This window comes from Gemmatimonas sp. (assembly GCF_044376735.1).
In the GTDB taxonomy this organism is placed as follows: Bacteria; Gemmatimonadota; Gemmatimonadetes; order Gemmatimonadales; family Gemmatimonadaceae; genus Gemmatimonas.
In genome coordinates, this window is sequence record NZ_JBILKJ010000012.1 from 1 (window position 1) to 57,671 (window position 57,671).

Here is a 57,671-nt window from a genome sequence, read left to right on the forward strand (position 1 = left end):
CTTGGCCGGTCCCGACGCCGGCTTCGAGATCGCCCGCGCCGATCTGCAGTTGCGCGGGATGGGAGACCTGTTCGGCGCCAAGCAACACGGACTGCCGGCGTTCCGGATCGCCGACCCGCTGCGTGACGAGGCGCTGAACGAAACGGCGCGCGTAGTGGCCGAGCGCGTGCTCCGCGAGGACCCGGAGCTCGTGACCCCGCCGTATCTGGGCCTTCGGCGACTGCTCACCGTGGGCTACTCCCGCGCGCTTGAGCTCTTTCGCGTGGGATGAGCGCGCGCCACGTCGTCCCGTGACTCTTGGAGCGTGAGTGCCTTTTGGTGTAGCTTGACCGCTCTCCTTCAACTCGCCGTCCGATGAACCAATCCAGCACCCGCATCGCCGACCTCAAGCACCACGCCGGCGCCGTCGTCACCGTTCGCGCGTGGGTCACCCACCTGCGCTCCAAGGGCAAGGTGGCCTTTGTCGTGGCCCGCGATGGCACGGGGATCCTGCAAGCGGTGCTGGTAAAGTCCGAGGTGCCCGAAGCCTCGTGGAATGCGTTCGCCGAACTGACCCAGGAAGCGTCGGTGGCGCTCACCGGGGAAGTCCGTGCCGACGCGCGCGCGCCGGGTGGCTTCGAGATGGGAGTGCAGACGCTCGAGGTGATCGGCACCAGTCCCAACGACTATCCGATCCAGCCCAAGGAGCACGGCATCGATTTTCTGCTCGACCACCGCGCCTTCTGGCTGCGTAGTCAGCGGCAGGTCGCCATCATGCGCGTGCGGCACGAGCTCGAACAGGCGGTGCACGACTTCTTCTACGCGCGTGATTTCATCCGCTGCGACACGCCCATTCTCACCGCCGCCATCGGCGAGCGGGCCGGCTTGTTCAGCACCGATTACTTCGACGAAGGCACAGCCTATCTCGCGCAGACGGGACAGCTGTACGGCGAAGCCCTCGCCGCCGCGATGGGGCGTATCTACACCTTCGGCCCTACTTTCCGCGCCGAAAAGTCGAAGACGCGTCGTCACCTCACCGAGTTCTGGATGATCGAACCGGAAATGGCGTGGTACGATCAGGACGACAACATGGATCTGCAGGAAGCGTTCGTGCGCTACCTGGTGGAGCGCGTGTTGGAACGTCGTCAGGAGGAGCTCAAGGTGCTCGAGCGCGACACGAGCAAACTCGATTGCGTGTCGCAGCCGTTCGTGCGTCTCGATTACGGCGACGCCGTGAAGCTGGCGCAGGGCAAGGGGAGCGACATCGTGTGGGGCGATGACCTGGGCGCCCCCGACGAAGCGCTCATCGTCGACGAGTATCAGCGCCCGGTGTTCGTGGTGAACTATCCGAAGGAAGCGAAGGCGTTCTACATGAAGGAGAACCCCCTCGATCCGCGCACCGTGCGCTGCGCCGACCTGCTCGCGCCCGAAGGGCGCGGTGAAATCATTGGCGGCTCACAGCGCGAAGACGACTACGACAAGATCCTTGCGCGGCTCACGCACGAAGGGCTCCCGGTTGAGGCGTACGGATGGTATCTCGACCTCCGCAAGTACGGCACGTTCACCCACTCGGGCTTCGGACTCGGCCTCGAGCGCACGATCGCCTGGATCTGCGGCATCGAGCACATTCGCGAAGTGATCCCGTTCCCGCGCATGATGGGAAGGCTCTCACCCTGAGCGCTCCGATCGCTTGACCGCGTCCCAGTACCGGTCCTGGTCTTCCAGCGAGAGCGCCGTCAGCTCCACGCCGTCCGCCGTCGCCAGCGCCTCCATGGCGGCGTAGCGCCGCACGAACTTCGCGTTGGTCCGGTCCAGTGCCAGCGCGCCGTGCACGCCGGTCTTGCGCGCCAGATTGACCACCGCAAACAACAGGTCGCCCAGCTCGGCCTCGAACTGGTCCTGATCGGCCACCGTGCCGTCGGGACTCACGTGGGCCGCCAGCTCCTCGATCTCCTCACGCACTTTCTCCAGCGGGCCGAGGGCGTTGGGCCAATCGAAGCCCACCCCGGCGGCGCGGTCCTGCAGCCGGTGGGCCCGGTGCAGGGAGGGCAGCCCCGCCGGGAGCCCCTCCTCCAACGTTGACCGCTTGGCCTTGGCCGCCTTCATCGACTCCCAGCTGCGCTTGATCCCGTCGCCGTACAGGTGCGGATGCCGCGCCTGCATCTTCGCCACCAGCGCGCCGGCGATGTCCTGCATCGTGAACGCGCCGCGCTCCTCGGCCACCACCGAGTGGAACAGGACCTGAAGGAACAGATCGCCCAGCTCGTCGCGCAGCGTCGCGTCGTTACCTTGGCCGATCGCCTCGTCGACCTCGTGCGCCTCCTCGATCAGATACGGGCGGAGCGAGCGGTGCGTCTGCACCCGGTCCCATTCGCAGCGTGCCCGCAGATCCCGCATCAGGGCCAGCGCGTCGTCCATCGTCCGTTGCATCGCTTCTCCGTACGTCGTTGGCTGCTTAGGATGTGCGAGTGACCGCGTCAATATATCCCGCCACCGATCGCGCCTGGCTCGACGTTGATCTCGAGGCGGTGCGCCATAACGTGCGCCAGCTGCGCACGCGTGCCGGCGTCCCGCTGATCGTCATGGTGAAGGCGAACGCCTACGGCGTTGGCGCAGTCCTGGTGAGCCGGGCGCTGGGCGTGCCCTTCGATCGCACGCCGGCGACCCCTGAGGCCCCGTGGGGGCTTGGCATCGCCTCCCTCGACGAGGCGGCCGAACTGCGCGAGGCTGGCTGTCGTGGGCGGATCGTCTGCCTCACGCCGCTGCTGGCGTCGGAACTGCCGCGGGCGCACACGCTCGGGGTGCGCCCGGCTCTGCATCGCGCGTCCGATATCCGCGCCTGGGCCAGCGCTGGGCCGGGGGGCGAGCTGCGCCCGTACCATCTGTCGATCGATACCGGCATGGCGCGCGCCGGGGTGCGCTGGGATCAGGTCGAGTCCCTGCGGGACGTCCTCCGCGCGCATCCGCCGGAGGGCGTGTTTACGCACTTCCACTCGGCCGACGAGGACATCGACTCCCGCGATGAGCAGGATGCGCGGTTCGTGGACGCCATGCTGGCCCTCGGCGACGCCCTCCCGGCGGCGGTGCTCCGGCACAGCGACAACAGCGCCGGCATCGCCAGTCGCGCGCGACTCTCCCCCGGTTCGCTGGCCCGTCCCGGCATCGCCGTGTATGGCGGCATGTTCAGTGCGCTGCTCGGGCTGCGACAGGTCGTGCACCTGCGGGCACGGGTGGTCGATATCCGCGACGTCACGCCCGGCGAGACGGTGAGCTACGGCGCCACCTGGACGGCGGCGCGGCCGTCCCGCATCGCCACGATTTCGGCGGGGTACGCCGATGGATACCGACGCCACCTGACCAATCGCGGCGAGGTCCTCCTCGGTGGAGTGCGGTGTCCCGTCGCAGGTCGGGTTACCATGGACATGATCATGGTCGACGTCACCGACGTTCCGTGCGCCGTCGGCGATGTGGCCACACTCATCGGCACCGATGGTGCGGCCACGGTGAGCACCGAGCAGGTGGCCGAGATGGCCGACCTGTCGCCGTACGAACTCCTGGTCGGACTCGCCCTGCGCGTGCCGGCCCGGCCCCTCTCATCGAGCCCCTGATGTCGGAAACCACGAGTCGCCGCGCGGTGCTGCTGGTGCTCGACGGCGTGGGATGCGGCGAGGCCCCCGACACGGCGGCCTACGGCGACACCGGGAGCAATACGATCGGCAATGTGGCGCGGGCGGTGGGCGGTCTCGATCTGCCGAACCTCGCCCGCCTCGGCCTCGGTCACGTGGCCCCGATCCAGGGCGTCGAGCCGGTAGCCCATCCCATCGGGGCGTGGGGAACGCTCATCCCTCGGTCGTCGGGCAAGGACTCCACCACGGGACACTGGGAGCTTGCCGGACTCCATCTGGCGCAGCCGTTCCCTACATATCCGCAGGGGTTCCCGCCGAGCGTCATCGCCGCGTTCGAGCGGGCGACTGGTCGCCCCGTGGTGGCAAACTGTGTCGCGAGCGGGACGGCGGTGATCGCCGATTTTGCCGAACAGGCCCGCGACGCCGGCGCGTGGATCGTGTATACATCGGCCGACTCCGTCTTCCAGATTGCGGCCCACGAGGCGTGGATCCCGCTTGAGGAGCTGTACCGCGCCTGCGAAATTGCCCGCGAGCAGCTCGTGGCGCCGCACGACGTGTCGCGGGTCATTGCCCGTCCGTTCGTGGGAACTCCAGGCGCGTGGCAGCGTACAGCCAATCGGCGCGACTACTCCCTCCAACCGCCCGGGGTCACGCTGCTCGACGCGCTCGGCGAGGCGGGAATTCCGCGGAGCGGGGTCGGGAAGGTGGACGATCTGTTTGCCGGTCGCGGCATCACGTCGCGGCACACCGTCGACAACGCCGAGGGGGTGTCCGCGATCCTCGACTGGCTGAATTCGGCGCCGCGTGGGTTCTGCTTCGCCAATCTGGTAGATTTCGACCAGTTGTTCGGACATCGAAACGATGTCCGCGGCTTTCAGGGGGCGCTCGAAGCGTTCGACCGCGCCCTGCCAAGCCTGTTGGCTGCACTTCGGGAGGACGACCTGCTCTTCATCACCGCCGACCACGGCAACGATCCCACCACGCCATCAACCGACCACGCGCGCGAGCGCGTGCCGCTGCTGGTGGTCGGCGCGCGCGTGCGCGGGGGGAATCTGGGTGAGCGGGAGACGTTCGCTGATCTTGGCGCGACGGTGGCCGACTGGTTCGGTCTGTCGTGGCGCGGCCGCGGTACATCATTTCTGCCCGGCCTGTTGCACGCATGAGTATCGCCCATCTGCGCTCCGCGGCCGACGCGGCGCGCGCCAATGCGTGGTGCCCGTATTCGCACTATCCCGTCGGCGCCGCGCTGGAAACGGACGACGGGCAGGTGTACGCGGGTTGCAACGTGGAGAACGCGTCGTATCCGGCCGGGACCTGTGCGGAGCGCGTTGCGCTCGGCGCGGCGATTGCCGCGGGGGCGCGTCGGTTTGTGCGCATCGTGATCACGTCGGCGGCGGCGGCACCGACGCCACCGTGCGGGATCTGTCGACAGGCGCTGGTGGAGTTCGCCCCAGCGCTTGAAATCTTCGCCGTGACGCCCGATGGGCTCACGGCGCGCTGGTCGCTGGCGGAACTGTTGCCTGCGCCATTCACGCCTGCTTCGCTCGAGAATGCCTGAGCGCGTCCGATTTACCTTCTGGCCGCGTCGTCGCGGCCCCCTTCTGCTCTGCGGACTCGTGCTCGCGGCCGTTTCGGCCGCCGCCTGCACCGAGTCGCTCGATGGGGGCGCTGCCTGCCCGTCGTTGTGTCCGGCGAAGGCGGAGTCCTTCCGCGACACCATTGTCGATGCGGTCGTCCTCGACAGCTCGCTCAGCGGCTTTCCCACGCTCGGGCTTGCGCCGTACATCCTGATCGCCAATCGCCCGGACACGGTCGTCACCAGCGCCGTTCTGCGGTTCGATGCGTTGCCGACGGTGTTCAGTCCGAACAAGGGGGCCACGGTCGATTCCATTACGGCCGTCGACTCGGTGTACCTGCGCTTCCCGCTCGACAGCACGGGACGCCGCGGCACCACCCCGGTCACGCTCGAAGTGTACGACGTCGATACCACGGCGTCCGATTCGGTCGCGTCGGTGGTGCGGTCGCTGTTCCGGCCGGATCGACGAATCGGTTCGTTGGTGGTGACGCCGTCCGCGCTCGGCGACTCGCTCCGGATTCCGTTCTCGCGAACGGTGATGGCCGCCAAGATTGCCGCGAAGGGGCGGCTGCGACTCGGGGTGCGCATGCGCGGCGGGTCCGGACAGCTGCGTGCGGTCGCCTTCGTGGCCGGCGCTGGCGCGCCCACGGTCGTGTTCGATCCAAGCACCGACACCACCTACGCCCCGCAGCAGATTTCGCCCAGCACGATCGTGCCTAACTCCACCGCCGACGTCGAACTGGCGTACGCGGTGTACATGCTCAGCGATCTCGCGTCACCGCCGCCCGGCGCCAATACGCTCCTCGTGGGCGGGTTCCCGGCGTATCGGTCGTATCTGCGCTTCAACGTGCCATCGCGCATTACGGATTCCAGCACCATCGTGCGCGCCGAGGTGTTGCTCACCCAGCAGGCGTCGAGTTTCGGAAATGCCGCGGATCCCGTCGGCCTCTTCGCCCTCGTTCCCACGACCACAAGTGTCGTGACGGACCTGCGTCGCATTCTCGATCTGGCGGCGGCCGGTTCGTTTGCCGGCGTCGACTCCACGCTGCTGGTGCCGTCGTCGGCCGGCGTGCGGGCGGTAAATGTGCTCGCCCTCGCCCGGACGTGGCGCACGTTGCCCACGAATGTCCCGCGGGCCATCGCCTTCAAGATCGGCCTCGAAGGCGCGCAACCGGCGGAACTGCGCTTTTTCTCCAGCGAAGCGCCGGTCACTCTGCGCCCACGCCTGCGAATCACTTATCTCCCGCGTTCGGAGTTCGTCCTCCCGTGATCCGCACTCGACTCCGACCTATCGTACCCCGCGCCGCACTCGCGCTGCTCGCCGCGGTGCTGGTGGCGCCGACGGCCGGCGCCCAGGCTTCTATCGGCATGCAGGGCTTCGGGTACCCCGTGGGCGGCGGCAGCGTGCGCACCAACGGCACCGGCGGCGCCTTCGCGGAATTCGACGCCCTCACGCCCACCAACCCGGCGGCGATCGGTGGCGTCAGCCGCACCGTCATCACGGCACAGACCGAGCCGGAACTCCGCACGCTCACCGTGAACGGCGTGAGCGAGAAGAGCACCTTGCAGCGTATTCCGCTCATCATGCTCATCTTGCCGGCGCGCCGCGGCGTGGCCATCAGCCTCAGTGCGACCAGTTTCCTCGATCGCACCTTCGCGACGACCACGATCGGGAGTGCGCGGATCGACGGGAGGAGCGTGCCCACCAACGATCAGACCCAGGTGCGGGGGGCCATCAATGATCTCCGCGCCGGTGCCGGCTGGCAGCTGTCGTCGCGCTTCCGCGTGGGCGTCGCGGGCCATCTGTATACAGGCGAGCACCGCGCTACCCGCGAGCGCACGTTCGCCGATACGCTCGCCTTCGGCAGTGTGCTCGACTCCTCCCGCGTCACCTACTTCGGCACCGCGCTGTCAGTCGGTGGCGAAGCAACGCTGGGCAAGGGGTTCACGGCCCTCGCTTCCTATCGTCGGGGGAACGAACTCAACGCGCGCATTCGCGACACGATCGTCTCGAAAGCCAGCGTGCCCACCCGCACCGGCATCGCGTTGCGCTACGACGGAATCGTCGGCTCGGTGTTCGCCGTCGGCATGGAGCAGATCGCCTGGTCCGCCATGACCTCGCTCGGATCGGCGACCACCATCGCCTCGGACGCCACGAACTGGCACGCCGGTGCGGAAGTCGCCGGTCCGAAGTTTCGCGGTTTGCCGCTGCTTGTTCGCGCCGGGTACGCCCGCAACGCACTGCCTTTTGGCATCGTGGGGCAGACCGCGCGGGAAAACCGTTTCTCGGCCGGACTCGGCGTACCGGTTGCCGGCGAAGATGCAACGCTCGACCTGTCGGTGCAGCGTGCCAGCCGCACGATGTCCGGCAGCGCGTTCAAGGAATCGGCGTGGCTCCTTGGCATCGGTATTCAGATCCGTCCGCGGAACTGACCCATGCGTGAGACGCCCGCGAGCCCGACGCCGGTGAAGGGGAACCCCATCAGCGCCCCGCGCCCCACCGTCTACATCGAGACCTACGGCTGCCAGATGAACGTGGCGGATTCAGAGCTCATGTACGGCAAGCTCGTGGCCAGCGGCTACGACGCGGTGGACGTGCCAGACGGTGCCGACGTGATTCTCGTGAACACCTGTGCGATTCGCGAGAACGCCGAGACGCGGGTGATCGGCCGGCTCGGCGAACTCAAGAAGTTTATGCGCGCCGGGAGTGTCATGGGCGTCACCGGCTGCATGGCGCAGCGACTTGGGCCCCGTGTGCTCGAGCAGGCGAAGCACGTCTCGATCGTCGTCGGCCCCGACGGCTATCGCGCGCTCCCCGAACTCCTCGACGGGGCGCGCCGCGGCGAGAAGTTCACCGCCACCGACTTCGATCTCGAAGAACACTACGAAGACGTCGTCGCCCGTCGCTTCGAAGGGGTGAAGGCGTGGATCCCGGTGCAGCGCGGTTGCGACTATCGCTGCACCTACTGCATTGTGCCGACCACGCGCGGTCCCGAACGGAGCCGCAAGCTCCACGAGGTCGTGCGCGAAGTGCATGAGGTGGTGAGTCAGGGGCTCACCGAAGTGGTGCTGCTGGGCCAGACGGTCAACTCGTACAACGACGGCACGCACGACTTCGCCGACTTGCTGCGCGCGGTCGGCGCGGTGGACGGCATCCGCCGCGTGCGCTACACGAGTCCGCACCCCAATGACTTCTCCGATCGCGTGATCGCGGCCATGGCGGAGGTGCCCACCGTGTGTGAGCACATCCATTTGCCGATGCAGAGTGGGTCCACGTCGATGCTCAAGAAAATGCTGCGGCGCTACTCGCGTGAGGACTATCTCGCCTGCGTAGAACGGATGCGCGCGGCGATTCCCGGGCTGGCGCTCACCACCGATATCATCGTCGGCTTTCCTAGTGAGACCGACGACGAGTTCGCTGACACGCTGTCGCTGTGTCAGGAAGTGCGCTTCGACGACGCGTTCATGTTCAAGTTCTCGCCGCGCGAAGGCACCCCGGCCACGCGCATGCCCGCCGAGTGGACGATCCCCGACGAGCTGGTGGCCACCCGGTTTGAGTTGCTGCTGAAAACGGTGCGCGGTATTTCGCGCGAGAACAACATGCGCCGCCTCGGCGACACGGTCGAAGTGCTCATCGAGAAAGTCGCTCGCGACGGCGAACTGCTGCAGGCGCGCTCGCGCGACTTCAAAACCATCATGGTACCCGCCGATGCCGGCTCGATCGGTGAGTACCTCACCGTCAAGCTCAGTGGTACCACCGGCGCCACGTTCATGGGTACGCCCATAGGCGGGCAGGCGGAGCGCCAGCCGCTGCCGATGATGGCCGGCTAGGCCCTCGCGGTTTCGTTGGGCGCGCGTTCCGGTGAACGCGCGCGCCGCATTCCGATGCGGCATACCCCACGGGTGAGCGACATCGTGTGTGATGCCGCTTCTCATTCATGCCGCCGGATGGTGGCTGACGGGCCTGTTCGTGGGGGCCCTGGTCGGCGATTCCGGCGCGCAGCCGCCGTGGATGGGGCCGGTGCTTGCGGCCCCACCCGGGGTGCTCGTACTCGCCGCGGGCAGTGTCCCGCTCGTGGTCATGTGGTCGCCTCGTCTGAGGTCGACCACGTGGCTGGCATTCAGTGCGATCGGGCTCGCCGGGGTGCTGGCGAGTGCGTCCGCGGCCGACCGGGCTCGGCTCTGCCGAACGGTCGCCGTCGCACGGTTGGCTCGAGATGAGCCCCTGTCGCTCGTGTTCGACGGGGCGATCACCGGGCGCGGCGCGGTCGAACAGCGTGCGCGCCGTCGCCGCAGCGGTACCACGGTGCCGACGCCGACCCCGCGCGGACGCGGACTCGTGCGCTTCTCACTGGGCACCGGTCGCTGCGCGGTCGCGGCATCGGTTCGGCTGCCTGCCGGGATGCCGCGCCCGCTTCGGGCGGGGGACATCGCGGCCGTGCAGGGCCGTGCGATGGTGACCGATCGCGGGATACGGCTCCTGGTTGATTCCGCGCAGGCACCGGTCGGCCGCGACTGGCTGCGCGCCGCCCGCGGCCGGGCGGGCGACACGATCGATCGGCTGTTCGGCGAGCGGGCACCGCTGGTACGCGCTCTGGTGATCGCCGATCAGGACGGGATCCTCCCATCGGTGCGCGACCGGTTCGCCGACGCGGGACTGGTCCACATGCTATCGGTGTCGGGGATGCATGTGGCGATCATCGCGTCGGCCCTACTCACGATCACGGCCGCCCTGCGACTCTCCGCGACCGTCGGGGCCAGTGCCTCGCTGACGCTCATTCTTGTCTACGTCGCCATGCTGGGAGCGCCGGCGCCCGCCGTGCGTAGCGCCGTCATGCTGCTCACGGTGATGCTCTCCACGGTCTGGCAGCGTCCGTTGCATGAATGGACGGCCCTCGCTCTGGGGGCCGTGATCCCCACGGTGCAGCCGTTGGTCGTACTCGATCTGGGCTGGCAGTTGAGCGTCAGCGGCATGGCCGCCTTGGTGGCCGCGCGAGCGATCCTGCGGCGCTGGCAGCCCTACGCCCTCTCGCTGCCGGTGTCGTCGCGCGACGGCCGCTCCGGGAGCTGGCGCGGGGCGCTGTACCGCACGCTGGTCCGTACGCAGCGCTGGCTCGTCACGCGAAGGGGCGTCGCGCGGTGGCTCGTGCGCGAAACCATCACGGGCGTGGTCGCCACCGTCGTCACCGCACCGCTCATCGCGTGGACCTTCGGCCGCGTGAGCCTGTTGGCGCCGGTCACGAACATCTTGGCGGGGCCCATCGTGGCGTTTCTGCAACCGGCGCTGTTTCTCGCGCTCCTGACCAGTCCGCTCGACGTCGTGGCGAACACGATTGCGGACGCCAGCGGTCCCCCCATGGCGCTGCTCGACTGGATTGCCGGCATCGCCGCGGCGATCCCGCTCGCCGTGGTGCACGTCGCGCCGACGTTGGCCACCGCAGTCGCCGCCGGACTCGCCTCACTGGCAATCGTTCGGGCCACGGCGGCGCGCCGCACCGGCCCATGGCTGCTGATCGCGGGGATGGCGTTGACGGCGGCGGTCTGGCTTCCGACGCTGCATGCGGGGCCGGGGGTGCTCGAACTCCACATGATCGACGTGGGACAGGGCGACGCCTTTGCGCTCAGAACGCCGCGTGGTCGGTGGGTACTCATCGACGCGGGGCCGTCGTGGGATGGCGGTGATGCCGGCCGCCGCGCCGTCGTGCCCTACGTGCAGCGCCGTGGGGGCGCCGTCGCGCTCATGGTCCTGTCGCACGCGCACGAGGATCATGTCGGCGGGGCGGCCAGCGTGATCGCCGCGCTCACGCCACGGCAATGGTGGGAGCCGGCATTCGTCACGTCGAGTACCGGCTACCGCCGCGCGCTGGTGGCGCTCCGCGAGAGCGGAAAACCGTGGCGCCGGGTGCACCCTGGTCAACGCTGGCAGCTCGACGGTGTCACCATCGACGTGCTCGCCCCCGACTCGAGCTGGACGGCGGCACAGCACGATGCGAACGAAACGTCCGTGGTGCTCCGCGTCTCGTACGGCCGCCGACGCTTCCTGTTCATGGGCGACGCCGAAGGGCAGGAAGAATCCTGGCTGTTGGAGCGGCTTCCGCCGGACGCGCTGCAGGCCGACGTGCTGAAGCTTGGTCATCACGGTAGCCGGACCAGCTCGTCGGCGGACTTCGTGCGCGCCGTCGACCCGCTCGTGGGGTTGGTGTCGGTTGGTGCCGGCAACCGCTATCGGCACCCGTCTCCGGAGGTACTCGCGCGTTTCGCGGGGTGGAACGTGCCGTTGCTCCGTTCCGACCTCGAAGGGTCGGTCGTCATCACCACGAACGGCCTCTGGCTCGACGCGGTGGCGCACGGCGACCGCTGGCGAATCGCCGAACGATCCGCCGCACGACGCTGATCGACCGTGCCGGCGCGCGTGTGGCTCTTGCCCGACGATCCCCACGTACGCCAGTTTGCACGATGGACGACGTGCGCTCCGCGTTCGCCGCCAGGGTACCAACCGTCCTTCCATGCGTCTCTCGCCGATCCGCCGGGTCGGGGTCAAACGCTGCTGCGCTCCTGCGCGCCCGTCTCCCCCCAGGAGTAGAACCGTGGTCAGGCATACTGCGACCTCCGTCGTCACGATCGAACGTTTCATCATCGAGCAGGAACGCATGTTCCCCGAGGCCACCGGCGAATTGTCCGGCATCCTCTACGACATGGCGCTCGCCGGCAAGATGATCGCGAACAAAGTGCGAAGTGCCGGACTCGCGGACATTCTCGGCGCGACCAGCGACGTGAACGTCCAGGGGGAGGTGCAGCAGAAGCTCGACGTGATTTCCAACGAAATCATCGTCAAGGCATTCGATCATGGTGGCCGGTTGTGTGCCATGGCGTCCGAAGAGGAGCCGGACATCATCCACATTCCCGAAGGCTTCCGCGCCGGCAAGTATGTGCTGCTGTTCGATCCCCTCGATGGATCGTCCAACATCGACGTCAACGTGCCCGTTGGCACCATCTTCTCGGTGTACCAGAAGATCACCCGCGGCGCACGCGGCGAGATGGAGGACATGCTCCAGCCGGGGCGCCGTCAGGTGGCCGCCGGCTACGTGATCTACGGCTCGAGCACGATGCTGGTGTACACCACGGGGCAGGGTGCCCACGGCTTTACGCTCGACCCGTCCATCGGCGAGTTCCTGCTGTCGCATCCCAACATTCAGATCCCGGCGCGGGCGCGGTATCTCTCCGTGAACGATGCCTACGAGCAGGATTGGCCGGAGCCCACGCGCGCGCTCATGCGTCGCTATCGCGGGTTGGACGGTCAGCGGGCGCCGTTGAACGTGCGCTACGTGGGATCGCTCGTGGCCGACTTCCATCGCAACCTCCTCGGCGGCGGCGTGTTCTGCTATCCCGCCAACGAGAAGTCGCCCAAGGGCAAGTTGCGGCTGCTGTACGAGGCGAATCCGTTGGCCTTTATCGCCGAGCAGGCGGGCGGCTTGGCCACGAACGGGTACGGCCGCATCCTCGATGTGCAGCCCACCGAGCTGCACGAGCGCACGCCGCTCTACCTTGGCAGCAAGGCGGAAGTGGAAACCGTGTCCGAGTTCCCGCTCCCGCAGTACGTCGCGCCCGGCATTCCTGAGCGGCGTGGCAGCCGACCCGCGACGCCGGCTCCGACGCCAGCGTCCTGATCGCTAGATTGGAGGGATGAGCGAGCGAATCTCCCCCTCCGGCATTCCGATTCCCGGCGTCGTCCGTCCGGACGACGCCCGTGTTGACTACGCGCGTGATCTGGCCGATCCCGGTCAGTTTCCCTTCACGCGCGGTGTGCAGCCCACGATGTACCGCGGTCGTCTCTGGACGATGCGCCAGTACGCGGGCTTCGGCACGGCGCGTGCCACCAACGAGCGCTTTCGCCTGCTGCTGGAGGCGGGGCAGACCGGGCTCTCGGTCGCCTTCGACCTGCCCACGCAGATGGGCATCGACTCCGACTCGCCGCGGGCGAGTGGTGAAGTGGGGCGCGTCGGCGTGGCTATCGATACGGTCGACGACATGCACGTGCTGCTCGACGGCATTCCGCTCGACAAAGTCTCGTCGTCGATGACCATCAACTCGACGGCGTCCACGTTGCTGGCGATGTACATCGTGGTGGCGGAAGAACGCGGCATTGCACGCGCAGCGCTCTCGGGTACGGTGCAGAACGACATTCTCAAGGAATACATCGCGCGCGGCACGTATATCTATCCGCCCGATCCCTCGCTCGCGCTCACGGCCGAGATGTTCCGCTTCTGTGCGGCCGAAGTGCCGCAGTGGAATCCGATTTCCATCTCGGGCTACCACATCCGCGAAGCGGGCGCCACCGCCGTGCAGGAAGTGGCGTTCACCTTCGCCGATGCCATCGCCTACGTGCAACAGGCCGTCGACACCGGACTCGCCGTCGATGCCTTTGCGCCGCGCCTGTCGTTCTTCTTCGCGGCGCACAGCGACCTCTTCGAGGAGGTCGCCAAGTTCCGCGCCGCGCGTCGGTTGTGGGCCCGCCTCATGCGTGAGCGCTTCGGTGCCAACGACGCCAGCTGCAAGCTACGCTTTCACACGCAGACCGGCGGCGTTACGCTCACCGCGCAGCAGCCCCTCAACAACGTGGTGCGCGTGACCGTGCAGGCGTTGGCCGCCACACTCGGGGGCACGCAGTCGCTGCACACCAACGGCTACGACGAAGCGCTCGCGCTGCCCACCGCCGAAGCGGCCACGCTCGCGCTACGCACGCAGCAGATCGTCGGGTACGAGTCGGGCGTCGCGCAAACCGCCGATCCGCTCGCCGGCAGCTGGTATGTGGAACAGCTGACCGATGCCGTGGAAGCGCGGGCGCTCGCACTGCTCGAGAAGGTCGACGCGCTCGGTGGCGCCGCGGCCGCGATTCGCGCCGGTTTCTTTCAGGAGGAAATCGGCCGCAGCGCCTACGAATATCAGTTGCGTGTAGAGGCCGGTGAGACCGTCGTTGTCGGCGTCAACAAGTTCGGCGACGGACAGGATCCGCCGATCATTCCGGCGCCCGACTTCAGCGCACTCGAAGTCGGTCAAGTCGCCGCACTGACGCGGGTGAAGGCGACGCGCGATAACGCGGCGGTACAGGTAGCACTGCAGGCCATCGCCGACATCGCCCCCGAATACCTGCCCGCCCATGTCGGGGCCCGCGCCCCGCTCATGCCGCGCATCATCGATGCCGTGCGCGTGCGCGCATCGGTCGGCGAGATTGCGGATACCTTGGAGAAGGTGTGGGGGCGGTACCAGCCAAGCCTGTGAGCGCCAACGGCACAAGCCAGAACACGGATGTCACAGATTACACAGATTACACAGATTACACAGAACCAACACGGATAAGCGAAAGAATCGCCGTTTGCTTATCCGTGTTGTTGTCCGCGTAATCAGTGCAATCCGTGTTCAGGCCGTTGCTCTTCTCTGTTGCTGTTCGCTGTTGCTGTTCGCCGTTGCTGCTCGCCGTTGCCGGTGCCGGTGCTGTATTCGTGACGACGTACTCACCGTCGGCACCGGCTCGAGCTTGATCGTGACGAACCACCGGGAGCACGCTACGTTCATACGGATGACTTCAATGAGACGGATCCTGTTGAGTCCCGCGATCATGACGCTCGTTTCGAGCTTCCGCGGGATACGGAGTGCCGGCGTGACGCGTTGCTGTCGGCGTGCGCATGGCTGACACCCCGCGGCCGCTCCCCGTCGTGCGCGCCATGATCGACGCGCTCGATCGTGACCTGTTGCAGATCATGGCCAAGCGCATGGCGCTGGTGGCGGAAGTCGCCGCCTACAAGCGTCAGTACGGCCTCAAGATTCGCGACGCGAGCCGCGAGCGTGAACTGCTGCGAGATCGCCATGAGCATGCGCGCGAACTGGGTCTCCCCAGTGATGAGACCGAGTCGATCTTCCGGTTGCTGATGCGCTCGAGTCGTGATCATCAGGCCGCGCTGCGGGCCGAAGTCCCCATGGATGCCGCCTCGTACACCATCGCGATCATCGGCGGACACGGACGCATCGGTCGCGTCCTGTCGCGCCTCTTCGGCGACCTCGGCCACCGCCTGCTCCTCGTCGACACGGACACCGACCTACGCGCCGAGGAGGCAGCGGCGGTGGCCGACGTCGTCGTGGTGAGTGTGCCGATCGACGTCACCGAGGCGGTCATTCGCGCCGTCGGCCCTCACGTGCGTGACGACGCGCTGCTGATGGATGTGACCAGCGTGAAGGAGGCGCCCATGCAAGCCATGCTCGCGGTGACGGGTGCCAGCGTGGTCGGCACCCATCCCATGTTCGGACCCAGCGTGCACACGCTGCAGGGGCAGCGCGTGGTCGTCTGTCGCGCTCGCGGCGATACCTGGGCGGATTGGGTCGCGCAGTCGTTCGCCGCCCGAGGTCTTGTCGTCACCGAAGCGACGGCGGCGCAGCACGATCGGGCGATGTCGGTCGTGCAGGTGCTCACGCACTTTCAGACGCAGGTGCAGGGGCTCACGCTCAGTCGCCTCGGGGTGCCGCTGGCGGAGACGTTGCCCTTTACCTCTCCGGCCTACCTGTTGGAGTTGTACGTCGCGGCACGGCATTTCGCGCAGGATCCCGCCCTCTACGGCTCCATCGAGATGCGGAATCCGGGCACTGCCGAGATCACCGCGGCCTTCGGTCAGTCGGTGCAGGATGTCGCCGACATCCTCGCCCGCGGTGACCAAGCGGCATTCTCGCGCCTCTTCGATGACGTGCGTACGTTCTTCGGCGACTTCACTGCCGAAGCGCTTGAGCAGTCCAGCTTTCTCATCGATCGCATCGTGGAGCGCACCTGATGTCCACTCCGCTCCTGCCGTCTGGCATCATCGAACAGATCTGGCTCAAGCGCGCCAAGCGAGGCCCCATGGATCCCGTGGCATCGGCGAGCCTGCGTACGCAGCGTGGACTCGTGGGCAACGCGAATCAGCGCGGCCGGCGGCAGATCACCTTCCTCGAGGCCGAGCGTTGGGCCGAACATCTGGCGGCCCTCGGGCGCGACGACGATCCGGCCCTGGGCCCCATACGTCGACGCGCCAACGTACTGGTGCGCGGGATCCCGCTCGTGAATTCGCGCGGGCGCGTGCTCCGCCTTGGTGGGGTGCGCGTGCAGATCGCCGGCGAGACGAAGCCATGTCACCAAATGGATGAGGTGTATCCGGGGCTGCAGGCCGTCATGCGGCCCGCATGGGGCGGCGGGGCGTTCGCGGTGATCCTCGACGACGGCGACATTGCCGTGGGGGACCCGATTGGCTGGGATGACACGTCGGATCCGCCATCGCTCTTCGATCGCGTACCGGCATGAAGGCGACGCTTCGGGCACGGATCACCCGCGTAGCGCCCGTGCGCTGGTTCCTGGCGATCGAGGACGGCGTGTTCCGCCTCGCCGGCGAAGCCGAGTATCGACTCGGGATCACGCCGCGCACCACCAAGATCGTACCGGGTCCGTTTGATCGCCTCGTGATGCGCGTGGTGCTGCTCTTCGTGCCGGTGCTGGTCGGGACCTTCGTCATCACCACTGGCGCCACTCGAACACGCGCGCTCTTGGCCATCATCGGCGTCGCGGTGCTGCTCTTCACCGCGATGTTCGTCATCGAGGGTGTGCGAGCGGACCGCGGTACCACTCGGCGACCGCCAAGGCCACGTCCAAGCGCTCGGCCTCCCGCTCGCCGTCCGTAGTTTGTCTCTCGTCCTCACACCGGAGTGTCTGATGCCCCGCCGTACGACTTCTCGCTGGATGGCGCTCAGCGCCGCCCTCGTCGGCCAGAGCGCCGTCCTCTTTGCCATCGCCAGACCCCTCACCGATTACGCCGCGACGCTGGTCGGCAAGGATGGGCGCAAGGCACATGGCACGGCAACCGTGACGCCAACCAAGGACGGCACTGGGACCGAGATCGCCGTCACGCTGACCGACGACACCCCTGGGGCCACGCGGCCGTGGCACATCCATACCGGGACCTGTGAGAAGAGCGGTGGGGTAGTGGGCGGTGGGCGCGCGTATGTGCCCATCGCCATCAACGACAAGGGGCAGGGCACGGGCAAGGCTACTTTGGCCGTCGCCTTGGCCGACACGACGACGTACTACGTCAACATCCACGACGCGTCCGCCGCCATGGGCATCATCGTGGCGTGCGGTGACCTCAAGAAGAAGTAGGCGCCTCAACCCGGCGCCGCCTGTCCAGTACACTAAGCGGAGAGCGTGTCTCGCTATGATTCAGCCATGAGCAAAACGTCCGTATCCTCGTCGCGTGTCCGACACTACCTCGCCGTGGCCACGCTCTGTGGCGTACCGTTCCTCGCAACGGAGTTGCGCGCCCAGCAGCGAACGACCGTGCTCGATCGCGCGGCACAGGAACGCGATCGCGCCGACGCCGCCGCCCGTCGGCTGGCCGGTGCGCAATCCGTGATTGATGGCGTCGTCACCGACACGCTGCTCCGTCCCCTCGTGAGCGCCGATATCTCCGTGGTGGGTACGGCGGCGCGCGTGGTGACCGGCGAGAATGGCCGCTTCCGGATGCTGCAGGTGCCGCCTGGCCAGTACTTGATTGTGGTACGGCGCATTGGTTTCGCACCAACCTCGGGTATCATCGACGTCCCGGACAAAGACACGTTGCGCCTCTCCTACACGCTTCTGCGCTCCAACAACCTGCTCGATACCGTGCGGGTGCGCGGCAGCCGCGTCACCATGCGCATGCTCGACTTCGAGAAGCGCCGACAGCAGGGGCAGGGGCAGTTCATCACACAGGAGGAGATCGAGCGGCGCGGGTCGATCCAGAGCTCCGACTTCCTGCGCTACATGCGCGGGGTGGAGGTGTCGCAGGTGACGACCCAGGCGTTCGCCGGCACCCAGGTCTACTCGCGACGTGAGGCCGGTGGCTTCACCGACTCCCAGCAGCAGCAAGCCTGCGCCATGCAGGTCATCCTCGACGGCATCATTTTACCGCGCAACTTCAACCTGGACCTGCTGCCACCACCCAAGCAAATCGCGGGCATCGAGGTGTATTCGGGCGCGGCCACGGTACCACCGCAGTTTGGCGGAGTCGACCGGCGGTGTGGGGTGGTGGCGTTCTGGACGCGCGACGGATACTGATCGATAGCCTGCGCCGTAGCAAAACGCCCCCGTGAGAAAATTCTCACGGGGGCGTTTCGTCGTACTCCCTACTCCCTACTCAACTAGCAGCCCGGTCCGGCCAGCGCACCGGTCTTACCCGCACGCACCAGGCACTCACCCTGCGGCAACGGTTGCACCCGCGCTACAAAGTGCGCGTTCACCCCCGAGGTGAGGTCCAGCGGCAGCTGGTTGAGTCGGCCATAGCGGCGCATGTCAACCCACCGGTGTCCTTCGAGCAGCAGCGAGTAGCGCTTCTGCACGAGGATCTCGGTCACGATATCCGCGTCCGGCGATGACGCGGTGAGCGTGCTGGGCGCAAGGCCACCCGAGTTCACGCGGATGTTGTTGATCATCGCGAGGGCCCCGGCCTTATCACCGGTCGCCAACAGGATCTCAGCGCGGAGGAGCATGAGCTCTTCGTTGCGGATGATCGGGATGGACGTGGTGATGGCCGGATAGATCTGGAAGCCCAGCGACGACGGGGCACCCAGCCCCTGCGGCGCATTCCGCACTGGCCGCGTTCCGATCTTGGCCAGGAAGCGGTTGTCCTTGGTGCCGTCGGCCTTGAGGGGCGCGTCGGCGTCGATGGACATGTGAGCGTACAGGTCCGTGTTGGTGGCCGTCGCCAAGGGGTTGGTGACGTCGGGAGCCGCCGCGTACGGGTGGTACACGCCCACATTGTAGGCCGTCGCCGAGGTCGCGTTCACGTTAATGAACGAGGCATCGAGCGCCGTACGGGCCCGCGTCCACGCCGCGGCGCCGCCGCCAGCCGTGGCATGATACGCCGCTGCCCGTGCCGCCATCGCGCGATTGAACTGGCGGAATGTGGCCGGCGTGTTAAAGCCGGTGAATCCCGAGTTCAGGCTGAACGGGAACGCCGCTCCACCCGCCGCCAGATCGGCCGCCGCTTCATCCAGCACGTTCTGGAGGAACCGGTAGACGGAGTCACGCGACACAAACGGCGCGAGGTCCGTTGCGTCCTTGTTGATCTGCACCACCGCACCGATGGTGTCGCGGGTGGCGATCACCGTGAGCAGCTCGATGCCTTCAATGGTTTTGGCGAAACCCAGAGCGGCGCGCTTCTGCTCCGCCGTGAGCGTCGACGTCGCCACCGTGTTCTTGAAGTTGAACGCGTCGCGCAGGTTGCCGTACGGGCCGCCCCAGCTGCCCACGGCAAAGCCGGCCGGATCGAGCCGGTTCTGTCCGGAAATCCCGATGAGGTACGCCGACGTGTTGCGCCCTTCCGACGGCGTATACACGTAGGCTTCACGCCCGAACCGGCCAGTCTCGGTGATGAAGCCGCCGCGGCTGTTCCGGTTCTGCCGGAGCAGGCCGGTAGCCAGCAGCTGCAGCGCCTGCGGGTCGGCGCTGGCAGCGGCAACCGTGGGCGTGTTGGGGTTGGTGATGTTGAGCGTGTCCTTGCTGCACGCAGCAAGCGACAGCGACGCGAGGGACAGCGCACCCAGGGTGCGCGTGGTCTGCTTGGTCATCCGCGAAGCGCCGGAATTATGAGTGGTCGTCATGGATCAGAACCCCACGTCGACGCTGAAGAAGAACTGACGGCTCGGCGGGAACGGCGCGAGGTCGATGAACCGGTTGAAGTTCGTGTTGCCGAAGTTGTTGAACTCCGGATCGAAGCCCCAGTAATCGGAGAAGAGTGCGAGGTTACGGCCGCTGAGGTTGAAGCGCAGCGACTTGCCACCAGGGATCTTCTGGGCCCACGAATCCGGCGCCTGATAGTTGATCGTGATTTCACGCAGCTTCACGTACGACGCGTTCTGCATGTAGACGCGCGTGTCACCGGCGTTGAAGGTGTTGAAGCGGCACAATCCCAACGTCTCCGTGGCGCCGCACGGGCGAGAGCCCGGGAGCATGGAGGTCGGCGCCGCTTCATCGTAGTCGCGCGACTGCTTGCCTTCGTCCCACAGGTTGTTCGTCATGTTCGACACGAAACCGCCCGCCCGCCAGTCCAGCAACGCCGAGAACGTGAAGCGCTTCCACGTGAAGTCGTTGTTGAAGGTGGTGGTGTGAATAGGGTTCGCGTCCCCCGTGATCGTGTCACGCACCGCGCCATTCGCACCCAGCGGCGCATTCGACCAGATGTACGTGGAGCGGAGGTTTGGCGTGATGCGATTCCGGCCATACGCCGCACCGAACGAGCCGGGCACCGGGAAGGCCGGAACCGGGATGTCGTTGGTGTACTGGACGTTGGCGTTGTAGATGATGCGGCTGGTCCACTCGAAGTTGCCACGGCGGATCGGCACCAGCGAGAGCACGCCTTCAGTACCCAGCACCGACAGCTGACCACCATTAATGATCTGGTTACCCAACCCCGACGACGGCGGCAGCGGGAAGGTGAGCAGCAGGTCGGTGATCTTCCGCTGGTAGCGCGTGACTTCAACACCAACGCGCGAACCGAAGAGCTGGGCGTCCATACCGAACTCCAACTCGTTCATGACTTCCGGCTTGATGCCCGTGTTGCCGAGCAACCCGTTGGAGACGAGCGAATTCTGGCCACCGATCAGACCACCGTCGGCGTACAGGATGTCGCGATCACCGTAGCGCGGGCGATTGCCCGACTGTCCCCATGCGCCGCGGAACTTGACTTCGTCGATCTTGTCCGTGAGCGGCTTCACGAAGCGGTACGAGCCGGAGTACTTCGGAAACAGGTAGAACATTCCCCGGTCGCCATTGGCGCTCGAGCGGTCGGCACGGAAGCCCACGTTGAGGGCCAGCTTCTCGTCCAACAACAGCACCTGCTCGTTCACGTAGTACGACTGGTCGCGGAACTCGGTGCGCGTGTCTTCCGTTGCGATGTCCTGCGCGTTGGCGGCAATCCGGCGCGTGGGGAGCAGACCACGGCCACGGATGCGGTAGATCTCCTGCTTCTGCCGCTCATAGGTACCACCCACCGAGGTGGTGAACGACGTCACCAGCTTGTTGGCGGGGGTCCAGGTCCACACCGCATTCAAGCCGGCGTTGGTCTGGAGGCTTGAGACGTTGTTCTGGCCGGCCGTGCCCAGGAAGCCGTCGGCCGGTTCAAACTGCAGATAGTTGGGCGAGTACTGCACGCCTTCCTGCTGGAAGCGGTCCACGCCGGTGAGACTCGAGATCTGGACGCTGTGACGGGCCGTGCTCAGCGCCGTGTAGTTGAGGCGGATGTTACCGGCCTGACGGAACACCGATTCATCGCTCTGAATGTCACGGATCACTTCAAACGGATTCGCGATCCCCACGCCGCCGCCGTAGAAGGGCATGTTGGGGTAGCGGCCGTTCGCAAGCTTGGTGTTCAGGTCGATGATCGCCGGCGTGTAGCCGAACACGTACGTGGGGCTGACACCGGCGTTGTTGTTGTTGCCGATACCGCGCTGCAGGAAGTTGCGCGTAACGTCGAGGCCCATGCTGGCGGTGAGCTTGCTGCCGAGCGTCTGGTCGAGGTTGATACGGCCACCGGTGCGCCGGGCGCCGGTGTTGATCATGATGCCCGACTCCTGCCGGTCATTGAGCGAGGCGAAGTAACGGGTGTTCCCCGAACCGCCCGACGACGAAATGAGCGTCTCGTACGACGGATCGGTGCGGCCGTACAGCTGTCCCTGCCAGTCGTAGTTGGTGCAGTTGGGCGTGCACGCTGCACGCGCCGCTGCCTCGCCCACCGGGCCACCGACAAACGGCAGCACGTCGGTGAGCGTGGCGTACTGGCGATGGCCCAGCGAGCGCATGAGCTGCTGAGTGCCAACGCGCTGCGTCACGTTCCACTTGGGCTGACCGGCGGAGCCCTTCTTCGTGGTGATCACCACCACGCCGTTGGTGGCGCGCGACCCGTAAATGGCCGTCGCCGCGGCCGACTTCAGCACTTCAACGCTCTCAATGTCGTTCGGATTGAGATCGGCCAAGCGGTTTACCACCTGGTCTTGGTTCGAACCCACCGTACCACCGGCGCGCGTGATCGCCGAGGCACCCGACGAGACACCCGCGTTGGAGACGATCACACCGTCCACCACGTACAGCGGGTCACCCTGACCCAGCACGGAGGTGGCGCCGCGGATCTGCACCTGAGCACCACCGCCCGGCGCACCGCTGTTTTCGAAAATGCGCGCGCCCGCCACCTTACCGGCCAGGTTGCTCTCGATGGAGCGGGCCGGGACGCGATTGAGTTCCAGCGAGCTCACGGAGGCCACGGCCGTGGCCGCCACGCGGCGATCCACCGTGGTGGCAGCACCGGTCACCGTCACGCCTTCCAGCTGCAGCACGTCCTTTTCCAGGACGAAGTTGGCCGTGTTTTCGGTCGGACCAAGCCGGATCGTCTGGCGCTTGAAGCCCAGCTGGCGCGCGAGCAAGACCACCTCGCCCGAGGGTACGCGCATGCGGAATTCGCCGCGTTCGTTGGTGCGGACACCAACCTGCTGTCCGACGATGCTGACGGTGACGTCGGCGATGGGGGTGCCGACGACAGCCTGCGTCACCTTACCCGAGACATCTCGGGTTTGTGCATCCGCGTGAAGCGGCAGCACGGCAACCGCAAACGCAGCGGCGGCGAGTGAGAAAAACCTACCCATAGAGGGTCTCCGATGGAGGGAAAGGCGGAGCGGGAGGGGGCGCCGGCCGCACGACGAACCTGTCTCGTCATGCGGTCGGCTCTTTTGGTGCCAGATCGGGACACAACAGTCACGCAATCCAGACACCGCAACTGGACCCAAAGCTATCAACAGCGCCACCCCCCCAGCTAGGTCACACCTTCAAATCGTGTGGTCTCCGTCGGCTGGAGCCCGATACGATCAGCCCCTCGTCGCAGCGGCGCTCAGCTCGCGATCAGGGACGAGCCGCGCCCGCTGCGAACACCTGCCGGATCCGCACCGTACGCTCGAGCTCGTCACGGCTTTGCCGGATCTTCTGCTGGAGGTCGGGCGGCAGCGCTCCATGCGCGGCCAGCCAGCGGTCAATCCGCAGCAGCGCCTCGGCGTCGCCTTGCCCCCCGATCGTGGCCCCCAGCCAGCTCCCCAAGAAAAAGATGCGGCGATTCTGCTGAATCCACGGCAGGGTATCGAGCGCGGGCACCAGATACGCCGACGTCAGTGCCGACTGATCCAGATCGTGGAAGCTGCGCAGGCTCGACGTCACCCACTCCTCATTCAATGACGCGTCCGCGAACCAGCGCGTGAACAGCGCCCGCTTATGCGCCGAATCCGGGCGCGCGGCGTCCGCCACAAACGCCTGACGTTGCCCCTCGCTCGTGGAATCGCGGCGCGCTTCGGCCGCGAGACGCGCCGCCGCCGTGGGAGCGGTGCGCGCCACCAGGCGTGTCACGATCGACCACCGCGTGGGCGGTCGGAGCGCCAGACCGGCGGCCGTATCGCCATCGAGCCAGCGATCCAGCCGCTGCAGCGAGGCCGACGACCGCGCGAGTCCGATCACCGCATCCAACTGCGTCTTGCGCTGGCCATAACTCCGCGCGCTGTCGGCGGCGCCCGCCAGCAGCAGCGGCTCGGCGCGCGCCAGCAGCGCTTCACGTGTCGCGTCATCGCTGTAGCGCCCGATGACGGTCACCAAGCGCCCCACCAGTGTGCCGGAGATCTGCTCGTCCCGTTCGGTGGGCAACGCGCGCAGCACCATCTCCGCATAGCGCGTCGGCGACAGCCGCGCCTCACGCACCAGGTCCCACAGCGCGCCCCACACCATCGCGCGCAGGAAATCATCGTCCACGTCGGTGATGTGCTGCTCGAGCCACTGCACGCTCATCGAATCGGGGAGCACGATCGCGTAGCCATAGTCACCGTCGTTCGCGAACACGAAGTCGGGCGCTGGTCGCCCGGCCGCTGCCGCCACAATAGTGGTATCGCCGCGCAGCTCCACCGGCAGCCGCACCGGCTGCTGGTTGGCGTAATACAGCAAGACCTGCACCTTGAGCGGCCACGCACCGCGTCCCGACAGCGCCGGCTGCGCTGCGCGTTGCACCAGCGCCAAGCGCTGTACGACGCCGTTGCGTACGGTGAGGCGCTGCTCCACCAGCGGCATGCCGGGGCGCAGCATCCACGCCTGTCCCCACGCCGTCAGGTCGCGATGCGCCGCCTGGCCCACGCTGGCCAGCAATTCGCGCCACGTGCCGTTGCCATAGGCGTGGCCGCGCAGGAAGTCCTGCACACCGCGCTGAAACGCCGCTGCCCCCACGAGATACTCGAGCTGCTTCAGCACGCCCGGCGCCTTGTTGTACACGATCGGTCCGTAGTTGCTCTTCGCCTGATCGAGGTTACCCAGCTGCTGCCAGATCGGCGTCGTTCCCGCCGTCGCGTCGGTCGCGTACGCCACCGGCTTGTTGCGCAGGTAGAACGTCTTCCACGCATTCGACGCGGGCTCGAGATCGGCTTGCATGCGGGCCGCCATGTAGGTGGCGAAGCCCTCCTTCAGCCACAGGTCGTCGAACCAGCGCATCGTGAGGTAGTCGCCGAACCACTGGTGCGCGACTTCATGAAACGTCGTCGCCTGTCGGCCAAGCAACTGCGACACGGTGGCGCGCTCGCGGTAGATGAAACTCTCTTCATTGTAGAACACGGCGCCGGGATGCTCCATGCCGCCGAACGGAAACGCCGGGGCGAGCAATGCATCGAACTTGTGGAAGGCGTAGGGAATGCCGAACCAATCGCCCAGCCACCGCAACGCCCGCGCGTTCATCTCGATCAACGTGTCGCTCTCCGCTTCGGCGCGGCGCGACTGTCGCATCCAGAGCGACACGGGCACCGGCGCCGCCGACGTGCTCGTGGCCACGGTGCGCGTCACGCTGGCCCACGGACCGGCCGCGAAGGCAATCAGATACGTGCTGAGTCGCTCCGTCTCGCGGAAGCGATGCCTGACCGATGGTCCCACGGTGTCGGTGCCGATCTCGGCGCCGTTCGCCAGCGCTCGCCACGTCGATGGCGTCGTCAGCGTCAGGCTGACCTTGGCCTTGAGATCGGGCTGGTCGAAGCAGGGGAAGAGCAGGTTGGCATCGGACGGCACGAGCAGCGTGTACAAATACACGTTGCCGTCGGTGACATCACGGTTGCGGATGATACTGGCGCCGGCCTGTGCGACCGGCGTCTCGAACGCCACCTCGACCGCGTTGCGGCCGCGGCGCAGACGCGCCGCCGGAATGACGAGGTGGTGCCGATTCCACGCCGTCACGATCTCCGGCCAGGCGGTGCCGTTGATCCGGCCGTCGCTCACCGACAGCCCGCGGAAGTCGAGCACGACATCCCCCGGCGAGCGCTGGGTGAACGACACCGTCACCCGTCCGGTCGCGGTATCCCCCGCGCTCACCGCGAGCGCGAGATCGTAGGCCACGTCGGTCAACTGTGCCGCACGGAGGCGCGCCAGCGCGGCCGACACGCCGGGACCGGTCATGGCTCCCGTCAGTGGAGCAGTCCCAGCCGCCTTCGTGGAACCTGGCGTGGGACGGGAGGACGGCGACGGCTGCGCGGCGCCTTCCATGCTCGACGCAACGAAACAGCCAACGGCGGCGAGGAGGTGGGTAAGCGGGCGGCTCAAGGAGCCTCGGAGAGCTGAAAAACGCATCCGGTCAACCTGCCGGTTGTGGCGCGGACTGTCTAGCCGCCCCCGTGCGCCCCCGTAGGAATGCCTCCGCGCCGCCCCCGCGATGCGCAAACTCGACATTGCGCGGTCCCGCGTTAAAATCTATGTATGCGCTCCGATCCGACCTCCCCGCCGTCGCCCGTCCCATCCTCCGAGCCGTCGCCGTGTGGTGGATGTCATCGCCTCGACCGGCGTCAGTTTCTGGCCTCCGCCTCCGTGCTGTCGCTCGGTGCCCTCGTGTCGGGGTGTGGAGACGGCATCATTGGCGCGCCGGAGCAGGTCCTCGATGCCGTCCCGGCGCCCTTCCGCTTGGATCCCGCCGCCATCCCGGAGTTAGCGCAGATCGGTGGCCGCACCGTGGTGGCGTCCGGCACCTCGGCACCGGTGCTGGTGGAACGCGTCGGCAGCGCGCAGTTCCGTGCGCTGTCGCTCGTGTGTCCGCACCGCGGCACCATCGTGGAGGTCGCGTCGGACCGCCTGCGATGCCCCAACCACGAAGCCGTGTTCGCAACTGACGGGACGTGGCTCAGCGGACAGCCCACGGCGGGGCTCACGGCGCTCGACGTGCGACGCAACAGCGACGGATCGCTCCAGATTGGCGGGGCGATCACGCCGCCCGTCCTCGCGCTCGATCGCAACACCGTGGTGTTCGTCACCTCGCTCACCGGCGCGGCGCCGGCCGCGCAGACAGTCGCGATTGCGAACGACGGCGGCGGTATTCTCAGTGGACTGGCCGTCACGCTCACGTATGGGTCGGGGCAGCGAACCGGTTGGCTCTCGCTCTCGCTCAGCCAGGCCTCGGCGCCGTCGGTGCTCACGCTCTCCGCGCAGCGCGGCACGCTGCCGGTCGGCACCTACACGGCAACCGTATCCGTCACGGGCGCCGGCATCAGCAACGGCGCACAGACCCTCACCGTGTCGTTGTTGGTCCAGGATCTGTCCACCCCCGCCTCCTTGCAGCTCTCCACCGCGGCGTTGTCGTTCAGCGGCCCCCTCGGCAGCGCGCCGGCGCCTCAGGTGGTGCAGTGCATCAACAGCGGCGGCGGCACGCTCATTGGGCTGGCGACCACGGTGGCGTACGGCACCGGTGGGACCGGATGGCTTTCCGCGACGCTCAGCCAAACCACCGCCCCCGCCGCGCTCACTGTGCGGGCCACCGCCGGAGCGCTGGCCATCGGCAGCTACACGGCCACCCTCACCGTCAGCGCCACTGGCGTCGCGTCGCGCTCGATCACGGTCACGCTCACGGTCACCACGACGGGCCTCCAAGTCACCATTTCGGCGTGGCCTGCGCTGGCCAATGTCGGCGGTGTCGCCGGCAGCGTGGGGAACGTCAATGGTGGCCCGGTTGCCGTGGTGCGCGTTAGTGCCACCAGCTTCGCCGCGTTTTCCATGCGGTGCCCGCATGCCGGCACCACCATCAACGTGGTGAACGGCGCCAGCTTCCGGTGCCCGAATCATGGGGCGCTGTTCAACGGCGCTGGCGTCTGGCAATCGTCGCCGCAACGGGCCGAGAACCTCACCCCGCTCACAGTGATCTACACGCCGGGTGCGGCAACGCTGACGGTGACCTGAGCCGCACCGGTTGAACCTTGGGGCCAACCGGGCTACGTTTCATGGCTGTCTGACCCTAGCCAAGTAACGTAGCCATGCCGACTTACGAGTTCCGCTGCCCCGACGGGTCCATCATCGAGGCGCGGTTCAAGATCTCTGAGGTCCCGGAAAGCATTCCCACGCCCGATGGCACGGGCGTGGCCACCCGTATCATCTCGGGTGGCGCCAGTCTCCTGTTCAAGGGATCCGGGTTCTACATCACCGACTACGGCAAAGACGGCAAGAAAGACCAACGCGCCGGTGGCGCATCGTCGTCCACCGAGAGTGCCCCCAAAAGCGACGGCAAGAGCGACACCAAGAGCGAGTCGAAGCCGTCGACCAGCACGCCGTCGTCGTCGTCCGCCGACTGATGCGACTCCGCGTCGCGTTTTCCTTCCTGACATCCCGGATTCTGTGACTCACGCCGACGCCCTGCGCGCCGAGCTCTCGCGCGCAGCGCGCACCCTCGGTGCGCCCGACGACGTTTCGCCCATCCTCGAACGCCCGCGTGATCCGTCGTTCGGCGACTGGGCCACCAATCTCGCCATGACGCTCGCAAAGCCGCTCGGCAAGAAGCCGCGCGACATCGCCGAAGCGCTCATCGCCGCGATGGACAAGGCCAGCGTCGGTGTGACCGCCGCCGAAATCGCCGGCCCGGGCTTTCTCAACTTTCGGCTCGATCCCGGGTTTCAGGCGCGGGGGTTGCTCACCATTCTCGAGTCGCCCGACACCTTCGGACGCCTCGACATCGGGCACGGTGCGCGCGTGGTGGTGGAGTTCGTCTCGGCCAATCCCACCGGCCCGCTGCACGTCGGTCACGGCCGCCAGGCCGCCCTCGGCGATGCCATCAGTACGCTGCTCGAGTACACCGGCTGGAACGTCGATCGCGAGTTCTATTACAACGACGCCGGTGCGCAGATCGCCAATCTCGCCAAGAGCACACAGGCACAGGTGCGCGCCATCGGTGGTGCGCCACTTGAGATTCCCGAAGGTGGCTACCACGGCGACTACATCCGCGAGATCGCGGAACGGTATGTGGTCGAGCATCCGGACGATGCGGCCGGCAACGACCTCGACGCGATGCAGGCGTTTGCGGTCGCCGCGCTCCGTCATGAGCAGGATCTCGATATGCAGGCGTTCGGCGTCAAGTTCGATACGTACTACCTCGAGAGCTCGCTCTACACCGACGGCTCGGTCAACAAAACGGTCGAGGGGCTGAAGCAGTCGGGGCACACCTACGAGGAAGAGGGTGCGTTGTTCCTCCGCACCACCGATTTCGGAGACGACAAGGACCGCGTGATGAAGAAGAGCGCGGCGAAGGGCGGCGACTACACGTACTTCGTGCCCGACGTCGCGTATCACGTCACCAAGTGGGAGCGCGGCTATCGTCGCGCGATCAATGTGCAGGGCGCGGACCACCACAGCACCATTACGCGCGTGCGTGCCGGCCTGCAGGCGCTCAATATCGGGATCCCCAAGGGGTACCCCGATTACGTGTTGCACCAGATGGTGACGGTCATGAAGGGCGGCGAGGAGGTGAAGATCTCCAAGCGTGCCGGATCGTACGTCACGGTGCGCGATCTCATCGACGAAGTCGGTCGGGACGCCGTGCGCTATTTCTACCTCATGCGCAAAGGCGACTCCCAGCTCGTCTTCGATGTCGACCTCGCGCGCAGCCAGTCGGAAGAGAACCCCGTGTACTACGTGCAGATGGCGCATGCGCGCATGTGCGGCATCTTCCGCGTCGGCGAGATCGATGCGACCACGGTCACCGGCGACGGTGTCGATCTCGGCGTACTGTCCGAGCCGGCCGAGCAGGAGCTGGTCAAGCAGTTGCTCGATTTTCCGGCCACGGTGAAGGGAGCCGCGGACAATCTCGAGCCGCATCGGATCGCGGCCTGGTTGCTCGAAACGGCCCGCGCCGGCCATACGTGGTACCACAAGCATCACGTCCTCGGCGAGCCCGAGGCGATCACGCGCGCGCGCCTCGTGCTTGCGCGTGCGACGCAGCTCGGCATCGCCGCCGGCCTGCGCATTCTCGGACTGTCCGCGCCGGAGCGCATGTGAGTCGTTTCCCCAGTACCGCCAGCCCGGTGCTCGTCGTCGGGTCCGTCGCGCTCGACTCCGTCGAGACACCGTTCGGCAAGGCCGAGGACGTGCTCGGCGGATCGGGCACCTACTTCTCCTCGTCGGCGTCGCACTTTGCGCCCGTACAGCTCGTCGGTGTGGTCGGCGACGACTACCCCGTTGACCTGCTGAAGCCGCTGGCCGATCGCGGAGTGGATCTGGCCGGCCTCGAACAGGTGAGCGGCTCCAGCTTCCGCTGGCGTGGGCGCTACCGCCACGATCTCAACTCCGCCGAAACACTCGAGACGCATCTCGGCGTGTTCTCGAATTTCCGCCCGATCATTCCCGAGCAGTTCCGCAAGGCGCCCTTCGTGTTCCTCGCGAACATCGACCCGCGCTTGCAGCTCCAAGTGCTCGAGCAGGTGGAGACGCCGCGCCTCGTCGCGTGCGACACGATGAACTTCTGGATCGAGTCGCGTCGCCCGGAGCTCATCGAATTGCTCGGCCACGTGGATCTCATCACGCTGAACGACGGGGAAGCACGCCAGCTCACTGAGCACACCAATCTCGTGCAGGCCGCGCGCTGGATTCTCGACAAGGGGCCCAAGCACGTCCTCATCAAGAAGGGTGAGCACGGCGCGTTCATGTTTACGCGCGAGAGCGTGTTCTTCGCGCCGGCGTATCCGCTCGAGTCGGTATTCGATCCCACCGGGGCCGGCGATTCCTTCGCCGGTGGCTTTATCGGGTCGCTCGCCGCCAGCGGAGACTTGAGCGACGCGTCCATGCGTCGCGCCGTCGTGGTCGGATCGGCGATGGGGTCGTTCGCCGTCGAGAAGTTCTCGAACGGCCGTCTGCTCGAGATCACGCGCGCCGATATCGACGCGCGCGTGCAGGAGTTCCGCCAGCTCGTGGCCTTCGACGAGGACCTTGGCGCGTGAGCACGTCCGGCGACACCCCGCTTACCTACCGGTCTGCCGGCGTCGATATCGACGCCGCCGAAGACTCGAAGCATCGTCTCGCCAAGCTCGTGCAGTCCACCATGACGGCGGGCGCGCGCGGCGCGTTCGGTGGCTTCGGTGGCATGTTCCGCGTTCCCGAGGGCTATCGCGCGCCGTTGCTCGTGTCGAGCGCCGACGGCGTGGGGACGAAGATCAAGATCGCCATCGAAGCCGATCGCCACGACACGATCGGACACTGCCTCGTCAATCACTGTACGAACGACATCCTGGTGCAGGGCGCCGTTCCGATGTTCTTCCTCGACTACGTCGCGTTCGGGAAGCTGTTGCCGCACGTCGTCGAAGGCGTCGTCGCCGGCGTAGCGGCGGGATGTCGCGAGAATCACTGCGCGCTCATTGGCGGCGAAACGGCGGAAATGCCGGGCGTCTACACGCCCCCCGATTACGATCTCGCCGGCTTCATCGTCGGCATCGTCGAAGAGTCGCAGGTCATCACCAGCGCGAAGGTGCGCCAAGGCGATGCGCTGGTCGCGCTCGCCAGCGATGGGCTGCACACCAACGGGTATTCGCTGGCGCGTCGCATCATCAGCGATCGGCTCCAGCTCGGCGTGCATGACGCGTTCCCCGATGCCGATGGGGCCACGGTCGCCGACGTCATGCTCAAGGTGCACCGCTCCTACCTGCAGTGCCTCACGCCGGTGCTCGGCCAGGTACACGCGATGGCGCACATCACCGGCGGCGGCCTGCCGGGCAACTTGAATCGTGCGCTCCCCGACACACTGGATGCCGACGTCGATACGGGCACGTGGACCATCCCGTCGACCTTCCGGGTATTGGCCGAGGCCGGGGCGGTTGCGCCGCTCGAGATGTTCCGGGCGTTCAACATGGGAGTGGGCATGGTCGTCATCACGGCGCAGGACAACGTGCGCGACATCACGTCGCGCGCCGCCGCATGCGGCATCGACGCGTGGCAATGCGGGACGGTCGTCCCGGGCACCGGTCGTGTTCGCCTCGATGGGGTCGCCACGTGAATGCACGCCGGCAGCGCACGGTCGGTTTCGCCGCCGCTGCTCTCGCGGCCGTGACCACGCTGCACGCCTCGCGCCTAAACGCGCAGACCACCTCGGGGCCGTGCTCGGTCGTGCCGGGCGCGCTCTCCGGAGCGGACGTCTGCCAGAAGGCGCGTGACCTGTTCGGCTTCATCGTCCCACAGGTGGGCGTTGCGGTGTCCTCCGGTAATCCCCTGCTCGGAGAAGGGGGCACGCTCGGCGGCTGGCCCAAGCGCGCCTTCTCATTGCGCGTCAGTGCCGTCGATGGGCAACTGCCCCGAAACGCCGTCCCGCTCAGCGTCATCGGTGCTGCCGTCGGCTCCGATTTCGGGGCCGCCCGCACGCCCATTCCGTTGCCGTCGGCCGACGCGGCCATCGGACTTTTGCCGGGCATTCCGCTGGGACTCACCAATACGCTCGGGGTGGATGTCCTTCTCGGCGCCTCGTACCTCCCCACGGTAACGCAGTCGAGCTTCGACGTGGCACCGAAGGACGGAGGGGTAGCTTTCCAGTATGGCGTACGCGTCGGTGCACTGCAGGAATCGTCGTTCATTCCCGGGCTCAGCGTCAGCTACATGCGGCGCAAAATGCCGACGGTCGATTTCGGCTACTCCTCCCAAAACGACACGCTCACCGTCTCCGGCACCTCGGTCACGTCGAACGCGATCCGCATCGTGGCCAGTAAGCGCTTCCTCCTCTTCGGTGTCGCCGCCGGCGTCGGCCGTGATGCCATCGAAGGGTCCGCGTCCATGCGCGCCTCGGTCAACGAGACCGTAGTCGGTACCAGCCAACGCTTTCTCGTGCAGTTGCCCGATCTCCGGTACAAGACCACACGCAACACCGCGTTCGTGAACGCCTCGCTTGGCCTCGGCATCGCCCGATTGGTCGGCGAGTATGGCTGGTCCAGCGCTGGCACTGTCGTGCAAACCGTCAATCAGTTCGGCGGCCGCAAGGCCGATGAAGGGTATCGCTACGGATCGCTCGGGATCGCCTTCCGCCTGTAGCGGGTCGCCCGCCTCGCCTGAAGCGCACGTTGTGGCTCCTGCAGCCGACGACGTGCGCTTCATGCGTCGCGCCCTCGAACTCGCCGAGCGCGGAGCCGGGCGTGTTTCGCCCAACCCTATGGTCGGTGCCGTGCTCGTGCGTGATGGCGTGGTGGTCGGGGAAGGGTGGCACGCTGAGTACGGACACGCCCACGCGGAAGTCAGCGCGCTCCGCGACGCGGGTGAGCTGGCGCGCGGGGCCACGGCCTACGTCTCCCTCGAGCCGTGCGACCACACGGGGAAAACCGGTCCATGCTCCGAGGCGTTGGTCGCCGCTGGGGTGGCCCGGGTGGTCTTTGCGGCGCACGACCCCAACCCGACGGCGGCCGGTGGGGCGGCACGCGTGGCCGCGGCGGGGATCGAGGTGGTCGGTGGCGTGCTCGAACGGGAGGCTCAGGATCAGAACGCGCCGTTCTTCTTCGCCGTGCGCGGCGCTGATCGTCCGTTCGTGACCCTGAAGCTGGCGGTCTCGATCGATGGCGCGATCGCTGATGCTTCGCGGCAGCCGGGTTGGCTCACCGGCGAGGAGGCCCGCGCGGCTGTGCACCGCCTCCGCGCGGACAGCGACGCGATTGCCGTTGGGATTGGCACCGCCATCGCCGACGACCCCGCGCTGACGGTCCGTCAAGCGCCCATGCCGCGCCGCCCACCCCTGCGCGTCGTGTTCGACCGGACGGCTCGACTCCCGCTGCACGGTCAACTGGCCCGGACGGCGCCTGCACTTCCGGTCCTCGATTTCACCGACGGCTCCTCCCCAAGCGCTGAGGCCACGCTGCGCGCTGCCGGCGTCGAGGTGTACGCCGCCGGATCGCTCGCCGAGGCGCTGCGCCTCTTGGGCACCCGCGGTGTCCGCCATCTGTTGGTGGAGGGGGGCGCGACCCTCGCGTCTTCGCTCTTGGCCGCCGGACTCGTCGACCGACTGGTTACCTTTCAGGCTCCGGTCATCCTCGGCGCGGGCGCGCTCTCGGCCTTTGCGGCGTTTCCGTCGCAGCGGGCCGAGCAAGCGCCGCGGTTTCGCGTCGTGGAGCGGAAGGCACTGGGTGCCGACCTGATGACCGTCTACGCTGTTTCTGGAGACTGACGAGAGGATGTTCACGGGGCTCGTGGACGACGTGGGACGTATCACCCACGTCGCCGACACGCCGGCCGGACGCGAACTGCGCATCCGATGCCGATATACCGACCTGGTCGACGGCGAAAGCATCGCCGTCAACGGCGCGTGCTTGACCGTGCGCGAGCACGGCGTGGACGACGACGGGGCCGGGTGGTTCACGGTGGCCGCCGTGATCACCACGCTGGGGCGTACCACCATCGACGCGTGGCGCGCTGGCTTCCACGTCAACCTCGAACGCGCCATGCGCCTCGGTGATCGACTGGGCGGCCATATGGTGCTCGGACACGTCGACGCCCTCGGCGTCGTCGCCCGCACCGAGCAGGTAGGTGACGCCTGGCTCGTCGACGTCGCGCTCCCGGCCACCCTGTGGCCACTCATGGTCGCCCACGGCTCGATCACGGTGAACGGGGTGAGCCTCACCGTGAACGCGTTGCACGACGACGGCGTCCAGTTGTCCATTATCGAATACACGAAACGGCATACCACGCTCGGCGAACTCGTCGCCGGCGACCGGGTGCATGTCGAAGCCGATGTGCTCGCGAAGCATGTCGAACGGTTGCTGACGCCTTGGCGCAGCGCAGGGGTTGAAGTCGCATGACGGCAGCGGACGCGGCAGCGGGCGAAGAGGCGCAGGACATGACCTTCGGCACGGTCGAGCAGGCCTTGATCGACATCGCCGGAGGAAAGTTCGTCGTCGTCGCCGATGACGAAGATCGCGAGAACGAAGGAGACCTCGTCTGCGGCGCCGAAATGGTGACGCCCGAGATGGTCAACTTCATGCTCGATGCCAAGGGGATGATCTGCCTCGCCATGGAGAATGCGATGGCCGACCATCTCGGACTCGAGATGCAGGTCGACGTCAACACTGAGGCGATGCACACCGCCTTCACCGTGAGCATCGATGCGGCGGCGAAGTACGGCGTGAGCACCGGGATCAGCGCCAGCGATCGCGCGACCACGATTCGTGTGGCCGTCGATCCCAACAGCACGCGGGCCGACCTTCGCGTCCCGGGGCATATCCACCCGTTACGGGCGCGCGATGGTGGCGTGCTCCAGCGCGTGGGACACACCGAAGCGGCCGTCGATCTCGCTCGGCTCGCCGGGCTGCGTTCCGCGGGCGTGATTTGTGAAATCCTGAACAAGGACGGCACCACCGCGCGTCGTCCGCAGCTCGAAGTCTTCGCCAAGGAACACGGCCTCACGTTCATCACGATCGCGCAACTCGTGGCGTATCGCCTGAAGCACGAGCGTCTCGTGCATCGCGTGGCCGAGGCGCGGCTCCCCACCGAGTACGGCGAGTGGCGCATCGTCGGCTACAAGAACGATGTCGATACGCGTGAGCATATCGCGATCGCGTTCGGCGACGTCGAGCAGGGCGAGGGCGTGCTGGTGCGTATGCACTCCAAGTGCCTCACCGGCGACGTGTTTCACTCCCGTCGCTGCGACTGCGGCTGGCAGCTCGATACCGCCATGCAGATGATTCAGGTCGAGGGGAAGGGAGTGATCGTGTACCTCGATCAGGAAGGCCGTGGCATCGGCTTGCTCAACAAGCTCAAGGCGTACGAACTGCAAGACAAAGGCGCCGATACCGTCGAGGCCAATGAGCAGCTCGGCTTCAAGGACGATCTGCGCAACTACGGCATCGGTGCGCAGATTCTCCTCGACATGGGCGTGAAGTCCATTCGGGTGCTCACCAACAATCCCCGCAAGCTCGTGGGCCTCGACGGCTACGGTCTGATCCTCAAGGATCGGGTCCGCATCGAGGCCCCTTCCACCGACGAAAACGCTTCGTATCTCGAAACGAAGCGCACGAAGCTCGGTCACCTGTTCGCAATCTGAGACGTATCCGAGATGGCCGAGTTCAACGGTAGTCCGCGCGGTGAAGGTCGCCGCCTTGTCGTCGTCGTGAGTCGCTTCAATGAGGGGGTCACGATGCCCCTCGCCGAGGGGGCGGTGGGGGCGTTGGTAGGGCAGGGCGTCAGGTTCGAGGATATCGACGTGCTCTGGGTTCCGGGCGCGTGGGAGATCCCGGTCGCGGTGCGCCGTGCCCTCGCCACCGAGCGCTACGACGCGGCGGTGGCCGTTGGTGCCGTCGTGCGCGGCGATACGCCGCACTTCGACATCGTCGCCGGAGAAACCTCGCGCGGGCTGATGGACGCCATGCGTGACTTCGACGTGCCGGTGACGATGGGCGTGCTCACCACCGACACCATGGAGCAGGCCGAAGCACGCGCCGGTGGCGTGCATGGCAACAAGGGGGCGGACGCCGCCATGGCGGCGCTCGAAATGCTCGACCTCTTCGATCAGGTCACCCCGCCTGAAGAGTTCGAAGGGGACGCGTAGTGACCAACATGCGAGATGACACGTTCTGGGACACGCCGGTGCAGGAGCCGCTGGTCCCCCGCGCCGGACGCCGAACGCGTGGCACGCGTGCCGCGACGAAGGTGGAGCGACTCGAAACCCGCGGGCGCGCCCGGGCGCTGCAGGCGCTGTACGCCGCCGATCTCCGCGACCTCACGCAGCTGCGGAAGATCGCCACGCAAGTGTTCGACGATCTCGCGGTGGATGCAGAGGAGCGGCTGTTCGCCTCGCGATTGGTCGCGACCGTGGCCGACAAGTACGCCATCCTCGATACCGATCTCGCGCGGGTCACCAACAATTGGCGGCTCGAGCGCCTCGGCGCCATCGAACGCAGCGTGCTTCGACTCGCGGCTGCCGAGCTCGATCGCAACGAGACACCGGTCAAGGTGGTGCTGCAGGAAGCGGTGCACTTGGCAGAACGCTACGGCACGACGCGGAGCGCGCGCTTTGTGAACGGCGTCCTCGATGCGTACGCCCGTCTGCTCGGGCGCTTGTGACCGTAACCGCCGCACGCCCGGGCGACCGGCTGCGGATCGCCGTCGTCAATTGGCAATGCCGGGAGAATCCACTCGCCGGCGGAGCCGAGATTCACCTGCACGAAATCTTCGGCCGACTCGCGGCCCGCGGCCATCACGTCATGTTGCTGTGTGGCGGCTGGCCCGGCTGCCCGCCGCGCGCCACGCTCGACGGGATCGAGGTCCATCGCGTCGGAACTCGCGCCACGTTCCCGATGCTCGTGCGCGCGCACTGGCAGGCACACTTCGTCGACCAGCACTTCGATGTCCTGGTCGAGGACATCAACAAGGTGCCGGTGTTTACGCCGTGGTGGCAGGCGCCGCCGATCGTGGCGTTGGTTCCGCACCTGTTCGGCGGAACCGCGTTTCAGGAGCTCGCCGCGCCGCTGGCCACCGCCGTCTGGTTGGCCGAGCGACCGCTGCCGATCGTGTATCGCCACTGTGCCTTCGAGGCGATCAGCGAGAGCACCCGGGACGATCTGGTCTCCCGCGGGGTGCAACGCGACCGGATTCGCGTCATCTTCCCAGGAATCGACACCAACGCGTATACGCCTGACCCCTCCCAGCGTGCGGATCGGCCCGTGTTTGCCTACCTTGGTCGACTCAAGAAGTACAAAGGGGTCGATCTGGTGCTACGGTCGTTCGCGCAATGCGGCGCTCCCGAGGCTACACTGGAGATCGCAGGGGCTGGCGAATTCCGCGCCGAACTGGAGACGTTGGCGGGAACCCTTGGAGTGGCCTCGCGGGTACGGTTTCTAGGACGTGTTGACGAAACTCAAAAGTGCGCCCTGCTGCGACGGGCCTGGGCGTTTGTGTTTGCATCACCTAAGGAGGGATGGGGGATCACGAATCTGGAGGCGGCGGCAAGCGGGACTCCGGTGATTGCGTCGAATTCTCCGGGAATCCGCGAGTCCGTGCGGCATGGCGAGACTGGGTTTCTCGTTCCGCACGGCGACGTCGCTGCCATGGCTGAGTCGATGCGGTACCTCAGCGGCGAGCGAGCGCTCGTCGAACGCCTGGGGATCGCTGCGCGGCGTTTCGCCGAGGGGTTCACCTGGGACAACGCCGCCACAGAGACTGAAGCTCACCTCCGCGAGGTGGTGGGAAAGGAGGTAGGTCGCTAATGGAGATCATCCTGCACGCGCACCATGCCGAAGTGTCGGAATCGCTCCGCGCACAGGCCGAAGCCGCGATCACGCGCATTGCTCGGCGCGTCAACCACGTCGCGAACGCCATCGTTCGCTTTGTGGGGGACGGCGAGACGCGCCGCGTTGAGATCGTGCTGCATCGCGCCCGAAAGCGAGAGCTCTTCGTCCATGCCGATGCGCGTGCGTTCGCGCCGGCGCTCAGTGCCGCGGTGCACCGCCTGGAAAGTCAGGTGGCGCGCACGCGCCGCTCGCGCCGAGTGCCGATCGACGGAGATCGCGCTTGGTGAGTCGACGCCTGACCGTGGGTACGCTGTTCGAGCGGATGCGGGATCCGCTCGAACTCGAGCTCCTTGGTTCGGCATCCGGTCTCGATCGTGAGATCACGAGCCCCGAGGCGTCCAGCCCGGGGCTCGTCCTTGCCGGCTATCTCAACCGCTTTCCGTATCAGCGCATTCAGGTGCTCGGCGAAACCGAGATCACCTACCTCCAATCGCTTACCGACGAACTGCGCGTCAGGAATCTCGAGCAGTTTTTCGGGTTCCCGCTCCCCTGCGCCTTCATCACGAAGCAGCTCGAGCCGCCTGAGCCTTTGTTGCGGCTGGCCGAGGCGGCGGGGGTCGCAATCCTTCGCTCGCGCCTGAAGACGGCGGAGTTCTATCGGCTCATCAAGCCGTACCTCGCCGAGCAGTTCGCGCCTACGACCACACTGCACGGCTCGCTCGCCGACGTGTACGGCGTGGGGCTCTTCTTCACCGGCAAGAGTGGGATCGGCAAGTCCGAGTGCGTGCTCGACCTCGTCGAACGCGGCCATCGACTGGTGGCGGACGACCTCGTGTTCGTCTCGCGTCGCGGGAATGACGTGCTCATCGGCAAAGGCCATGAGCTGCAGCGGCACTTCATGGAGATCCGCGGCGTCGGCCTGCTCGACGTACCGGCCATTTTCGGAATCCACGCCGTGCGCCAGCAGAAGCGCCTCGAAGTGGTGGTCGTGCTCGCGGAGTGGGACGCCGACGCCACCGTCGATCGCACTGGCCTCGACGTCCAGACGCAAAATATTCTCGGCGTCGAGGTGCCCAAGATCACCGTGCACCTCAATCCCGGGAAGAACATTACCGTGATCGCCGAAGTCATCGCGATGAACCACCTCTTGCGGTATTATCGCGGGTATGATTCGGCGACGGCGTTCAACGAACGGTTGATTGGCCAGATGCGCCGAACGTCCGATGTGCAGCGCTATCTGCAGGAGGATGATGAGTGATGGGGAGGCACGCGTGAACGGCGCGACCGACACCGCCGGAGCGACGGCGACGGTCCGTGCCATCGTGGCCGGTCATGGATCGTTCGCCGGCGGCATCATCTCCGCCGTGGAGCAGATTACCGGTAAGGGCGCGTCGTTTCTGGCGATGTCCAACACCGGACTGTGCCTCGATGACATTCAGGACACGATCGCGCGTGCGCTCGACGATTCCGGCGCGCGCGTCATCTTCACCGACTTGCCCGCCGGCAGTTGCACCATGGCCGTACGACGGATGATCCGGGCGCGTCCCGGGGTGCTGTTGGTCACCGGGATCAACCTCTCGACGCTGCTCGACTTCGCCATGCAGGAGTCCGGCGATCCCGTCGAGGCCGTGAACGCCGCCCTCGAGCGCGGTCGCGCGTCGATGGCTGTCTACGGCGCCTGAACCCATGCCCATCGCGCTGTATCGCATCGACGATCGACTGATTCACGGTCAGGTCGTGGTCGGATGGGGACAACCGCTCGAGCTCGGCTTCATTGTGTTGGTGGACGACGAGGTCGCCTCGAGCGAATGGGAGCAGGAGCTCTATCGCATGGGCGTGCCGCCCGAAATGTCCGTCCAGTTCTACACCGTCATCGACGCCGCCGCCCAGCTGGCCGAACTGCAGCAGCGTCCCGAGCCGGGCATCGTGCTCGTCGGCGACATCGGGACGATGCGGCGGCTGGTGGACCACGCTGATGGACGCATTCGCGCGGTAAACGTCGGGGGCGTGCACTACTCCCCCGGTCGCGTGCAGCGTCTTCGCTTCGTCTTTCTCACGCCGGCCGAAGAGCAGGGGCTGCGTGACATCGCCGATCTGGGGGTCGAGGTCTCGGCCCAGGACGTTCCCAGTGCCCGCCCGGTGCCGCTCGGCGAGTTGCTGGCGTCGACCACGGGTGCCTGATGGTCGGGTCCTCGTGGTGGCTTGACGTGCTGCCGCTGTCGCTCCTGGCCGGCGTCATCGGGCTCGACGTGGTCAGCTTTCCACAGGCAATGTTCTCGCGACCGATCGTCGGCGCGACGTTGGGTGGCGCCATGGTTGGTGCCCCCGTCGCCGGTCTCGTCTGCGGCGCCGCCCTCGAGTGTTTGGCGCTCGAAGCGCTCCCGGTCGGCGCGTCACGCTACCCGGAGTGGGGGAGCGCCTCGGTCGTCGCCGGAGCTGTGGCCGCGACCGGGACGACCGCGAACGCCATGCCCTTGGCCGGAGCCTTCGCTGTGGCCGTCGCCCTCGGGATCGCGACCGCGTGGATCGGTGGGCTGTCCATGATCGCGCAGCGCCAGGTCATCGCCCGTTTCGCGCGCCCTCGCCTGGGCCAGCTCGCTGCGGGCAATCGCAATACCGTCGTCGGGCTGCAGGTCGTCGGGATGACACTCGATCTGGTCCGGGCCGCCGTGCTGGGCGCGGTGTGCTTCATCCCCGGTCATCTGCTGGCCGAACAGGTCAACGGCCGTTGGAGCGTCCCGGAGGACTTGGCGCGGGCCATTGTCGTGACCAGTGTGGCCGCGGTCGCCGCCGCCGCCGTGTGGAAGGACTTTCACGCGATCAGCGGCACCCGCCGGCTGTTCCTCCTCTCGCTGGCCGCCGGCACGCTGATGGTGGTGCTCGGTGCCTGAGGAATTCGTGAGGCCGGCCCGCCATCCGGATCCGCTGCGCACGGACACGGTCAGCATGCCCGTGCCCGTGATCGCGTCAGCGCCGAAGATGCCGGCCAGCCTCCGCGTCTCGATGTATCTGCGCTGTCTCGCGATTCAGGGCTCCTGGAACTACGAGATCCTCGTCGGGAACGGCGTCGGGTTCTGCGTCGAGCCCGCCTTGCGGCAGCTGCCCGGTGGCATCGGGGGGCAACCGTACCGGGACGCGCTGGCGCGCCAATCGGTGTATTTCAATGCGCACCCGTACCTCGCGGCGCTGGCCATCGGCGCGCTCGCCCGAGCCGAGGTTGAGCAGGTCGCGCCCGAGCGCATCGAACGCTTCCGGACCGCACTGTGCGGTCCGCTGGGGAGCGTCGGGGATCGCTTGGTGTGGGCGGCCTGGTTGCCGGCCTGCTCGCTCGTCGCGTTGCTCCTGTTCGGCGCCGGTGCGTCGGCGCTCGCCGTCGTGCTCGGTTTCCTCATCGTGTACAATGTGGGGCACCTCGGGCTGCGTGACTGGGCTCTTCGCGCCGGCTGGCGGCACGGACTTCGGGTGGCAATCGCCCTCGGGCATCCCGTGCTTCAGCATGGTCCGCGCTACATTGGTTTGGTATCGGCCGTGCTGGGCGGATTGGCCCTCCCCCTCGCGGTGCATCGTGCCATCGGCGGTCCGGCACCGCTGGCCCCCATTCCGGTCGGCGTCGCGGTCGTGACGCCGCTTCTGGCCGTGCTCCTTGTGCGACTGCAGGGACGCGCCGAGGGATGGCGCGTCGTCCTGTTGCTGCTCGCGGCCTTCGTCCTCTACTCGGTGGTCCGTTGATGGCTGAACGATCGGTTCAAATCGTGAACAAGCACGGCCTCCACGCCCGGCCGGCCGCCGAGATGGTCAAGGCCGCGTCGCGCTTCACGTGCGACATCACGATCTCGCGCGACGACCTCGAGGTGAATGGCAAGAGCATCATGGGTGTCATGATGCTCGCCGCGGAGCATGGGGCCATGATCACGCTGCGCGCCTCCGGCCCCGACGCCGATGCAGCACTGGACTCCCTCGCCGCGCTCGTCGCGTCGCGGTTCGGGGAGAGCTGATGCAGTCGGTGCTCCGCGGCATTCCCGCCTCGCCGGGCATCGTCGTCGGACCCGTGCATCTCCTGCGGTGGGAGGTGCCGGAGGTCAAGCATCGCCTCATTGATGATGACGCGATCGGGGCGGAGATCGTGCGGTTGCACGACGCCTTCGAACGCGCCCGCGATCGCCTGCGCCATCTGCGCGCGAGGGCGGAGCACCAGGCTGGGCCCGAGGAAGCCGCGATCTTCGATGTGCAGATCTCCATCCTCGACGATGGCGAACTCACGCGCAGCACCGAAGCGCTCATCCGCCAGAACCTCGGGGCCGAGAAGGCCTTCGATCTCATCCTGCTCCAATGGCGGCAGCACTTCGCGCGGCACACCGCGCCGATGCTGCGCGAAAAGGTCAGCGACCTCATGGACGTGCACATTCGCGTGCTGTCCATTCTGCTCGACCTCCCCGATCACGACCCGGTCGATGTGCCGCCCGGCGCACACGCCATTCTGGTCACGCACGACCTCACGCCGTCGCTCACCATGCAGCTCGATCGCAACTGCATCTCGGCGATCGCCACCGAGGCCGGCACGGCCACCGCGCACGTGGCCATTCTGGCGCGCTCGCTGGGGCTGCCGGCCGTGGTGGGTCTGCGCAACGCGCTGTCCTTCCTCGTGCCGGGGCAGATCGCGATCCTCGACGGCAACGACGGCACGCTGCTCATCGCGCCGTCCGATCACGAACTCGAAGACGCGCGGCTTCGCGGCGAACAGGAAGCCGGTCGCGTCGATGAGATGCGGGAAATCGCCCACAGCGACGCGATCACCGCCGATGGCGTCCGGATGGTCATTCGCGCCAACGTCGACATCCCGGACGAAGCAGAGATGGGCGCGACCAGCGGCGCCGATGGCGTCGGTCTGATGCGCACCGAGTTCCTCGTCGTGGGCCGCGCCACCATGCCCGACGAAGAAGAGCAGTACCGGGCGTACCGGAAGGTGATTCAGGCGTTCGGTACGCGCCCGGTCATCATCCGCACCTTCGACGTCGGCGGTGACAAGCTGCCGGTCGGCGGGTTCCCCACCGAGGCAAATCCATTCCTCGGTTGGCGCGCGATCCGCATGTGCCTCGACGAGAGCGACCTGTTCAAGGTGCAGCTGCGCGCACTGCTGCGGGCCGGCGTTCACGGCGATCTGCGCATCATGTTGCCGCTCGTCGTCACGGTCGATGAAGTCCGCGAAACGCGGCAGCTGATCGACGAGGCTGTGGCCGAACTCGCCGAACGCCGCGTCCCGTTCCGCGCCGATGTGCCACTGGGCGTCATGGTCGAAACACCGGCGGCGGCCATCGCCTGCGACACCCTCGTGCGCGACGTCGACTTCTTCAGCATCGGCTCGAACGACCTGGTCCAGTACACGCTCGCCGTCGACCGTGGCAATGCGAATCTGGCCTCCCGATTCACCCCATTCCATCCGGCCGTGCTGCGCCTCATTGCGCAAGTGCAGTCCACCGGGGCCGCTCATGGCATCGATGTATGCGTCTGTGGTGAAATGGGTTCGCAACCGCTGGCTGTCTTCGCCCTCATGGGTCTCGGGATTCGTCAGCTCAGCGTCGCGCCGCGGGCGGTCGGCGAGGTGAAGCGGGTCATTCGCAACGTGCGGATGGCCGCGGCGCAGGACGCGGCCCAAGCCGCGCTGGCGGCCGGCACAGCTCGCGAAGCGGAAACACTGCTGCGTCGTCGCCTGCGCACGGAACTCGATGGGGCGGCCCGGGCGGGCGGGTTGCCCGCGCTTTCGTAGCGGACTAGTCTACGCGGCATCCTGTTACACGAACCTTCTACCCAGAGTGCTGCGTGGCCGATCGTCACTTGTTTACGTCGGAGTCCGTGACCGAGGGGCATCCGGACAAGATCGCGGATCAGATTTCTGACGCCGTGCTCGATGCCATTCTGGCCAAGGATCCTGCGGCGCGCGTGGCCTGCGAGACGCTGGTGACGACGGGCCTCGTGGTGATCGCGGGAGAGATCACGACCACGGCCTACGTGCCGCTGCCGGACATCGTGCGCAAGACGATCGAAGGGATCGGCTACACCGATGCCAACTTCGGCTTCGACAACAAGACGTGCGCCGTCATGAGCACCATCGACGCGCAGTCGCCCGACATTTCGCAGGGCGTCGACACCGGTGGCGCCGGCGACCAGGGGATGATGTTCGGCTACGCGACCGACGAGACGCCGGAACTCATGCCGTTGCCGATTCAGCTCGCGCATGCCCTCACGCATCGCCTCTCGGCGCTGCGTAAGGACGGCTCATTGCCGTGGCTGCGCCCGGATGGCAAGGCGCAGGTGTCGGTGATCTACGAAGGCGATCGCCCCATCGCCGTCGACACGGTCGTCATTTCCACCCAGCACGACGAAAAGGTCTCGAACACCAAACTCCGGCGTGCCATCCTCGACGACGTCATCATGGCGACGATCCCCGAGGAGTATCTGCCCAAGCGCCTCAAGACCCACATCAACCCCACCGGCCGCTTTGTCATCGGCGGTCCGCAAGGGGATGCCGGGCTGACCGGACGCAAGATCATCGTCGACACCTACGGTGGTATGGGGCGTCACGGTGGCGGCGCCTTCAGTGGCAAGGATCCATCCAAGGTCGATCGCTCGGCCTGCTACGCCGCGCGCTGGGTGGCCAAGAACATCGTGGCCGCCAAGCTCGCTACCCGGTGTGAAGTGCAGGTGGCGTACGCCATCGGTGTCGTCCAGCCGGTGTCGGTGTATGTGCAAACGTTCGGCACTGGTGTGGTGTCCGATCGCGCCATCGAAGCGGCGGTGAACGAGGTGTTCGACCTCACGCCGCGCGGCATCACGCGCGATCTGGATCTGCGCAAGCCGATCTATCAGGCGACCGCCGCCTACGGGCACTTCGGTCGCCGTCCCGAGACCATCGGCCGGGGCCGCTCCGCCAGAACCACGTTCACGTGGGAACGCACCGACCGCGTCGCCGCGCTCAAGCGCGCGATTCGGTGAACCGCGAGGGCGCACCGACCGCACCGCGCGTGCGGAGCGGTGCGCCACTCCGGCGGCGCGTCGTCCTCACGGTCGCCTGCACCAGGAGCACCGATGATGGTCGAAGTCACAGTGGCCCGGCTCGGGCTCGATAGCGCGACCAATTCGTACGTCGTCATTCTCCGGGAGCAGGGTGGGCGTCGCGTGCTGCCCATCTGGATCGGACAGCCGGAAGCGGAATCGATCGTGATGCAGATGAATCAGGTGAAGCGCGAGCGGCCGATCACCCACGACCTCTGCAAGGCCATCATCGTCGGGCTCGGCGGGACCCTGCGCCGCGTCTCCATCACCCGCATGCAGAAGAGCACCTACTACGCGGAGATGCAGATCGAAGGACCGGATGGCCTGGTCGCCGTCGATGCCCGTCCATCCGACAGTATCGCTATTGCGCTCCGGCTCGACGCACCGATCTTCGTGCCGTCCGCGCTGATGACGGCGCTCGACGACGAGACGGAGGCCAACGTGGACGGTTCTCCCGTCGACGCATCCGCCAGCGTGCTGACGCCCGAACAGCTTCAGGCATACCTCGAGAATCTGCGGCCGGAAGATTTCGGAAAGTTCTCCCCCTGACGTTTCTGCTCTTCAACCCGATTGGCCTTCGCGTGTCCCGACTTTCGTCGTTTCTCCGATCCCGTGCGCTGACGCTTGCCGTCGTCGCCACCGCGGCCGCGTCGTTCGCCCTCTCCACATCGGCCGTTCAGGCGCAATCGCGGTCGGTGGAGGGTCGCGTGCGGCGCCCCGTCAGCGTCAACGCGGATTCGACCGGCATGGGACCCGCCACCGGCCTTTGGGTCACGTTGCATCGCGTCGGCAAGGACACGGCCGGACCGATCGACTCCATCCGCACCGACGCGCAGGGACGCTATCGCTTCCGGTGGACGCCCTTTGGGAGTACCGACGGGGTGTATTTCGCCTCGACGACGTGGGGCGGTATTGCGTATTTCACGTCGCCGCTCAAGAACGTCGAGTCGCGCGGTGATGACGCCGAAATCACCGTCTTCGACACGACGTCCGTGCGATTTCAACTCACCGTGAAGGGCCGGCATCTGATTGTCGGCAAGGCCGACACGACGCAGTTCCGCACCGTCATCGAAGTGTTCGAGCTCTCCAACGACAGCCTGCGCACGCTGGTGGCCACGGACACGACATCGCCGATGCCCACATGGAGCATCGCCATTCCGGCCTCGGCGCTCGACGTGCGGGCGAACGAAGGGGACATCTCACCCGAGGCATTTGTCTCGGGCCCTGGTCGCGTGTCGGTGTACGCCCCGATCGCGCCTGGCATCAAGCAGGTGGCGTTCTCATACAAGGTGCCCAACAGCAGCTTCCCGCTCTCCATGCGGTCCGAGGGCGGTGCGGTCGTGTTCGAGGTGCTGCTCGAGGAGCCGCAGGGGTTCGTCACCGGCAAGGGGTTCGCCACCGTCGATCCCGTCACCCTCGAGGGGCGCAATTTCCGTCGCTTCCTGTCGCAGGATGTGCAGCCCAACGCGGAGCTCATCATCGAGCTCCCGTCGTCCGGTGCGCCGGCGCGCAATCTGTATATCGCCGGGTTGCTGGTGGCGATCGGCATGCTCATGATGGTCGTGCTCATGCGATCCATGCAGCGGCGTGCCGCCGGCCGCGTGGCCGTGGAGCCCACGCTGCGGCCGCGTGAGTCGGACGCGCCGATGCACGAGCGTCTGGCTCAGGAGATAGCCGCCCTCGACGAGACGTATGCCCGCATCGAGGCGCCATCGGAGATCGTCAAGAAGGCGTACGAGACCCGCCGCAGCGAGCTGAAGGGCGCGCTCGGTGCGGCGCTTGCCGAGGCGGGAAGCCGCACGTAGCTTGCCGGTGTGGCGCATTCGGCGCGACGGACAACTGATTTCAGAGCGCAGGACACGGAAACCGGTGCAACGCCGGTGCGGCCCCGCCACTGTAACGGGATCTGCGACGCGAGGTCTACCTCGCGATGCAGCAGCGACACTCACGACGCCACTGACCCTCGGGTCGGGAAGGCGAGTGGCGCAACCCGGAGCCAGGAGACGACCCGCGCTCATTCTCGGACGAAGACCCTCGAGGGGGGGCTCGCGCCACGTGTCGTCGGTGCTTGCCATCCGACCTGCACGCGTGCTCGGGCGTCTTCTCGTGGGAGAGGACGCCTTTTTTGTATCCTCACCCACGATTGGCACACCGCGCGCTGGTGGTGCTGGTGCCGTTCATCGGCGCCGCCGCCTGCTCGCGTGCGGATACACGTGCGGCGGACATGCGTGACACCGGGTCGGTTGTCGCCGTGGCGGACACCGATGATTTCGGTGCGCCGCTGCCGACCGACGCGCGATTCGCCGCACGCGTTGTCTCCCTCAATCCCGCCGCCACCGAAGCCATCTTTACCTTTGGTGCCGACTCGCTGCTCGTTGGTCGCTCGCGCTGGGATGAGTTTCCGAAGGCGGTAAGCCGCATCGCGGCGCTCGGCGATGGAATTCGCCCCAACATCGAAGCCGTGCTGGCGGCGCGACCCACCCTGGTGGTGCTCTACGCAACCGCAGAGAATCGCGCCGCTGCCGAAGCCTTGGCGCGCGCCGGTGTGCGCACGATCGCCCTGCGCGTCGATCACATCGCGCAGTTCCACCGACTGCTCGCGGTCCTCGGGCGCGCCCTCGGCGCTGAGGCCAACGCGCGAGTCGTCAGTGACTCCGTGCAGGCCACCCTCGATCGGGTGCGTGCTCTCACCGCGTCGCGGCCGCGACCGCGCGTCGTGTGGCCAGCGTGGGAATCGCCACTGCTGGTGATCGGTGGTGGGAGCTATATCGACGAACTCCTCACGATTGCCGGTGCGGAGAATGTCTTTCATGACATGGACGCGCCATCGCCGCCCGTCTCGATCGAGGAAATCGCGAAGCGTGATCCCGACCACGTGATCACCGGGGCAGCACGTGGGGCCAAGCTGTCCGCCAATCTGTCGTGGCACGCAATCCGCGCGGTGCGAGAACAGCGGTTCATCGTGCAGGATCCGTCCGTCACCGGTCGGCCATCGGTGGTGCTGGGCATGGCCGCCGTGCAGCTCGCCCGCGCGCTGCATCCCGAGCTCGGTGATGCGCTCGTGGCTGCTGCGCTCGTGCGCGATTCCCTGCCGTGAACGACGTGTCGCGCCACGACCCTCGACGCGCGATGGCCTCGCCAGGAGTGGCGTGGGGCATCGGTGCGTTCTTGTTGGTGCTCGTGGTGGTGCTCGGCCTCACCATCGGCGCCGTGCCGATCGCCGCGCGTGACATCCTCGACGCTCTCCGCGGCCTCGGGGATCCCTCCACGATCGCCATCGTGCGTGACCTGCGGGCACCTCGCGTACTGCTCGCGGCGCTGGTCGGCGCGGGCCTCGCGAGTAGCGGTGGCGCGCTGCAAGGCACGCTGCGCAATCCCCTGGCGGAACCATATCTGCTCGGCGTGTCCGGCGGCGCCGCCGTCGGCGCCGTGACCGCGATGGCCTTCGGCGTGGTGCAGCCGGCGCTCGTCACGGCGTGCGCCTTTGTCGGAGCGGCCATTGCAACGGTCGTGGTCACCGCGATCGCGCGCGTGGTGGGGGGCAGTGCGGATACCAAGCTGCTGCTCATGGCCGGCGTCGTCGTCGGGGCCTTCGCCAACGCCGCGATTCTGGTGGCACTCGCCGACGCGCCCCCCGAGCGACTACGCGGTGCGCTGTTCTGGATGATGGGCTCGGCGGCCGACGCCACATGGCCAGCCGTCGCGCGCTGCGCCGCGGCGCTCCTGCTCCTCGGCGGCATCCTCGTGTGGCGCGCACGTGACCTCGATGTCCTCTCGCTTGGTGATGAACCTGCGGCGGCACTCGGCGTAGACGTCGACCGGGTGTCGCGTCAGCTGTTTCTGGTGGCGTCCTGGCTTGCCGCCGCCACGGTGGCCGCCGCCGGATTGATCGGCTTCGTGGGGCTGGTCGTGCCGAACATCGCGCGCGCCCTCGGCGCCCGACAGCATCGGCCGATGCTGCTGCTCTCGGCCCTGTACGGCGCCGTGCTGCTGGTCGCCGCCGATCTGCTGGCACGCACGCTGCGCGCGCCAGCCGACCTACCGCTGGGAGCCGTGACCGCGCTGGTCGGCGTCCCGTTCTTCTTGCTGCGTCTCCGCCGGTTGGCCGCATGAGCGGCGTGACGCGGGCGCGAGAGCAGGGAACACCCCTCGCATTTGATCAGGTCAGCGTGCGCTACGCTGGCCGCGCACAACAGGCGCTTGATCACGTGTCTGTCGTGGCCGAACCGGGAAAGATGACGGCCGTGGTCGGACCGAATGGCAGCGGCAAGAGCACGCTCGTGCGCACGTTGTTGCGGCGCGTCCCGATGGAGTCTGGCCGCGTGACGGTGGGTGGCGTGGATGTGGCCTCGCTCGATGCGCGCGAACTCGCGCGCCGGATCGCCATCGTACCGCAGCGCGAAGAGCCGGTACTGCCGCTGCGCGTCGAGGAATTCGTCGCGCTTGGCCGACACGCCCGTCGTAGCGCGTTCGGCGGCATGAGCGCCGACGATCTGGCCGCGGTCGAGAGCGCCGTGGCTCGAGCGGGTATCGCCGACGCCATCGGTCGGCGCACCGACACGCTCTCCGGCGGCGAGTGGCAGCGCGTCCGTATCGCCCGCGCGCTGGCTCAGGCCGCGCCGGTGCTCGTGCTCGACGAGCCCACCACGTTCCTCGACATCGCCCACGAGATGGCCGTGTTCGAACTGCTCGATGGCCTCGCCCAGCAGGGGCAGACCGTGTTGCTCGTCAGCCATCAGCTCAACCTCGTGGCCCGCTTCGCCTCGCATATCGTGCTGCTGCATCGCGGAGTCGTTGCGGCGGCCGGTGACGCGGCGGCCGTCATGCGTGGCGAGATTCTCGAGCGCGTATACGAGTGGCCACTCGTGGTCACGCGCGATCCCGCCGTCGGGGCGCCGGCGTTGCTTCCGCTGCGTGGCCGCGGTCGCCAGCGAGAGCGTCCAACGTCGTGAGCATCGCGGCGCTCCTGTTGGTCAATCTGATTGCGCAACTGAACCATCCACTCCGCGATTCCACGACGGTATGCGTGTCCGATGCGCGGACGCGCGCGCCCGTAGTCGGCGCCGTGCTCACCGTGCGGCCCACCGCATCGATGGGTCGGCCATCGTCGGTCGCACCACGTCAGCTCGAGGGCGCGTGCGCCGTCCTGCGGATCGGCCGCACGGATAGCGTATCCGTCGCCCGCGCGGGGTATCTGGCGCGCGTCGTCGCGAGTGCGCAGGGCCCGAGTGGCGTGCGCCTCAACGCGGATACCGTCTGGGTGTCGCTGCTTCCGCGCGATGCCACCAACACGGAGCGTGCGGCCCAACAGCTGGTCGCCATGCACGTCACGGCGGTTCGTGCCGCTGAAGGATCGGGCATAGCGCGCGCCGCCGGTCGCACGAGCGCTACGTTGACAGCAGCCGACGCGCGCATCGCGGGGGCGTCCTCGGTGAACGCGCTGCTCGCGCTCATCCCGTACACGAACCTGCGCACGGCCCGTGGCGAGACCGGGCTGTCGCTTCGCGGCGCGCGTCGCGAACAGGTCGCCATCACGCTCGACGGCATGCCGCTCAACGATCCGGCCACGGGTATGGCCGACGTGTCGGATCTTCCACTGGCGGGGCTGCAGTCGGCCACCGTCGCCCTCGGTGCCGATCCCGTCGGGACCGGATCCAGCGCCACGGGCGGGGTGTTGGCGCTCACGTCGTCCGCCCAACGCGTGGCGTCCGTTCGGCTGGGTGCCTTCGGGCAGCGGACAGTGGAAGGCGCATGGCACGCGCAAGCCGCCGGCGCGCTCTGGCAGGCCAGCGGTGCGCGGCGCCACGCGACCAACGATTTCACGTTTGTGAACGACGCGGGCGTGGCAGCACAGCGTGAAGCGCGTATCAACAACGACGAACAACGATCCACCGCGTCGCTCGGCGTGATCGGGCACCGGGCGCAACTCTCCTTGCTCGCCTCCCGCAGCGAGCGTGGTATGGTTGGTCCCGCCAACGTCCGCAGCTACGATGCCGATCGCGCGCGCACCGATCGACTGCTGGTGCGGGCCCAAGCCGGCCTGCGCGGCACCGTGCTGGTCGCCGGGGGGCGTCAGCTCGCCCTGCACTATGTTGACCCCACCCGTCCAGCGCTCGATACCCGGGCGGTGGCGTGGGCCGCCGATGCCGAATGGCGAGGGGCGTTCCACGATATCGCGTGGCGTCTCGGGGGCGGTGCCGATCGGCTCGTGGCCACTGGTGGCATCGCCCAGCAACGCCGTCGCGGCTTCGCCGCCGTCCAGCGTGCGTGGCGGGCCGCGGGCGACGATCGGTGGAACATCGATATTGGCGCGCGCGCCGATCTCATCGAAGGCAGCGGCGTACGCCCCACCGCGTCCGTTGGCGCTGAACGGCGGCTCGTACGGCTTGGCGAACAGGCGCACGTGATGGCGTTCGGTCGGGCGGCGCAGGCGGTGCGTGTCCCCACGCTGTACGACCTGTACTTCTCTTCGCCGCAACGGTTGTTCGTGCGTGCGCTCTTGCCGGAGCGCGTCGATTTCGATGGCAGCGGCGGCCTGCGTCTGCTTGCCGGCACCGTGCGCCGCCGCGCCAGCATCGAAGGCGCACTCGTCGCGCGTAACACGCGTGATGCGATCGTGTGGTTCCCGGGCAACTTTGGCTGGAGCCCCGCCAACGTAGGGAGTGAACGCCTGCGCGGCGTCGAGTCGCGCGCTGAGCTCGCGCTGGGCGTCGCCTTGGCCTCGGCGTGGATCACCGCGTACGACGCGGTCCTCAGCACCGGCGGCCTTCGCATTCCCACCCCGTACGTGCCGCGCCTCGCCGGCGGAGCGCAGCTGCAGCTGAACACCACTGCGCAGCACGCCACGGTCGTGTGGCGAGGCACGGGCGCCCGGCCATACACCGCCGGCCCGCGCAATCCCGACTTCGAGCTGGCCGCGCTGTCGCTCGTCGATGTCACCGTCGCGCAGCAGCTGCGCGCGCTGCCGCACTGGCCGTGGCCCCGTCTCGACGCCTTGGTCGCGTTCTCCGTGGAGAATGCGACCGATGTCTCGTGGCAGTCGGTTCGCGGTTTCCCGTCACCCGGGCGCTCCTGGGCGATGTCGTTCACCCTGCAACACGTCCTTCGATGATCCCCCAGGTCCGCTCTCGCTTTTCTGTTGGCCGCAACGTCCTCGCCGCTTCCGCCGCCGTCCTGCTCACAGTGCTCGCCGCCTGCGGGGATGACGGGATCAACAACAGCACGCCGCAACCGCCACGCGGCATCATCGTGCTCGACGGCTTTATCCAGCCCGGCCTCACCTTTCTTGGGGACACCGGCAGTGCGAGTACCAAGCTCACGCTCGCGCCCACCTCTGAGTTCGATGCCGGCGGCTTTACGCTCCTGCGCGATACGGTGCTCACGGTCTCGAGCCGCGGCGCTGGTGATCTGTTGTACGTCACCGACGTGCGCACGTCGACCACGCGTCGCATCCAGCTCCCTACCCGCAGCAATCCAGCGCGCGCCCGACTCCTCACCGGAACCGGCGGGCAAACGCTTATCGGTGCGGCCCTTCGAGACTCTTCGAGTGTGGCGCTGCTGTCCTTCGCCGGCGCCGGGACCGCGACCAGCACGCGGATCACGAACGCGGGCACGTGCCCGACCGATCTCTTTCAGTTCGACAACGCGATCTGGATCGTCGACGCGAATGCAAACTGCAAAGTGAACTACGCGGTGCAGGGCGATGTACGGCTCATCCGCGTGCCGAACTCGGGCACCACACGCGATACGATCGTCATGCCCGGGCTGCGTGGGTCGGGCGCGTCCGCGCTGGTCGACGGCGACGTGGCGTTCATCAGCGCCGGTGGTGATGCCAGCTTCGCATCCTTCCCGTACACGCTGATCGCCACGGGCGGCATTGCCAAAGTCGACCTGCGCGGCAAGCGCGTCCTGCTGGGCAAGAAGATGCCGACCAATAGCTACGGCGCCGGCGTGAAAATGGGCCTCGACGGCTTCCTCTACGTCTCGCTCTATCAGGATCTTGCCTCCTTCACCAACCGGATCATCAAGGTGCGGACGGCCGATCTCAGCTTTGTCACATCGGCGTCGGCCGACTGGCTGGTGCTCACAGGCGCCTCCGGCACGGCCGTCACCTGCGGAAGCGGACAGGCCGATGCGCTCGGCCGGCTGCACTGCATCCAGAACGGCACCGCGTCCGTGACCTCGTTGCTCGTGTTCAGCCCAGCCGGGACCGAGGTCCGTCGTGTGGCCGCGAATCAGGGCGGCGTGGACCTGGCGATCCGTCCGTAAGCGATGCCAACGCCGTCGACGCAGTACGCGCGTCGTCGGGGCAGTCGCTAAGCTCCACATATGTCCCTGATCACCACCGATGCGATCGTGCTCCACGCGGTGCCGTATCTCGAGTCGTCGCGCATCCTGCGGTTGGCGACCCGCGAGGCCGGCGTGCTGTCGGTGGTGGCCCGTGGTGCCCGCTCGTCGAAGAAACGATTCGGGAGTGGCGTGGATCTCTTCGCCGAAGGGCAGGCGCAGATTCAGGTCAAACCCGGGCGTGACCTGCATACCCTCACCGCGTTCGACGTCACCCGCTCGCGCGCGGGGCTGGCCGCCGATCTGGGCCGGTTCACCGCGGCAAGTGCCCTCGTGGAGTGCGTCATGCGCGTGGTGCACGACGAGGCGGCGCCCCGGGTATATCACGGGGTCGCCGCGGGGCTGGACGCCATCGCCGAGGCCGCGGAGGCCGACACCGTGGCGCTGACCCTCGGCGTCGTTTGGCGGCTTGTGAGCGAGGTTGGCTTCATGCCAAGCATCGATCGGTGCGCCGAGTGCCACGCCGAGATCCCCGCTGAGGCAGATGCCCGCTTCAGTCACGCCGCCGGCGGCGTACTCTGTCCGCTGTGCGCCAAAATGGCGCCGTCCGGCCGTCGGCTTCCCGCCGCCGCCCGCGACGTCATTTCTGCCTGGCTCCGGGGGGATCAGCCCGACCTCGAGCCGGCCGCCGGCCGGGCGCACCAGCGGCTGCTTAGGGAATTCGTCACCCAGCACCTCCCCGACAACCGCGAACTGCGCGCCTTCGCGGTCTGGGAACAGGGGGGATGGTGACGCGCCCCCCCGGGTCCGGAGGATTGTTGCTTGACGGCCCCTGCCGCGCGTCCTACCTTCACGAAGGCCTGATTCTCAGGCCGGATGTCCACCTTTCACTTGGAGACTTCGACTCACAACCCTGATTCGTCAGTCGGAGAAGCAACATGAAACGTGTGTGGGGAGCACTGGGTCTGGTGCTCGCTCTCAGCGTAATCATGCCACGGGTCGCGGCCGCGCAGGACAGCAAGCAACGCCGCAATGGAGCAACGCTCGGACAAAACTACCCGAATCCGTTCAATCCTGAGACTCGCATCCCGTTCAGTGTGGGTGATGCACCCAACTGCACCGAGCCCGGTCGGCAGTACCGCGTCAGTTTGAAGATCTACAACATGATCATGCAAGTTGTAGCGACGCCGGTGTTGCAGGGCGGAACCGGAGGGGTGGCCGGAGGTCAACCGCTAGAAAAGGTGTCTTTCCAATGCGGCGATTACGTCGCGTATTGGGATGGCAAGGTCCAAGCAACCGGGCGGGAGGCCGCCTCGGGCGTGTATCTGTATCGTCTCGAGGTGGATGGCGTGCCGCTGGTGAAAAAGATGATCGTGGTGAAGTAAGCTGGGAGTAAACGAGCACCACGAGACCCGAACGAAAACTCACGATGGCGCGCCGGGTGGACGGACCCGGCGCGCCATTTTGTATTCGCGATCTGCTCAACTGGCCGCTGTAGGGGCTTCCCTCTCGAAACTCGGTGCTGGTGTCTGCAGTATTGGCAGCAGAAGTTCGGCACTGTGATTGCCCATCCGAGACACCATGATCAATCCTGACCGCCTGACCGTGAAGAGCGCCGAGGCGCTCAACGAAGCCGTGGCGCTTGCGCGCAAGGCCGGCAATCCGCTCGTGTACGATCTGCATCTGCTCCTGGCGCTCCTCTCCCAGGACGAAGGCATCGTGGTCCCGGTGCTGCAGCGCGTCGGCGCCAATGTCGCCAGCGTCCGTGCCGGTGCCGAACAGGAGGCGGCCCGTTACGCCAAACAGAGCGACGCCCAGCCCACCTTCAGCCGCGAACTCACGCAGGTCGTCGATGCCGCGGAGAAAGAAGCCAAGGCCCTGGGGGACGAGTACGTCTCCACCGAGCACCTGCTCCTCGCCCTCGCCGATGCCAAGGGCACCGACAGCACGCGCGTCCTCACCACCGTTGGGGCCCACCGCAAGGCGCTGCTCGAGGCGCTCAAGCTCGTGCGTGGCTCGCACAAGGTCACCGACCAATCGCCCGAAGGGCAGTATCAGGCGATTGAGAAGTTCACCCGCGATCTCACCGAAGCCGCGCGTAAGGGCAAGCTCGATCCGGTCATCGGGCGCGACGAAGAGATCCGTCGCGTCATCCAGGTCCTGTCGCGTCGCACGAAGAACAACCCCGTGCTCATCGGTGAGCCCGGCGTCGGCAAGACGGCCATCGCCGAAGGGCTTGCCCAGCGCATCATCAGTGGCGACGTGCCCGAGGGGCTGCGCAACAAGAAGCTCGTGTCGCTCGATCTCGGCGCACTCATCGCCGGCGCGAAGTTCCGTGGCGAATTTGAGGAGCGTCTCAAGGCGGTGATGAAGGAGATCACCAGCGCGGAAGGGCTCTACGTCGTGTTCATCGACGAACTGCACACCTTGGTCGGGGCCGGCAAGGCCGAAGGCAGCATGGACGCCGGCAACATGCTGAAGCCCATGCTGGCACGGGGCGAACTCCGCGTGGTCGGAGCGACCACGCTCGATGAGTATCGCCTGCACGTCGAAAAAGATGCCGCCCTCGAGCGTCGCTTCCAGCCCGTGTTCGTTGGTGAGCCCAGCGTCGAAAGCACCATCGCGATTCTCCGCGGCCTCAAAGAACGCTATGAAGCCCATCACGGCGTGCGCATTACCGATGGCGCGGTCGTGGCCGCCGCGACACTCTCGAATCGCTACATCGGTGATCGCTTCCTGCCCGACAAGGCCATCGATTTGATCGATGAAGCGGCCTCCCGGCTGCGCATCGAAATCGACTCAGTTCCGCAGGAGATCGACGAGGTGGAACGGCGTGTCGTGCAGCTCGAGATCGAACGCCAGGCGCTGCGCAAGGAGACCGATCCGGCATCGGTCGAGCGTCGCGGGCACATCGAGGGGGAGCTCGCCGACCTGAAGGAACAGACGACCGGCATGCGCGCCCAGTGGCAGCAGGAAAAGGAGACGCTCGGCGCCGTCGGCCGCATCAAGCAGGAAATCGAAACGGCGAAGTTCGAAGCAGAGCAGGCCACGCGTGCCGGTGACCTCAACAAGGCCGCCGAGATCACCTACGGCAAGATCCCGCAACTCGAACGCGACATGAAGGTCGCCGAGGGAAAACTCGGCAGCCACGACGGTCGGCCGCAGTTCCTCAAGGAGGAAGTCGGCGCCGACGACGTGGCCGATGTCGTGGCCCGCTGGACCGGTATCCCGGTCACGCGGATGCTCGAGAGCGAACGCGAACGACTCACCAAGCTCGAAGACGTCCTGGCCACGCGCGTGGTGGGACAGCGAGAAGCGGTGAAGGCGGTCTCGAATGCCGTGCGGCGGTCGCGCGCGGGACTACAGGATCCCAATCGTCCAATCGGTTCCTTCATCTTCCTCGGACCCACAGGCGTGGGAAAGACGGAGACCGCCAAGGCGCTCGCCGAATTCCTGTTCGACGATGAACACGCGATGGTGCGCATCGACATGTCGGAGTACATGGAGAAGCACGCGGTGGCGCGCCTCATTGGTGCACCGCCGGGCTACGTTGGCTACGAAGAAGGCGGGCAGCTCACCGAGGCCGTGCGTCGCCGCCCGTATTCCGTGATCCTGTTCGACGAAATCGAGAAGGCGCACCCGGATGTGTTTAACATTCTCCTGCAATTGCTCGATGATGGTCGCCTTACCGATTCGCAGGGACGCACCGTCGACTTCCGCAACGCCGTCATCATCATGACGTCCAATGTCGGCAGTCAGCTGATCCTCGAGCGCGGTCAGGCCGACGACACCGCGTGGGTCACGGTAGAGCAGGAGGTCTTGATGGCGTTGCGTGGCGTGTTCAAGCCCGAGTTCCTCAACCGCATCGACGACATCGTCGTCTTCCATCCGCTGGGTCGCGGCGAGATCGATCACATCGTTGACCTCCAGCTTGCCCATCTGCGCAAGTTGTTGGCCGACCGCAAGCTCACCATTCGACTCACCGACGCGGCACGCACGTTGCTCGCCGACGAAGGGTACGATCCGGTATTCGGCGCACGACCGCTCAAGCGCGCGGTGCAGCGCATGCTGCAGAATCCGTTGGCGCTCGCGGTACTCGACGGCACGTTCAAGGACGGCGATGTGATCGTGGCCGACGTGCAGGAGGGCACTGATGCGTTGTCGTTCAAGCACGGGGACGCCACCGATGCGGCGGCCCAGGCGGCGTTTGTCGCTCCGTCAGCGGCTCCGCCTATGGCCGGCGCGGCGGGTTGAGCCCGGCGCCTCCGTCCATCCCCGGGCCGCCGTTGGCGCCTGAGGTGGAGGCCGCAATGGATCTCGCGCTCGCCGAAGCACGCGCGGCCGCGCTGGCCGGGGAAGTCCCGGTTGGCGCTGTCGTGTTGTGTGGCAGCGAGGTCGTGGCCCGAAGCCAGAATCGGATGGGGCGTGATGGCGACGCCACCGCGCATGCGGAAGTCCTCGCGCTGCGCGAGGCCGCGCGAGTGCTGGGTGACGCGCGCCTCCTGGAGTGCACGCTCGTGGTCACCCTCGAGCCCTGCGCGATGTGCGCCGGCGCGATTGTCCTCGCGCGAGTCGGCACGCTGGTCTTCGGCGCATGGGACGACAAAGCCGGCATG

General features: G+C 67.1%; 51 protein-coding genes, 1 pseudogene and 1 riboswitch (1 of these 53 running past the window's edge). Of the genes and pseudogenes, 48 read left to right on the forward strand and 4 right to left on the reverse strand.

Features of this window, described 5'->3' with window-relative positions; all coding sequences use genetic code 11:
- Together ACIRA7_RS03260 and asnS are read left to right on the forward strand one after the other, a co-directional pair.
- Positions 1-271: pseudogene (locus tag ACIRA7_RS03260) on the forward strand (ATP-dependent DNA helicase RecG); the annotation flags it as partial.
- A gap of 83 nt (positions 272-354) precedes the next feature.
- Positions 355-1,656 carry an asparagine--tRNA ligase gene (gene asnS, locus ACIRA7_RS03265; RefSeq protein WP_396219376.1) on the forward strand — a complete coding sequence of 434 codons (1,302 nt, stop codon included), beginning with the start codon at positions 355-357 and terminating at the stop codon, positions 1,654-1,656.
- On the opposite strand, the gene mazG is transcribed toward asnS, so the two are convergent.
- Positions 1,648-2,409 (reverse strand): nucleoside triphosphate pyrophosphohydrolase, encoded by a 762-nt coding sequence (mazG, locus tag ACIRA7_RS03270; protein WP_396219377.1) that lies wholly within the window; start codon positions 2,407-2,409, stop codon positions 1,648-1,650. The genes asnS and mazG overlap by 9 nt on opposite strands.
- A gap of 38 nt (positions 2,410-2,447) precedes the next feature.
- Here mazG and alr point away from each other — a divergent pair, with 38 nt between their 5' ends.
- The 14 genes from alr (at position 2,448) to ACIRA7_RS03340 (ending at position 18,289) form a co-directional block, all read left to right on the forward strand.
- Positions 2,448-3,587 (forward strand): alanine racemase, encoded by a 1,140-nt coding sequence (gene alr / locus ACIRA7_RS03275; RefSeq protein WP_396219378.1) that lies wholly within the window; start codon positions 2,448-2,450, stop codon positions 3,585-3,587.
- A complete protein-coding gene (locus ACIRA7_RS03280) occupies positions 3,587-4,768 on the forward strand; it encodes a phosphopentomutase (protein ID WP_396219379.1) in 1,182 nt (393 codons plus the stop codon). The genes alr and ACIRA7_RS03280 overlap by 1 nt, the downstream gene beginning before the upstream one ends.
- A complete protein-coding gene (gene cdd, locus ACIRA7_RS03285; protein ID WP_396219380.1) occupies positions 4,765-5,163 on the forward strand; it encodes a cytidine deaminase in 399 nt (132 codons plus the stop codon). Before ACIRA7_RS03280 ends, cdd begins: the two co-directional genes overlap by 4 nt.
- Positions 5,156-6,451: a hypothetical protein gene (locus ACIRA7_RS03290; RefSeq protein WP_396219381.1), complete on the forward strand. Its 1,296-nt coding sequence runs from the start codon at positions 5,156-5,158 to the stop codon at positions 6,449-6,451. The genes cdd and ACIRA7_RS03290 overlap by 8 nt, the downstream gene beginning before the upstream one ends.
- A complete protein-coding gene (locus tag ACIRA7_RS03295; protein WP_396219382.1) occupies positions 6,448-7,614 on the forward strand; it encodes a hypothetical protein in 1,167 nt (388 codons plus the stop codon). Before ACIRA7_RS03290 ends, ACIRA7_RS03295 begins: the two co-directional genes overlap by 4 nt.
- 3 nt (positions 7,615-7,617) lie before the next feature.
- On the forward strand, positions 7,618-9,012 hold the full coding sequence (miaB, locus tag ACIRA7_RS03300; RefSeq protein WP_396219383.1) for a tRNA (N6-isopentenyl adenosine(37)-C2)-methylthiotransferase MiaB: 1,395 nt from the start codon (positions 7,618-7,620) through the stop codon (positions 9,010-9,012).
- Positions 9,013-9,103: 91 nt separating this feature from the next.
- Positions 9,104-11,575: a DNA internalization-related competence protein ComEC/Rec2 gene (locus ACIRA7_RS03305; RefSeq protein ID WP_396219385.1), complete on the forward strand. Its 2,472-nt coding sequence runs from the start codon at positions 9,104-9,106 to the stop codon at positions 11,573-11,575.
- 193 nt (positions 11,576-11,768) lie between these two features.
- Positions 11,769-12,848: a class 1 fructose-bisphosphatase gene (fbp, locus tag ACIRA7_RS03310; protein ID WP_396219386.1), complete on the forward strand. Its 1,080-nt coding sequence runs from the start codon at positions 11,769-11,771 to the stop codon at positions 12,846-12,848.
- 16 nt (positions 12,849-12,864) lie between these two features.
- A complete protein-coding gene (locus tag ACIRA7_RS03315; protein ID WP_396219387.1) occupies positions 12,865-14,460 on the forward strand; it encodes a methylmalonyl-CoA mutase in 1,596 nt (531 codons plus the stop codon).
- 404 nt (positions 14,461-14,864) lie between these two features.
- Positions 14,865-15,998 (forward strand): bifunctional chorismate mutase/prephenate dehydrogenase, encoded by a 1,134-nt coding sequence (gene tyrA, locus ACIRA7_RS03320; RefSeq protein ID WP_396219388.1) that lies wholly within the window; start codon positions 14,865-14,867, stop codon positions 15,996-15,998.
- Positions 15,998-16,504, forward strand: a complete 507-nt coding sequence (locus ACIRA7_RS03325; RefSeq protein WP_396219389.1) for an MOSC domain-containing protein — start codon at positions 15,998-16,000, stop codon at positions 16,502-16,504. The genes tyrA and ACIRA7_RS03325 overlap by 1 nt, the downstream gene beginning before the upstream one ends.
- Entirely contained in the window at positions 16,501-16,878 is a 378-nt protein-coding gene (locus ACIRA7_RS03330; RefSeq protein ID WP_396219390.1) for a hypothetical protein, read from the forward strand. The genes ACIRA7_RS03325 and ACIRA7_RS03330 overlap by 4 nt, the downstream gene beginning before the upstream one ends.
- A gap of 31 nt (positions 16,879-16,909) precedes the next feature.
- Complete coding sequence (locus ACIRA7_RS03335) at positions 16,910-17,353, forward strand: hypothetical protein (protein ID WP_396219391.1); 444 nt, start codon at positions 16,910-16,912, stop codon at positions 17,351-17,353.
- Between the two features lie 66 nt (positions 17,354-17,419).
- Positions 17,420-18,289, forward strand: a complete 870-nt coding sequence (locus ACIRA7_RS03340; RefSeq protein ID WP_396219392.1) for a carboxypeptidase regulatory-like domain-containing protein — start codon at positions 17,420-17,422, stop codon at positions 18,287-18,289.
- A gap of 83 nt (positions 18,290-18,372) precedes the next feature.
- On the opposite strand, the gene ACIRA7_RS03345 is transcribed toward ACIRA7_RS03340, so the two are convergent.
- The 3 genes from ACIRA7_RS03345 to ACIRA7_RS03355 all read right to left on the reverse strand — a co-directional run bounded on the left by ACIRA7_RS03345 (position 18,373) and on the right by ACIRA7_RS03355 (position 25,684).
- On the reverse strand, positions 18,373-19,800 hold the full coding sequence (locus tag ACIRA7_RS03345; RefSeq protein ID WP_396219393.1) for a RagB/SusD family nutrient uptake outer membrane protein: 1,428 nt from the start codon (positions 19,798-19,800) through the stop codon (positions 18,373-18,375).
- Positions 19,801-19,836: 36 nt separating this feature from the next.
- Complete coding sequence (locus tag ACIRA7_RS03350; RefSeq protein WP_396219394.1) at positions 19,837-22,866, reverse strand: SusC/RagA family TonB-linked outer membrane protein; 3,030 nt, start codon at positions 22,864-22,866, stop codon at positions 19,837-19,839.
- 253 nt (positions 22,867-23,119) lie between these two features.
- The gene (locus ACIRA7_RS03355) at positions 23,120-25,684 is read right to left on the reverse strand and encodes a M1 family metallopeptidase (protein ID WP_396219395.1); all 2,565 of its coding nucleotides are present in this window, start codon (positions 25,682-25,684) and stop codon (positions 23,120-23,122) included.
- A 297-nt stretch (positions 25,685-25,981) separates the two neighbouring features.
- On the opposite strand from ACIRA7_RS03355, the gene ACIRA7_RS03360 reads away from it, so the two are divergent.
- From ACIRA7_RS03360 to ACIRA7_RS03515, 32 genes are all read left to right on the forward strand, one after another.
- On the forward strand, positions 25,982-27,448 hold the full coding sequence (locus tag ACIRA7_RS03360) for a Rieske 2Fe-2S domain-containing protein (protein WP_396219396.1): 1,467 nt from the start codon (positions 25,982-25,984) through the stop codon (positions 27,446-27,448).
- A gap of 74 nt (positions 27,449-27,522) precedes the next feature.
- Positions 27,523-27,837: a zinc ribbon domain-containing protein gene (locus ACIRA7_RS03365; RefSeq protein WP_396219397.1), complete on the forward strand. Its 315-nt coding sequence runs from the start codon at positions 27,523-27,525 to the stop codon at positions 27,835-27,837.
- A gap of 43 nt (positions 27,838-27,880) precedes the next feature.
- Entirely contained in the window at positions 27,881-29,533 is a 1,653-nt protein-coding gene (argS, locus tag ACIRA7_RS03370; protein WP_396219398.1) for an arginine--tRNA ligase, read from the forward strand.
- Positions 29,530-30,471, forward strand: a complete 942-nt coding sequence (locus ACIRA7_RS03375; protein ID WP_396219400.1) for a PfkB family carbohydrate kinase — start codon at positions 29,530-29,532, stop codon at positions 30,469-30,471. Before argS ends, ACIRA7_RS03375 begins: the two co-directional genes overlap by 4 nt.
- Positions 30,468-31,520 (forward strand): phosphoribosylformylglycinamidine cyclo-ligase, encoded by a 1,053-nt coding sequence (gene purM, locus ACIRA7_RS03380; protein ID WP_396219401.1) that lies wholly within the window; start codon positions 30,468-30,470, stop codon positions 31,518-31,520. The genes ACIRA7_RS03375 and purM overlap by 4 nt, the downstream gene beginning before the upstream one ends.
- Entirely contained in the window at positions 31,517-32,542 is a 1,026-nt protein-coding gene (locus tag ACIRA7_RS03385; protein ID WP_396219402.1) for a hypothetical protein, read from the forward strand. Before purM ends, ACIRA7_RS03385 begins: the two co-directional genes overlap by 4 nt.
- A 31-nt stretch (positions 32,543-32,573) precedes the next feature.
- Positions 32,574-33,662, forward strand: a complete 1,089-nt coding sequence (gene ribD, locus ACIRA7_RS03390; RefSeq protein WP_396219403.1) for a bifunctional diaminohydroxyphosphoribosylaminopyrimidine deaminase/5-amino-6-(5-phosphoribosylamino)uracil reductase RibD — start codon at positions 32,574-32,576, stop codon at positions 33,660-33,662.
- 7 nt (positions 33,663-33,669) lie between these two features.
- Positions 33,670-34,293 carry a riboflavin synthase gene (locus ACIRA7_RS03395; protein ID WP_396219404.1) on the forward strand — a complete coding sequence of 208 codons (624 nt, stop codon included), beginning with the start codon at positions 33,670-33,672 and terminating at the stop codon, positions 34,291-34,293.
- A gap of 38 nt (positions 34,294-34,331) precedes the next feature.
- Entirely contained in the window at positions 34,332-35,534 is a 1,203-nt protein-coding gene (locus ACIRA7_RS03400; RefSeq protein ID WP_396219428.1) for a bifunctional 3,4-dihydroxy-2-butanone-4-phosphate synthase/GTP cyclohydrolase II, read from the forward strand.
- A 12-nt stretch (positions 35,535-35,546) separates the two neighbouring features.
- On the forward strand, positions 35,547-36,038 hold the full coding sequence (ribH, locus tag ACIRA7_RS03405) for a 6,7-dimethyl-8-ribityllumazine synthase (protein ID WP_396219405.1): 492 nt from the start codon (positions 35,547-35,549) through the stop codon (positions 36,036-36,038).
- Positions 36,039-36,046: 8 nt separating this feature from the next.
- Positions 36,047-36,553, forward strand: a complete 507-nt coding sequence (gene nusB, locus ACIRA7_RS03410) for a transcription antitermination factor NusB (RefSeq protein ID WP_396219429.1) — start codon at positions 36,047-36,049, stop codon at positions 36,551-36,553.
- Positions 36,550-37,695, forward strand: coding sequence for a glycosyltransferase family 4 protein (locus tag ACIRA7_RS03415; protein ID WP_396219406.1), 1,146 nt, complete (start codon positions 36,550-36,552; stop codon positions 37,693-37,695). The genes nusB and ACIRA7_RS03415 overlap by 4 nt, the downstream gene beginning before the upstream one ends.
- Positions 37,695-38,006: an HPF/RaiA family ribosome-associated protein gene (locus tag ACIRA7_RS03420; protein WP_396219407.1), complete on the forward strand. Its 312-nt coding sequence runs from the start codon at positions 37,695-37,697 to the stop codon at positions 38,004-38,006. The genes ACIRA7_RS03415 and ACIRA7_RS03420 overlap by 1 nt, the downstream gene beginning before the upstream one ends.
- Positions 38,003-38,977 (forward strand): HPr(Ser) kinase/phosphatase, encoded by a 975-nt coding sequence (hprK, locus tag ACIRA7_RS03425; protein ID WP_396219408.1) that lies wholly within the window; start codon positions 38,003-38,005, stop codon positions 38,975-38,977. The genes ACIRA7_RS03420 and hprK overlap by 4 nt, the downstream gene beginning before the upstream one ends.
- A 13-nt stretch (positions 38,978-38,990) precedes the next feature.
- Complete coding sequence (locus tag ACIRA7_RS03430; protein ID WP_396219409.1) at positions 38,991-39,401, forward strand: PTS sugar transporter subunit IIA; 411 nt, start codon at positions 38,991-38,993, stop codon at positions 39,399-39,401.
- Between the two features lie 4 nt (positions 39,402-39,405).
- Complete coding sequence (locus ACIRA7_RS03435) at positions 39,406-39,900, forward strand: PTS system mannose/fructose/N-acetylgalactosamine-transporter subunit IIB (RefSeq protein WP_396219410.1); 495 nt, start codon at positions 39,406-39,408, stop codon at positions 39,898-39,900.
- Entirely contained in the window at positions 39,900-40,610 is a 711-nt protein-coding gene (locus ACIRA7_RS03440) for a PTS sugar transporter subunit IIC (protein ID WP_396219411.1), read from the forward strand. Before ACIRA7_RS03435 ends, ACIRA7_RS03440 begins: the two co-directional genes overlap by 1 nt.
- Before the next feature lie 7 nt (positions 40,611-40,617).
- Positions 40,618-41,448 (forward strand): PTS system mannose/fructose/sorbose family transporter subunit IID, encoded by an 831-nt coding sequence (locus ACIRA7_RS03445; RefSeq protein WP_396219412.1) that lies wholly within the window; start codon positions 40,618-40,620, stop codon positions 41,446-41,448.
- Positions 41,448-41,714: an HPr family phosphocarrier protein gene (locus ACIRA7_RS03450; RefSeq protein ID WP_396219413.1), complete on the forward strand. Its 267-nt coding sequence runs from the start codon at positions 41,448-41,450 to the stop codon at positions 41,712-41,714. The genes ACIRA7_RS03445 and ACIRA7_RS03450 overlap by 1 nt, the downstream gene beginning before the upstream one ends.
- The gene (gene ptsP / locus ACIRA7_RS03455; protein ID WP_396219414.1) at positions 41,714-43,483 is read left to right on the forward strand and encodes a phosphoenolpyruvate--protein phosphotransferase; all 1,770 of its coding nucleotides are present in this window, start codon (positions 41,714-41,716) and stop codon (positions 43,481-43,483) included. Before ACIRA7_RS03450 ends, ptsP begins: the two co-directional genes overlap by 1 nt.
- 53 nt (positions 43,484-43,536) lie before the next feature.
- Positions 43,537-44,709, forward strand: a complete 1,173-nt coding sequence (gene metK, locus ACIRA7_RS03460) for a methionine adenosyltransferase (protein ID WP_396219415.1) — start codon at positions 43,537-43,539, stop codon at positions 44,707-44,709.
- A 93-nt stretch (positions 44,710-44,802) separates the two neighbouring features.
- A complete protein-coding gene (locus ACIRA7_RS03465) occupies positions 44,803-45,318 on the forward strand; it encodes a bifunctional nuclease family protein (protein ID WP_396219416.1) in 516 nt (171 codons plus the stop codon).
- 32 nt (positions 45,319-45,350) lie between these two features.
- Positions 45,351-46,574: a hypothetical protein gene (locus ACIRA7_RS03470; protein WP_396219417.1), complete on the forward strand. Its 1,224-nt coding sequence runs from the start codon at positions 45,351-45,353 to the stop codon at positions 46,572-46,574.
- Between the two features lie 56 nt (positions 46,575-46,630).
- A riboswitch (cobalamin riboswitch) is annotated at positions 46,631-46,774 on the forward strand.
- A gap of 138 nt (positions 46,775-46,912) precedes the next feature.
- Positions 46,913-47,866, forward strand: coding sequence for an ABC transporter substrate-binding protein (locus ACIRA7_RS03475; protein WP_396219418.1), 954 nt, complete (start codon positions 46,913-46,915; stop codon positions 47,864-47,866).
- Between the two features lie 32 nt (positions 47,867-47,898).
- The gene (locus ACIRA7_RS03480; RefSeq protein ID WP_396219419.1) at positions 47,899-48,882 is read left to right on the forward strand and encodes a FecCD family ABC transporter permease; all 984 of its coding nucleotides are present in this window, start codon (positions 47,899-47,901) and stop codon (positions 48,880-48,882) included.
- Positions 48,879-49,721 carry an ABC transporter ATP-binding protein gene (locus ACIRA7_RS03485; RefSeq protein ID WP_396219420.1) on the forward strand — a complete coding sequence of 281 codons (843 nt, stop codon included), beginning with the start codon at positions 48,879-48,881 and terminating at the stop codon, positions 49,719-49,721. The genes ACIRA7_RS03480 and ACIRA7_RS03485 overlap by 4 nt, the downstream gene beginning before the upstream one ends.
- Complete coding sequence (locus ACIRA7_RS03490) at positions 49,718-51,880, forward strand: TonB-dependent receptor plug domain-containing protein (RefSeq protein WP_396219421.1); 2,163 nt, start codon at positions 49,718-49,720, stop codon at positions 51,878-51,880. Before ACIRA7_RS03485 ends, ACIRA7_RS03490 begins: the two co-directional genes overlap by 4 nt.
- Positions 51,877-53,037 (forward strand): hypothetical protein, encoded by a 1,161-nt coding sequence (locus ACIRA7_RS03495; RefSeq protein WP_396219422.1) that lies wholly within the window; start codon positions 51,877-51,879, stop codon positions 53,035-53,037. Before ACIRA7_RS03490 ends, ACIRA7_RS03495 begins: the two co-directional genes overlap by 4 nt.
- Positions 53,038-53,097: 60 nt before the next feature.
- Positions 53,098-53,847 carry a DNA repair protein RecO gene (gene recO / locus ACIRA7_RS03500; protein WP_396219423.1) on the forward strand — a complete coding sequence of 250 codons (750 nt, stop codon included), beginning with the start codon at positions 53,098-53,100 and terminating at the stop codon, positions 53,845-53,847.
- Positions 53,848-53,993: 146 nt separating this feature from the next.
- Positions 53,994-54,440: a hypothetical protein gene (locus ACIRA7_RS03505; protein ID WP_396219424.1), complete on the forward strand. Its 447-nt coding sequence runs from the start codon at positions 53,994-53,996 to the stop codon at positions 54,438-54,440.
- 196 nt (positions 54,441-54,636) lie between these two features.
- Positions 54,637-57,309 (forward strand): ATP-dependent chaperone ClpB, encoded by a 2,673-nt coding sequence (gene clpB / locus ACIRA7_RS03510; RefSeq protein ID WP_396219425.1) that lies wholly within the window; start codon positions 54,637-54,639, stop codon positions 57,307-57,309.
- A 56-nt stretch (positions 57,310-57,365) separates the two neighbouring features.
- Positions 57,366-57,671, forward strand: partial view of a nucleoside deaminase gene (locus ACIRA7_RS03515; RefSeq protein WP_396219426.1) — the 5' portion only. Its footprint extends 126 nt past the window's final position; 306 of the gene's 432 nt are visible here — the first part of the coding sequence; it begins with the start codon at positions 57,366-57,368; its stop codon lies beyond the right edge, outside the window.

What these genes read in the sequence shown, in the direction of transcription:
- asnS (WP_396219376.1), top strand. Translation starts at nt 355, where the DNA reads ATGAACCAATCCAGCACCCGCATCGCCGACCTCAAGCACCACGCCGGC.
- mazG (WP_396219377.1), bottom strand. Translation starts at nt 2,409, where the DNA reads ATGCAACGGACGATGGACGACGCGCTGGCCCTGATGCGGGATCTGCGG.
- ACIRA7_RS03280 (WP_396219379.1), top strand. Translation starts at nt 3,587, where the DNA reads ATGTCGGAAACCACGAGTCGCCGCGCGGTGCTGCTGGTGCTCGACGGC.
- cdd (WP_396219380.1), top strand. Translation starts at nt 4,765, where the DNA reads ATGAGTATCGCCCATCTGCGCTCCGCGGCCGACGCGGCGCGCGCCAAT.
- ACIRA7_RS03290 (WP_396219381.1), top strand. Translation starts at nt 5,156, where the DNA reads ATGCCTGAGCGCGTCCGATTTACCTTCTGGCCGCGTCGTCGCGGCCCC.
- miaB (WP_396219383.1), top strand. Translation starts at nt 7,618, where the DNA reads ATGCGTGAGACGCCCGCGAGCCCGACGCCGGTGAAGGGGAACCCCATC.
- ACIRA7_RS03305 (WP_396219385.1), top strand. Translation starts at nt 9,104, where the DNA reads ATGCCGCTTCTCATTCATGCCGCCGGATGGTGGCTGACGGGCCTGTTC.
- ACIRA7_RS03315 (WP_396219387.1), top strand. Translation starts at nt 12,865, where the DNA reads ATGAGCGAGCGAATCTCCCCCTCCGGCATTCCGATTCCCGGCGTCGTC.
- tyrA (WP_396219388.1), top strand. Translation starts at nt 14,865, where the DNA reads ATGGCTGACACCCCGCGGCCGCTCCCCGTCGTGCGCGCCATGATCGAC.
- ACIRA7_RS03325 (WP_396219389.1), top strand. Translation starts at nt 15,998, where the DNA reads ATGTCCACTCCGCTCCTGCCGTCTGGCATCATCGAACAGATCTGGCTC.
- ACIRA7_RS03330 (WP_396219390.1), top strand. Translation starts at nt 16,501, where the DNA reads ATGAAGGCGACGCTTCGGGCACGGATCACCCGCGTAGCGCCCGTGCGC.
- ACIRA7_RS03335 (WP_396219391.1), top strand. Translation starts at nt 16,910, where the DNA reads ATGCCCCGCCGTACGACTTCTCGCTGGATGGCGCTCAGCGCCGCCCTC.
- ACIRA7_RS03340 (WP_396219392.1), top strand. Translation starts at nt 17,420, where the DNA reads ATGAGCAAAACGTCCGTATCCTCGTCGCGTGTCCGACACTACCTCGCC.
- ACIRA7_RS03345 (WP_396219393.1), bottom strand. Translation starts at nt 19,800, where the DNA reads ATGACCAAGCAGACCACGCGCACCCTGGGTGCGCTGTCCCTCGCGTCG.
- ACIRA7_RS03350 (WP_396219394.1), bottom strand. Translation starts at nt 22,866, where the DNA reads ATGGGTAGGTTTTTCTCACTCGCCGCCGCTGCGTTTGCGGTTGCCGTG.
- ACIRA7_RS03355 (WP_396219395.1), bottom strand. Translation starts at nt 25,684, where the DNA reads ATGACCGGTCCCGGCGTGTCGGCCGCGCTGGCGCGCCTCCGTGCGGCA.
- ACIRA7_RS03360 (WP_396219396.1), top strand. Translation starts at nt 25,982, where the DNA reads ATGCGCTCCGATCCGACCTCCCCGCCGTCGCCCGTCCCATCCTCCGAG.
- ACIRA7_RS03365 (WP_396219397.1), top strand. Translation starts at nt 27,523, where the DNA reads ATGCCGACTTACGAGTTCCGCTGCCCCGACGGGTCCATCATCGAGGCG.
- ACIRA7_RS03395 (WP_396219404.1), top strand. Translation starts at nt 33,670, where the DNA reads ATGTTCACGGGGCTCGTGGACGACGTGGGACGTATCACCCACGTCGCC.
- ACIRA7_RS03400 (WP_396219428.1), top strand. Translation starts at nt 34,332, where the DNA reads ATGACCTTCGGCACGGTCGAGCAGGCCTTGATCGACATCGCCGGAGGA.
- ribH (WP_396219405.1), top strand. Translation starts at nt 35,547, where the DNA reads ATGGCCGAGTTCAACGGTAGTCCGCGCGGTGAAGGTCGCCGCCTTGTC.
- nusB (WP_396219429.1), top strand. Translation starts at nt 36,047, where the DNA reads ATGCGAGATGACACGTTCTGGGACACGCCGGTGCAGGAGCCGCTGGTC.
- ACIRA7_RS03420 (WP_396219407.1), top strand. Translation starts at nt 37,695, where the DNA reads ATGGAGATCATCCTGCACGCGCACCATGCCGAAGTGTCGGAATCGCTC.
- ACIRA7_RS03435 (WP_396219410.1), top strand. Translation starts at nt 39,406, where the DNA reads ATGCCCATCGCGCTGTATCGCATCGACGATCGACTGATTCACGGTCAG.
- ACIRA7_RS03440 (WP_396219411.1), top strand. Translation starts at nt 39,900, where the DNA reads ATGGTCGGGTCCTCGTGGTGGCTTGACGTGCTGCCGCTGTCGCTCCTG.
- ACIRA7_RS03450 (WP_396219413.1), top strand. Translation starts at nt 41,448, where the DNA reads ATGGCTGAACGATCGGTTCAAATCGTGAACAAGCACGGCCTCCACGCC.
- ptsP (WP_396219414.1), top strand. Translation starts at nt 41,714, where the DNA reads ATGCAGTCGGTGCTCCGCGGCATTCCCGCCTCGCCGGGCATCGTCGTC.
- ACIRA7_RS03465 (WP_396219416.1), top strand. Translation starts at nt 44,803, where the DNA reads ATGATGGTCGAAGTCACAGTGGCCCGGCTCGGGCTCGATAGCGCGACC.
- ACIRA7_RS03480 (WP_396219419.1), top strand. Translation starts at nt 47,899, where the DNA reads ATGGCCTCGCCAGGAGTGGCGTGGGGCATCGGTGCGTTCTTGTTGGTG.
- ACIRA7_RS03485 (WP_396219420.1), top strand. Translation starts at nt 48,879, where the DNA reads ATGAGCGGCGTGACGCGGGCGCGAGAGCAGGGAACACCCCTCGCATTT.
- ACIRA7_RS03495 (WP_396219422.1), top strand. Translation starts at nt 51,877, where the DNA reads ATGATCCCCCAGGTCCGCTCTCGCTTTTCTGTTGGCCGCAACGTCCTC.
- recO (WP_396219423.1), top strand. Translation starts at nt 53,098, where the DNA reads ATGTCCCTGATCACCACCGATGCGATCGTGCTCCACGCGGTGCCGTAT.
- ACIRA7_RS03505 (WP_396219424.1), top strand. Translation starts at nt 53,994, where the DNA reads ATGAAACGTGTGTGGGGAGCACTGGGTCTGGTGCTCGCTCTCAGCGTA.
- clpB (WP_396219425.1), top strand. Translation starts at nt 54,637, where the DNA reads ATGATCAATCCTGACCGCCTGACCGTGAAGAGCGCCGAGGCGCTCAAC.